We start from the raw sequence: 57113 nt of genomic DNA on the forward strand, positions 1-57113 counted from the left end.
ATCCGGATCTGCCCCATCGCGGCGGCGGCCTCCACCCCGTGCCCCTGCACGTCCCCCACGACCAGGCCGATGCGCCTTCCGGGCAGCCGGATGGCGTCGTAGAAGTCGCCGCACACCCGCCACCCGGCGCGCGCGGGCAGGTAGCGCACCGCCACGTCGAGTTCGGGGAAGTCCGGCGGCTGCGGCGGCAGCATGCGCTTCTGCAGGGCGTCCGCGAGCTCCAGTTCGGCCTGCTGGCGGTTGACACGCTGCAGCGCCTGCCCCGCCAGTCCGGCCAGGGTCAGCATGAGCGCGCGCTCGTCGGGGGTGGCGTGGTGCGGCTGGGTCCAGGCCACCGCCCACACGCCCAGGGCGACCTTGGTGTCGCCGAAGATCGGCACGAACGCCCAGGAGTGGCTCCCCGTGTGGTGCAGGGCCTCCTCGACGGCCGGGAACCGCTCCAGGACCTCGGCGCGGCTCTCGAAGAAGCGGGGCTGGCGGTCCTGCAGGACCGCTCCGGCGGGGAACGACGCGTCCCTGTGATCGGGGCCCTCCAGCCACCTGTCGGACGCGTCCCCGGTTCCCGAGGGGTGGTTCACCAGGTCGTCCTCGTCCAGCAGCATGACGCGCGCGCCGTCTCCGCCGAAGATCGGCATGAACTCCTCGCTGAGCAGGCCGGTGACCTCCTGCACCGTGGTGGCGGAGACGAGCTTGGCGGCCAGCTCGTTGACCTGCCGCCCCTGCGCCGCCTCGATGCGGCGGCGGTCCGCCAGGCGCCGGACCAGCTGGACGTGCTCGGTCATGTCGTCGACGATGCCGACGATCCGGGGGCGCTCCCCGCCCATGTAGGAGCCGCGCGCGTACAGCCAGCGCTCGTCACCCACCTGGTCGAACATCCGGAAGCGCTGTTCGTAGTCGCGCCCCTGGTAGGAGGCCTCCATGGCGTCGCGCAGCCGGGCGATGTCGTCCCGGTGCACCCGCGCCAGGCACTCCTCCAGGGTGCGGGCGTCCCCGACGAGCATCCGCCCCAGCGGGGAGGGGCCGAAGATCTCCTCCAGCTCCCCGCTGGCCAGGTCCAGGATCCACATGGCGGTGTCGGCGTCGCGCAGCCGCAGTTCGGTGACGATGCGCAGCGTCTCCTCGTCCCTTCCGATGCCGGACAGCTGGACGACGACGCCGCCCGCGCCCTCAGCGCCGTCCGACGACAGCGCGCGCGCCCTGACCGTGGCGCGGCACGTCCCGCCGTCGGCCGTGCGGATCACCAGGTCGGGGGAGCGCTCGGAGGCTCCGCGCAGTGACGTCCGGTGCTGCGCCCAGGCCCGCCCGTGGTCGCCGGCCTCGAACAGCTCCGGCCAGGGGCGCCCTTTCACCTTGTCGGGCGCGTACCCCAGAAAGTCGGTGAAGGCCTTGTTGACCAGCACGACCGCTCCGGCTTGGTCGGCCACGAGCATCGCCGCCGGCGCATGGTGGAACGCCGCACCGGACGGATCACCCATTTCCGCAGCAAAAGCGGCACCGGTCAGTCCTCCGGAACCGGCGAAGCCGTCAGTTGTGCCGGTTGAGCCGTTCACGTAATAGATCATCCCTGTGTCGTCGCGAATGTCCCACCCGCGCCCACGGGCCTTCCCCAACGAACATCCGATTCAGCCTACTTTAACGACGTAACCACCCCTTTACACAGGTCATCGTCTGGAAGAGGTGGTCTTTCACACCGTCCGACAGTACCGCCGGACAATCCACCGCAAAGGAAGAAGAAATCGGTCAATCTTGGGAAGCCCCTTACGGACGATCCGCTCCGGTCGGCCGATTCTTGTCGTTCCCTTGACCTCTGCATTGCTCGGCGCCGTCGAGAATCCGGCACACAAGATCCAACTCTAGCGGTTCGGCCCCGCGCCCGCCTCCCTCCGCGCCGGGCGCTCCGGCCCGAGGAGGGCGGCTCCCCCGAACGCGTGAAGACCCCCGCCGGCTCGTACTTGGGTTCTAACGGTGGTCGCAACACCCTGACTCTGGCGAGGTTGCGACCACCGTGTCGTTTTCCAAGCAAGAACTAGCCCGGCTGCGGGAACGGTTCCTAGAACGGATGGCCCAGTCCGGCAACGTCACCGAGACAGCCCGAGAGCTGGGGATCAATCGCAACACCGCGTTCGGGTGGGCACGCAAAGCAGGGCTGCGCTCCCGGCGCCAGCAACGCCCCCACCCAGCCCACAAGGACTACGAACGCCTACGCAGACGCGCTGTGCCTCGCCGCGAGGCCGCCCGGCGGGTCGGGATCAACGAGCGCACCGCCAAAGACTGGGACCGCGGGGTACGCAAGTCCGGCAACTCCAGGATCTACCCCGATGGTCGCCGGGTGAACTACTCCACCGGGCAGACCACCATGGAGTCCATGACCACCCCCGCACCCACCATGACCGCGCTCGAAAGACCGGTCCACCCGCGCTTTTTGACCCTGCGAGAACGGGAACGGATCGCGGACCCGGACCGGGCGGGGTGGAGCCTGCGAGCGATCGGCCGCGATCTGGGGCACCCCGCGTCCACGATCAAGCGTGAGCTCGACCACCATCGCAGCCCGGACGGCTCCTATGGTGCCTATGCGGCCCAGCGCCGGGCGGTTGCCGGGCGGGCACGTCCCAAACCTGCCAAGCTCGCCTGCCCCGGCCCTTTGCGCGACTACGTCGCCCAGGGGTTGGAGGAACAATGGTCTCCGGAGCAGATCAGCCAACGGCTCGTTCAAGAGCACCCCGATGACCAGGACATGCGTGTGAGCCACGAAACCATCTACCAAGCGCTCTACGTCCAGGCCCGGGGCGGGCTCAAGCGCGAGGTCGCCGCCGCGCTGCGCACCGGCCGGATCCGACGCAAGCCGCACCGCTCACCCGAGCGCAGGCAGAGCCGGTTCGTCGATGAGATGGTGGTGATCAGCGAGCGTCCCGCCGAGGCCGAAGACCGTGCCGTTCCTGGGCGTTGGGAGGGCGATCTCATCCTCGGAGCGGGCAACAAGTCCGCGATCATCACCCTGGTCGAGCGCTCCACCCGGTACGTGCTGCTCGGGCATCTGCCCGGTGAGCACACCGCCGAGGCGGTCGGGGGTGTGCTGAGCGCTCTGATCGGTGAGCTGCCCGAACATCTGCGCGGTTCGTTGACCTGGGATCAGGGCAGCGAGATGGCCGGCCACAGGACGTTCTCGGTGGCTACGGGGGTGCCGGTGTTCTTCTGCGACCCCGCCTCTCCTTGGCAGCGCGGGTCGAACGAGAACACCAACGGGCTGTTGCGCCAGTACTTTCCCAAGGGCACCGACCTGTCAGTGCACAGCCCGCTGGATCTGGAGCATGTCGCTCAGAAGCTGAACGGTCGACCACGCAAAACGCTCGGCTGGGAAACCCCAGCCGAGCGTCTGCTTACACTCGTCTAATCAACGAGGTGTTGCGAGAACCCGTTGAATCCGCCGTATCACCGGTGGGGGCCTTCACGTGTCCGGGGCGGGCGGCGGTCGTCCGACCGCCCCGGCGGAACACCGCTTCCTAGCGCGCGGCGCCCTCGAGGCTGCCGGTGGTCTGGCCCGCGGGGTCGACGACCATGCACAGGATCTCGCGGTCGTCCAGCTCGTTCCAGGAGTCCTCGGTCGGGTAGAGGTACTCGAAGTCCAGCTCGGAGTCCAGGTAGGCCATACCGACGAAGGTCTCGAACTCCGTCGTGCACACCTCCTCGGCCTCCGTGTAGATGGCGTCCTCGCCGGGGTAGGCGCCGTCGGCGATCATGTGGCTCGCGTACACCTCGGAGTCGTGCGGCTCCGCGCAGTCCACGGTGGGAACGGAGGAGACCTCGCCCTCACCGGTGGAGCTGCTCAGGCAGTCGCCGACCACGAGGGTGAAGACGTCGTCACCGGCGAGCTGCTCGAGGATGCCGCAGCCGGACAGCGCCAGAACCGTACCGGCGATCGCGGTGGCGGCGGCTCCACGGCCGGCAGCCGACCGGAAGGTCCCAGAAGTCATGAAAGCTCCATATTGCTGAGGATATGAGGGGTTTAAGATATCGGTAAACGGGGACAAGCGATAGCCGGTTTCCCCGTCCGCCCGCATGTGGTCATCCGCGCGGGGCGAACGGACACCCCACGTTCATACACGCCGGGTATGACGCCCTTGCGGTGCTTTTGGTTCGCCCTGACACGAAAAAGGCCGGGCCGGGTGGGCCGGCCCCGGGTCCATCGTCTGGTCAATGGCGCGGAACCCGGTCCGACGCGGCCACCGCCTCCAGGCGTGGCAGGCACCGGGCGCGGTCCCAGGCCGTACGTGGCGGCGTGGCCACCACGACCCCCGCCGGTCCCGCGACCTCCCCGGCGGCCAGGTCCCACTGCTCCACCCGCACACCTGCCCGCCGTGCTCCCGCCTCTGCTCGAGGAGCCGAGAGCCCATGCTCCGCGGGATCACCGACGCGCTCTTGCCCAAGCGGTCATCCACACAGCTTTCGGGGCGGGAACGCGGACCGGGGCCGCGCGCCCTCTCGGCGCGCGGCCCCGGTGTGCTCCCTGCCCGGCACGGGACGGTCAGGACTCCTTGTCTTCCGGTACCGCGTCGACGCCCGCCTCCCTGCGCTGCGCCGCCGTGATCGGCGTCGGCGCGCCCGTCAGCGGGTCGCCGCCCGAGGCGGTCTTGGGGAAGGCGATGACGTCGCGGATCGAGTCCCCCCCGGTCAGCAGGGTGATGATCCGGTCCCACCCGAACGCGATGCCGCCGTGCGGCGGCGGGCCGAACTTGAACGCCTCCAGCAGGAAGCCGAACTTGGACTCGGCCTCGGACTTGCTGATCCCCAGGGTCTCGAAGACGCGCTGCTGGACCTCGCCGCGGTGGATACGAATGGAGCCGCCGCCGATCTCCGAACCGTTGCACACCATGTCGTAGGCGTAGGCCAGCGCGTTGGCCGGGTCCTCGTGGAAGGTGTCGGCGAACTCCGGCTTGGGGCCGGTGAACGGGTGGTGCACCGAGGTCCAGCCGCCCTCGCCGTCCTCCTCGAACATGGGGGCGTCCACCACCCACAGGAAGGACCACTGGGACTCGTCGACGAGCCCCAGCCGGTTGCCGATCTCCAGGCGGGCCGCTCCCAGCAGCTCCTGGGAGGCGCGGCGCGCTCCGGCAGCGAAGAAGACCGCGTCGCCGGGCTCGGCCCCGACCGCCTCCAGCAGCCCCGACCTCTCGGTCTCGGACAGGTTCTTCGCGACGGGTCCGCCCAGCGTTCCGTCCGCCTGGACCAGGACGTACGCCAGGCCCTTGGCGCCGCGGGCCTTGGCCCAGTCCTGCCAGCCGTCGAGCTGCTTGCGGGTCTGGGAGGCGCCGCCCGGCATCACCACGGCGCCGACGTAGGGCGCCTGGAAGACCCGGAAGGTGGTGTCGGCGAACAGGCCGGTGAGTTCGGTCAGCTCCTGGCCGAACCGCAGGTCCGGCTTGTCCGAGCCGAAGCGGTCCATCGCCTCCAGGAACGGCATGCGCGGCAGCGGCAGCGGGACCTCGTGGCCGAGGACCTCGCTCCACAGCCGGGCCACCAGCTGCTCGCCGACCCCGATGACGTCTTCCTGGTCGACGAAGCTCATCTCGATGTCGATCTGGGTGAACTCCGGCTGCCGGTCGGCGCGGAAGTCCTCGTCCCGGAAGCAGCGCGCGATCTGGTAGTAGCGCTCCATGCCGCCCACCATGAGCAGCTGCTTGAACAGCTGCGGGGACTGCGGCAGCGCGTACCAGTGACCGGGCTGCAGGCGCACCGGCACGAGGAAGTCCCGGGCCCCCTCGGGGGTGGAACGGGTGAGGTACGGGGTCTCGACGTTGACGAAGCCGTGCTCGCGCATGACGTCGTGCACCACGTACGTGGCCTTGGAGCGGGCGCGCAGCGCGGCCGCGCGCTCGGGGCGGCGGATGTCCAGGTAGCGGTAGCGCAGCCGGGCCTCCTCGGAGACCTCCTGGGAGCCGTCCAGGGGGAACGGCAGCGGGGCGGCCTCGCTCAGGACCTCGATCTCGGTGGCGACGACCTCGACGGCGCCGGTGGCGATGTCCTGGTTCTCGTTGCCCTCGGGGCGGACCCGGACGGTGCCGGTCACCTTGATGCAGTACTCCGAGCGGAGGTCGTGGGCGAGGTCGTCCTCGCGTACCACGACCTGGACCACGCCGGAGGCTTCGCGCAGGTCCAGGAAGACGACGCCGCCGTGGTCGCGGCGGCGGGCCACCCAACCGGCCAGGACTACGGTCTCGTCGGCATGCTCGGCGCGCAGCGTGCCCGCGTCATGCGTGCGGATCAACGGGGTTCTCCTTCAAAGGTTTCGGACTGTCTCATCTTGCCTGACGTGCACGGTCGACCGGTTCCGCGACGGCGGAACCGGTGCCGGTATCTCGTCTGTGCGGCGGCTGAGCGCCCGAACCCGCGCGCGGGCCGGTACCGGTCGTCCCGTCGTTCACTGTTCCCGTTCCCGGAGGCCGCGCAGGAAGGGGTTGGTGGCGCGCTCCCGGCCGACGGTGGTCCGGGGGCCGTGGCCCGGCAGGACCGCGGTGTCGTCCGGGCGGCTCAGGCAGACCCGGGCCAGGCTGCGCAGGATCTCGGCGTGGTCGCCGCCGGGGAAGTCGCTGCGCCCGATGGACCCGGCGAACAGCAGGTCCCCGGTGAGCAGCGCCTCGGGGCGCCCCTCCGCCGCGGGCAGCGTGTAGACGACCGAGCCGGGCGTGTGGCCCGGCGCGTGCGCCACGCCGATCTCCAGGCCCGCCAGGCGCAGGGTCTCGCCGTCGGAGACCTCGACGACCCGGTCCGGCTCGCGCAGCCGCTCGCCCCCGAACAGTGCCGACAGCTGCGCGGCGAGGCCCGGGTCCACCCCCTTGGCGGGGTCGGCCAGCAGCGCGCGGTCCGCGGCGTGTCCGTGGGCCGCGACACCGTACTCCTCGCACATCTGCGCGGCCGACCAGACATGGTCGAAGTGGCCGTGCGTGAGCAGTACGGCCGCGGGCGTCAGGCCGTGCTCGGCGAGGAGGCCCGCGAGGCCGCTCCCGGCCTGCTGGCCCGGGTCGACGACCACGCACTCCGCCCCCGCCTCCGGGGCGACCACGTAGCAGTTCGCCGCGAGCGGTCCGGCGGGAAAACCTGCGATGAGCACGGTCGGGGCTGACCTCGTTTCCAGGGCGCGGGTGTCGACGGTCGGTTGCCCCCGAGCGTACCGAGGACGGCGGCGGGCGGCGAACCATTACCCTTCCGGCGGTTCCGCCGCAGCTCGGGGAGCGGCCGGGCGGGACTGCGGACGGTCACCGAGCCGCCCCAATCATCACCATTCGGTCACCACGCAGCCCGTGACTCTTTGCCAAACGCCTTGACAGTGCCATATTGGTCCGTGCCCGGACCGTATTCGACGCACTCTGGGCAGCGACAACACAGGTCGATTCAGCGGATGCGGGTAGATTCGTGCCCACCACTCCCAACGCGCCGCCGATCCGGCGAGGATCCGCATCCGGGGCGCGGTGCCGGTGGCACGCTGTCACGACCACACAGACCTGACGACATCAGGCTCATCACAGCAGGAGGACACGGTGACCACGGACCCCTGGGGCCGCGTAGACGACGACGGCACGGTCTATGTGCGCACGAGCGAGGGCGAACGTGTCGTCGGGTCATGGCAGGCGGGCGATCCGGAGGAGGCCCTGGCCTTCTTCACGCGCAAGTACGAGTCGCTGCTGACCGAGGTCGAGCTGCTGGAGAAGCGCCTGGCCACCACCGACCTGTCCGCCGCGCAGGCGATGTCCAGCGTGCAGAAGCTCCGTTCGGCCGTGACCGACGCCCAGGCCGTCGGCGACCTGGAGTCGCTGGGCAGGCGCCTGGACGCGCTCTCGGAGCGGGCCGAGCACCGCAAGGCCGAGCAGAAGCAGGCCCAGGAGCAGGCCCGGGGGCAGGCCCGCGAGACCAAGGAGCGCATCGTCGCCGAGGCCGAGCGCGTGGCCGAGGAGACGACGCACTGGAAGACCGGCGGCGAGCGCATGCGCCAGCTCATCGAGGAGTGGAAGGCCGCCCCGCGTGCCGACCGTCCCACCGAGCAGGCCCTGTGGAAGCGCATGTCCACCGCCCGCAACGCCTTCTCCAAGCGGCGCAAGGCCTACTTCGCCGGGCTGGACGAGCAGCGCGAGCACGTGCGCCACGACAAGGAGCGCATCGTCACCGAGGCCGAGGCGATCGCCGACTCCACCGACTGGGGGGCCACAGCGGGCCGCTACCGGGACCTGATGCAGCAGTGGAAGTCCACCGGACGCGCCGACCGCGCCACCGAGGACGCCCTGTGGGAGCGCTTCAAGGGCGCCCAGGACCGCTTCTTCGCCGCCCGCAACTCCGTCTTCGCCGAACGCGACGCCGAACTGCGCGGCAACGCCGAGGTCAAGGAGAAGCTGCTGGAGGAGGCCCGCCAGGAGCTGCTCCCGGTCACCGACCCGCGCGAGGCCCGCGCGAGGCTGCGCGACTTCCAGGAGCGCTGGGAGGAGGCCGGCGCGGCGCCGCGCGACACCCGGGAGCGCCTCGAAGGCGCCTTCCGCAAGATCGAGGAGGCCGTGCGCAAGGCCGAGGACCAGGAGTGGCAGCGCACCAACCCCGAGGCGCGCGCCCGCGCCGAGGCCACCGTCAGCCAGCTCCGCGGGTCCATCGAGGGCCTGGAGAAGCAGCTGTCCAAGGCGCGCGAGGCCGGGAACGACCGCAAGGCGCGCGAGGCCGAGGAGTCGCTGGAGGCCCGCCGCTCCTGGCTCGCCGAGGCCGAGCGGGCGCTGGAGGAGATGAGCTGAGGCCCGCCCTCCCCGTGACCGAGCGGGCCTGTCCGGACACCCCCGGTCCGGACAGGCCCGTTCCGCGTCCGGTCAGCGGGGCATCACCACGGTGAGGAGCAGCGCCGAGTCGGCCAGCGCGTGCAGGGCGTGCGTCGCCCGGGGGAGGATCAGCAGGTCTCCGGAGCGCGCGTCCCAGGCGTCGTCTCCCGAGGTGAGGCGCACCCTGCCGCGCAGCACGAACAGGGTGCTCTCCCCGGGGCTGGGATGGTCGTCCAGCGACCTTCCCTCGGTCAGCGCGAGCAGGGTCTGGCGCAGCGCGTGCTCGTGGCCGCCGTGGACAGTGGTGGCGCTGCGCCCCGACGACGCCTCGGCCGCCCGCCTCAGCTGCTGTTCGGCGAGCGCGTCCAGTGAGAGTTTCCGCATACGCCCAGTCTGCCCGCAGCCGCCGTCTCTCGGGGGACGACACCCCCGGGGCGTCGGCCGCGGGCCCCGGGGCCGGGACACCGCGGAGTTCCCGGCGCGGGGGCGTCCGGGGCTCTGCGGGGGGCGGGTCTCCACAGAGGTCCTGCCCGATGGTCTTGAGCCCTCTGCCCGTTTCGGTGCCTGAAAGGGCGGAAAGCTCACGACCATTCCGAGTGAGGTCGGAACCGGTCCCCGAACCTCCGCGTCACGGACACCCGGCGGGGACACGCGGGCCTCCAGCCCCGCCCGCCGCCACCTCGCGATCCGCGTGGCACGAGGCGGAAGGACCCGCCCGAAGCACCCGCGCCGATCCCCCGCGCCGGAGGTCTCCTAGTTGCGCATCCGGTAGACGTCGTAGACGCCGTCCACCCCGCGTACCGCCTTGAGCACGTGCCCCAGGTGGGCGGGGTCGGCCATCTCGAAGGTGAAGCGGCTCAGCGCGACCCGGTCCCGGCTGGTGTGCACGGTCGCCGACAGGATGTTGACGTGCTGGTCCGACAGCACCCGGGTGATGTCGGACAGCAGGCGCGTGCGGTCCAGCGCCTCCACCTGCAGGGCCACCAGGAACATGGAGTTCTCGGTCGGCTGCCACTGCACCTCCACCATGCGCTCCGGGTCGAGGTGCTTGGTGTTGACGCAGTCGCTGCGGTGCACCGAGACACCCGCGCCCCGGGTGACGAAGCCCACGATGGGATCGCCCGGCACGGGCGTGCAGCACTTGGACAGCCTCACCCACACGTCCGGGTCCCCCTGGACCACCACGCCGGGGTTGCCCGCGACCCGCTGGCGGGACGTGCGGGTGGGCGTGGCGGTCTCGGCCATGTCCTCTTCGGCGTTCTCCAGGCCGCCCATGGAGCCGACGAGCTTCTCGACGACGTTCTGGGCGCTGATCTGGTTCTCGCCGACGGCCGCGTACAGCGCGTCCAGGTCGGGATATCGCAGGTCGTGCGCGAGCGCGATCATCAGCTCGCCGCTGAACAGCCGCTTGACCGGCAGCTCCTGCTTGCGCATGACCTTGGCTATGGCGTCCTTGCCCTGCTCGATCGCCGCCTCGCGGCGCTCCTTGGTGAACCACTGCCGGATCTTGTTGCGGGCGCGGGCGCTCTTGACGAAGTTCAGCCAGTCGCGGCTGGGGCCCGCGTCGTCGGTCTTGGCGGTGATGATCTCCACGGTCTCGCCGTTGTGCAGCTCGCTGTCCAGCGACACCAGGCGGCCGTTGACCCGCACGCCCACGGTGCGGTGGCCGACCTCGGTGTGCACCGCGTAGGCGAAGTCCACGGCGGTCGCGCTCTGGGGCAGCGCGATGACGTCGCCGCCGGGGGTGAAGACGAAGACCTCCTGCACCGACAGGTCGAAGCGGAGCGCCTCCAGGAACTCGCCCGGGTCCTTGGTCTCCTGCTGCCAGTCGATGAGCTGGCGCAGCCAGGCCATGTCGTTGGACGCGCTCTTGGCCTTGGCTCCTCCGGAGTTGCGGTCCTCCTTGTACTTCCAGTGCGCGGCGATGCCGTACTCGGCGCGCCGGTGCATGGCGCGGGTGCGGATCTGGAGTTCGACCGGGTTTCCGGCGGGACCGATCACCGTGGTGTGCAGCGACTGGTACATGTTGAACTTCGGCATCGCGATGTAATCCTTGAACCGCCCCGGCACCGGATTCCAGCGCGCGTGGATGGTGCCGAGCGCCGCGTAGCAGTCGCGGACGCTGTCGACGAGGACCCTGATGCCGACGAGGTCGTAGATGTCGTCGAACCCGACGTTGCGGGCGATCATCTTCTGGTAGATCGAGTAGTAGTGCTTGGGGCGGCCGCGCACCGTCGCCTTGATCCTGGCCTCGCGCAGGTCCGCCGAGACCGCCTCTATGACGTCCTGGAGGTAGACGTCCCGGCGCGGGGAGCGCTCGGAGACCAGGCGGGCGATCTCGTCGAAGCGCTTGGGGTACATGGTCGCGAACGCGAGGTCCTCGAGCTCCCACTTGATGGTGTTCATGCCCAGGCGGTGGGCGAGCGGGGCGAAGATCTCCAGCGTCTCGCGGGCCTTCTTCTCCCGCTTGGCCTGCGGCAGATAGCGCAGGGTCCGCATGTTGTGCAGCCGGTCGCACAGCTTGATGACCAGGACCTTGATATCCCGCGACATCGCCACGACCATCTTGCGCACGGTCTCGGCCTGGGTGGCCTCGCCGTACTTGACCTTGTCGAGCTTGGTGACGCCGTCGACGAGTTCGGCGATCTCGTCGCCGAAGTCGGCGCGCAGCTGGTCGAGGGTGTAGGAGGTGTCCTCGACCGTGTCGTGCAGCAGCGCCGCGGCGATGGTCGGCTCCTGCATGCCGAGCTCGGCCAGGATCGTGGCCACCGCGAGGGGGTGCGTGATGTAGGGGTCGCCGCTCTTGCGCTTCTGGTCGCGGTGGTGGTGCGCGGCGACATCGTAGGCGCGCTCGATGAGGCGCACGTCCATCTTGGGGTGCGTCGCGCGGACGGTCTTGATGAGTGGTTCGAGGACCGGGTTCATTGTCGCTCCCCGCTGAGCACCGAGTCTCGCGAGTCTGCGTCGTACTCGCACCGTGGACGACGGACCGGGGGACGTCGTGGAGGCGGGACGGGCGTCAGCGTCGTCATGGGTCTCACCCGACGCTGAGGCGCCGATCGTGGAGGGGGCTGGTGGTTCGGGGGCGGGCGGCTCGGAGGCGTGGGGCGCCGCGTCGGAGGCGGCACCCCCCTGACACTCGGCGCGCCGCTCGTCCCCGCCCGGCGGGAAGGCCCCCGGCGTGGGCCGGGACACCGCGTCGGGCGTGTCGTCGGGGCGTGCGGGCTCCGCTTCGGTCGAGACCATTTCACTGCGCATGGACAACCTCCCGCGGCTGGACCGGCTGATCACCACGACCGCCTGCCGGTTCGTACGGACCGAGGTGATGGGACGTCGTCGTCGACACCCGACGCACCGGTTCGATGAGTGATGCGGGTGCCCGGAACACCCGTACGTCTTCCAACGCGGCGCCGCGATGCCGCCATTCCCCAGTCTAGACGCCACTGCGGGGGAGATCTCCGCACGTCAGTGCGGTGGAACGGGAGTGTCCCGGATGTCCCCGCCCTTGCGGGCCGTCAGACCGTGGTCAGAGCACGCAGCTCGACGTCGGACAGTTTCTCGCGTCCTTCGAGGAACCCCAGTTCCATGAGGACCGAGAATTCCACGACGGTACCACCCGCGCGGCGCACCAGGTCCACCGCGGCCCGTCCGGTGCCGCCGGTGGCGAGCACGTCGTCGACGATGAGCACACGGCTGCCGGGGGAGATCGCGTCCGCGTGCACCTCGACCGTCGCGGTGCCGTACTCGAGATCATAGGACTCGGCGAAGGTCGCCGCGGGCAGTTTCCCGGCTTTCCGCAGGGGGACGAAGCCCGCGCCCAGTTCCAGTGCGACGGGGGCGCCGAAGATGAAACCGCGCGCCTCCAGCCCGGCGACCAGGTCGATCCGCTCTCCGGCGAGCGGTCCGGCGATGGCCTTGACCACCGCCGCGAACCCGGCGGGGTCGGCGAGCAGCGGGGTGATGTCCTTGAACACCACTCCCGGTCGGGGGTAGTCGGCGATGTCGCGCACGTGCCGGGCGATGAGCGCGAGCAGGTCAGTGGTCATGGGTGGGAGGGCCTTCTCGGTTCGGTGACGAAAGACGGTACCGGTCCCGCGAGGCGGAACCGGTACCGGGGTGAAGTCTATGGGGGAACCGTCAGGACTTGTCCTGGCCGTCACCGGAGTCGTTCCCGAAGTCGGGGCGGTCCTCGACCGGGGTGTCGTCGTCGGGCTCCTGCGGGGTGATGACCTCCCCGACACCGGCTTTGACCATGCGGATGCGGGTGCCGGGCGAGATCTCCAGCTCGACGTCGTCGTCGTGGACCTCCACGATGGTGCCGTAGATCCCCGCCTTGGTCATCACCTCGGTGCCGGGCGTCAGCGCGCTCTGCATCTGGAGCTCCTGCTGGCGGCGCTTCTGCTGCGGCCTGAAGAACAGCAGGTAGAAGACGGCGATGATGAGGACGAAGATCAGCACCTGGCCGATCAGGCCGGAGCCTTGGCCCTGTGGCTGCGCTGCGAGATTGATTAGGCCCTGCACGGGGCGTCCTTTCCTGGTTTTCCTGAACCGCGCCGGTCTGCGGGGAGGCACATTGGCGGCACGCCCTGCTCCAACGAACGAACCCCGGCCGGTGTTCCCCGCGATGGTGCGGGCGGCGGGCGGCGGGTTCACGCTCCTCCCAGCCTACGGCTCCTCGGCCGCTCCGAACAGGGCGCCCGCGCCGAAGGCCGCGTCGGGCGGCGGGGTCAGTCCCATGTGCGCCCACGCCTCCGCGGTGGCGACCCTGCCGCGGGGGGTGCGGGCGATGAAACCGGACCTGACCAGGAAGGGCTCGGCGACGACCTCCACGGTCTCGGGCTCCTCCCCCACCGACACCGCGAGTGTGGACAGCCCGACGGGCCCTCCCCGGAAGCGGCGCAGCAGCGCGGTCAGGACCGCGCGGTCCAGTCGGTCCAGGCCCTCGTCGTCGACCTCGTAGAGGCTGAGCGCGGCGCGGGCGGTCTCCAGGGTGAGCCGGCCGTCGCCGCGCACCTCCGCGTAGTCGCGGACCCGGCGCAGCAGCCGGTTGGCGATCCGGGGGGTGCCGCGCGAGCGTCCGGCGATCTCGACGGCGGCGTCGGGGGCGAGGTCCGCGCCCAGCAGGCCCGCCGAGCGGCGCAGGATGAGCTCCAGCTCGTCGGGCCGGTAGAAGTCCATGTGCGCGACGAAACCGAACCGGTCACGCAGCGGCGCGGGCAGCATCCCTGCCCTGGTGGTGGCCCCCACCAGGGTGAACGGCGCGATGTCGAGCGGGATGGCGGTCGCTCCGGGCCCCTTTCCGACCACGACGTCCACCCGGAAGTCCTCCATGGCGACGTACAGCATCTCCTCCGCCGGACGCGCCATGCGGTGGATCTCGTCCAGGAACAGGACCTCGCCCTCGTGCAGGGTGGACAGCACGGCCGCCAGGTCCCCCGAACGCTCGATCGCGGGCCCCGAGGTGATGCGCAGCGAGGAGCCCAGCTCGGCGGCGATGATCATGGCCAGGGTGGTCTTGCCCAGGCCGGGACCGCCCGACATCAGGATGTGGTCGGGCGCCTTGCCGCGCCGCTGGGCGCTGCGCAGCACCAGGGAGAGCTGTTCGCGCACGCGCTCCTGGCCGACGAACTCGTCCAGGCTCTTGGGCCGGAGCGCGCCCTCGACGGCGCGCTCGTCCAGATCCGCCTCCGGCGAGACCAGGTCCCGCTCGTGCTCACTCATCGGTTCTCTCCTCCTCCGCGCGGTCATGGCGCCAGTGGGGCGCCGTCACCGACGCCCGTTGACGATCGTGACGTTAGCGCCCCGCGATGTCCGTCTCAGGGGGCGCTGACGTAAAGATCATCGGTGGGGCGGGGTCCAAGGCCGCACATCCTAGGCCCGGCTCAGTTTGCGGAGGGCGCTGCGCAGCAGGGCGGCGACGTCGGCGTCCCCTCCCGCCTCCGCGTCGTCGGCGACGGCGTCGGCGGCGGACTCGGCGTCGCGCGCGGACCAGCCGAGGTTGACCAGGCCGGAGACCACCTGCGGGCGCCACGGCAGGGCGGCGGGTCCGGCCACGTGCCGCGCCCCGACCGGGCCGTCCTCCCCGACGGGCACGCCGAGCTTGCCCTTCAGTTCCAGGACGATCCGCTGGGCGCCCTTCTTCCCGATGCCCGGCACCTGGACGAGCGCCCCGGTGTCCTCGGCCGCCACGGCCCGGCGCAGCGAGTCGGGGGTGTGCACGGCGAGCATGGCCAGGGCCAGGCGCGGGCCGACCCCGCTGGCGCTCTGGAGGCGTTCGAAGACGTCGCGCTCGTCGTCGTCGCCGAAGCCGAACAGGGTGAGGGAGTCCTCGCGGACCACCAGGGCGGTGGCGACGGTGGCCTGCTCCCCCACCGGCAACCGCGCCAGCGTGGCCGGGGTGCACTGCACGGTCATGCCGACCCCGCCCACCTCGATGACGGCCGATCCGGCGCCGCGGGCGGCGACCCTGCCGCTCAGGAACGCGATCAATGGTCCTCTTTCCCTAGAGCCCGCGCGCCTGGCGGGCGAGTTCGATCTTCCTGGCGAACTCCTGCTGCGCCTGGGCGACCCTGGCCTGCGCCCCGCCGCGCCACAGGTGGCAGATGGCCAGGGCCACGGCGTCGGCCGCGTCGGCGGGCCGGGGCGGACCGTCGAGTTTGAGGATCCGCGCCACCATCATGCCCACCTGGGCCTTGTCGGCGCGGCCGCTCCCGGTGATGGCGGCCTTGACCTCGCTGGGGGTGTGCAGGGCGACGGGCAGGCCGCGACGCGCGGCGCACACGATGGCGACGGCGCTGGCCTGCGCGGTGCCCATCACGGTGCTGACGTTGTGCTGGGCGAAGACCCGCTCCACGGCGACGGCGTCGGGCCGGTGCTCGTCCAGCCACTCCTCGATCCCCTGCTCGACGCCGAGCAGGCGCACGGGGAGTTCGGCGTCGGCCGGAGTGCGGATCGCCCCGGCCGCGACCATGGTGAGGGAACGGCCGATGGCTCCGTCCACCACCCCCACGCCGCACCTGGTCAGCCCCGGGTCGATCCCCAGTACGCGCACCCGTCCCCCTGATCGTCGAACGCTCGTTCGCAGAGCCTACCGGCCCGCGCTGTCAGCCACGGGCCCGGACGGCGCGCCCCGCAGACACGCGCGCCCCGGACCTGTGCCGGGGCGCGCGTGAGTGGAGCGTGTGCTCAGCCGATCTTCTCCAGGACCTCGTCGGAGATGTCGGCGTTGGTGTAGACGTTCTGCACGTCGTCGGAGTCCTCCAGGGCGTCCACGAGGCGCATCACCTTCTTGGCCGCGTCCTCGTCGAGCGGGACCTCCATGCTCGGCAGGAAGTTCGCCTCCGCCGACTCGTACTCGATGCCCGCCTCCTGCAGGGCGGTGCGCACCGCGACCAGGTCGGTGGCCTCGCTGATGATCTCGAAGGACTCGCCCAGGTCGTTGACGTCCTCCGCTCCCGCCTCCAGCACCGCGAGGGTGACGTCGTCCTCGGTGGTCCCCTCCTTGGGGACGATGACGACGCCCTTGCGGTTGAACAGGTAGGACACCGAGCCCGCGTCGGCCATGGAGCCGCCGTTGCGGGTGACCGCGACGCGCACCTCGGAGGCCGCGCGGTTGCGGTTGTCGGTGAGGCACTCCACCAGCAGCGCCACACCGCCCGGGGCGTATCCCTCGTACATGATGGTCTGCCAGTCGGCGCCGCCCGCCTCCTCACCGCCGCCGCGCTTGCGCGCGCGCTCGATGTTGTCCAGCGGGACCGAGTTCTTCTTGGCCTTCTGGATGGCGTCGAAGAGCGTGGGGTTCCCGTCGGGATCCCCGCCCCCCGTGCGCGCCGCCACCTCGACGTTCTTGATCAGCTTCGCGAAGAGCTTGCCCCGCTTGGCGTCGATGACGGCTTTCTTGTGCTTGGTGGTGGCCCACTTGGAGTGGCCGCTCATGCGTTTCCTTTCACCATGTCGACGAAGAGCCGGTGGATACGCGCGTCCCCGGTGATCTCGGGGTGGAACGAGGTTGCCAGCAGCCCCCCCTGTCGTACCGCGACGATCCTACCGGCCCGGTCTCCCTGGGAAACGTGCCCGAGCGCCCGGGCGGACGCGCCGACCGACTCGACCCAGGGGGCGCGGATGAAGACCGCCTCGAAGGGGCCGCCGTCCACCCCGTCCACGGTCACGGGCGCCTCGAAGGAGTCGACCTGCCGTCCGAAGGCGTTACGCCGGACCGTCATGTCGATGCCGCCGACGGTCTCCTGGCCCTGGACGCCGTCCTCGATCCGGTCGGCCAGCATGATCATGCCCGCGCAGGAGCCGTAGGCGGGCAGCCCCGCGGCGACGCGCTTGCGCAGGGGTTCGAGCATCTCGAAGGCGACGGCGAGCTTCCACATCGTGGTGGACTCCCCGCCCGGGATGACCAGTCCGTCGACCGCGTCGAGCTCCTCGGGGCGCCGGACCCCGACGGCGCGGGCGCCCGCGCGCTCCAGCGCGCGCGCGTGTTCGCGGACATCGCCCTGAAGGGCGAGCACTCCGATGGTGGGTGTGGCGGACAAGGGGCGACCTCGCTCAACTGCTCGCGTGTACGGCCCGCCGGAACCCTCCCGGCGGCGCGGGCCGCGCTCGCGAATACCGCCCGGTCCCGCGTTCACCAGATTAAGCGCTCGGGTGAAGCGGGCGGTCCGCCATGGGCCGGACCGCCTTACGGCTTCTTCTCGCGCCGCGCGCCCGTCCTCTTCTCCTTCTCCCCGTACCGTCGAAAGCCGGAGCTGTCGAGCTTGACATCCCTGAGCGGCTCCGGAAGGACGACGGAGTCCCCGAAGGTCATCCGATGGACTCCCCGGTACTCCCTCCGGCTCGGATCCGAGTACACGACCACGGCGCCATCGCGGGGATCGACCAGAAGGTAGAGCGGGATCCCCCACTCGGCATACTCGCGGAGTTTATCGACGATGTCCGCGCTGAAGAGCCAGTCATCCTCATCCGTGACCTCAGCGGGGAGGGCCAGGAGATCGGGAGTGCAGTAGTCCTGGTCAGGGCCGGGGCCCTCGATGGAGGTGGTCTGCAGCGGCACCTTTCCCGCGGGCAACTGGGAATCCAACTGGAGTTGGAGCAGACGGATGATCCCGTTGTGCTTGGCGGTCGGGGTGGGGGACACGACGAGTTTCCCTCCGAGGATCTCAATCCGGTATCCAGGGAGTACCTCGGTCATCCGCTCGGCGACATCGCGCAGGGTTTCCGAAGGCCACGGGTCGAGCGGCTGACGGCCGCTCATCGCCGCCGTTTTCGTTCCTGTCGTGGTGACCGACATGCGCACTCCTTTCCTTGGAGTGCTCATCGCAGAGGTCCCACCCACCCTCCGTGTCCGGGAGAACGCGGACAGCCCGCCCTTCCATCCTAAGCGGGCGGGGCGCCCGGTGGCCAGCACCGGACGCCCCGTTCGCGGGCGGTGACCGCTACCAGCCGCGGTCCGCGTAGCGCTGGCCGTCGGCGAGGTCGTCCAGGTTGATGCCGACCATGGCCTCGCCCAGGCCCCGGGAGACCCTGGCGATGGTGGCGGGGTCGTCGTAGAAGGTGGTGGCCTTGACGATGGCCTCGGCACGCTTGGCCGGGTCGCCGGACTTGAAGATGCCCGAGCCGACGAAGACGCTCTCCGCGCCGAGCTGGCGCATGAGCGCGGCGTCGGCCGGGGTGGCCACGCCTCCGGCGGAGAACAGCGGGACGGGCAGCTTGCCGAGCTTCGCCACCTCCTTGACCAGCTCGTACGGGGCGCGCAGCTCCTTTGCGGCGCCGAAGAGCTCGGCCTCGTCCAGGATGGACAGGCGCCTGATCTCGGACTGGATGGAGCGCATGTGGCGGGTGGCCTCGACGACGTTTCCGGTGCCGGCCTCGCCCTTGGAGCGGATCATGGCCGCGCCCTCGGCGATGCGGCGCAGCGCCTCGCCCAGGTTGGTGGCGCCGCACACGAAGGGGACCTCGAAGGCCCACTTGTCGATGTGGTACGCCTCGTCGGCGGGGGTCAGCACCTCGGACTCGTCGACGAAGTCGACCTGCAGGAACTCCAGGACCTGCGCCTCGACGAAGTGGCCGATGCGGACCTTGGCCATGACCGGGATGGTCACCGCGGCCTTGATGCCGTCGATCATGTCGGGGTCGGACATGCGGGCCACGCCGCCGTCCTTGCGGATGTCGGCGGGCACGCGCTCCAGCGCCATGACGGCGACCGCGCCCGCGTCCTCGGCGATCTTGGCCTGCTCGGGCGTGACCACGTCCATGATCACCCCGCCCTTGAGCTGCTCGGCCATACCGCGCTTGACGCGGGTGGTGCCGACCGTGCTTTCGGTGGTGTTCTCGGGGGTGTTGGTCACGGCGGTGGACTCCAGGTTCTCGGTGGACACGGCTATCGCCTCGATGCGAGGAGGATCTTATTGGTTCGGGCGCGGGCCGCCTCGGGCGGCCTCCGCACTCGCGTCTTCCATGGTAGATCCTCGCCTTGACATCCTTTCCAGGACATATCGGCATCGGGGATCGGGAAGCCTCCGCGGAGTGTCGGCCCGTTGGGACAACGGGGAACGCCCCGCCGTGATTCCCGGCGGGTTCACACGCGCCCGGGCTGCTCCGGCGGCTCGTCGTCCATCTCGAAGTAGTCGGGCATCCCCGCCTTCCCGGCCAGCCGAAGGACGCCGACCAGACGGGACGAGCGGGCCGTGTGGATGGCGCTGACCGCGTCGTTGTAGAAGCGGCGGGCGATGTAGACGCGCTTGGCCGCCGCGCGCGTCTCGGCGAGCAGGTCGGCGCTCTCCTCCGGCGGGTCCCCGGCCTCGGCCAGGACCGCGCGCAGGGCGCGCGACAGGGAGCTCTCGGCGAGCTCCCGGTCCGCCCGGGCCTCGGCGCGGCGGGCCCGGGCCGCGGCGTCGGAGAGGATCACGCCGGCGGCGGGCCCCAGCACCCCCGCCGCCGCCAGTTCGGCGACCACCGCGCCGCGTCTGGCCAGGGCCGCGTCCAAGGCGGCGTTCGCGGTCTCCAGCCGGGTGTGCAGGCGGTCCAGGCGGGTCGCGCGCCAGGACAGGTAGAAGGAGAACAGCACCAGCAGCGCGAGTACGGCGCCGACCGCGGTGAGCGCGTCCATCCCCTGCTCACCCGGCCTCGGCGCGCACCGGACCGCCGACCCCCGCGGGCAGCACCGCCTCGTAGACGCGCACCACGTCGGCGGCCACCGCGCTCCAGTCGTAGGCGCGCACGGCCTCGCGCGCCGCCGCCGACAGCTCCGCGCGCCGCCCCGGGGCGTCCAGCAGCGATCCGGCCGCGGCGGCCAGCGCGACCGGGTCCCCGGCACCGAAGAGCGCACCGGCCGTCCCTCCGCGCAGCACGTGCCGGAACGCGGGGATGTCGCTGGCCAGGATCGCCGAGCCCGCGGACATGGCCTCGGTCAGGACGATCCCGAAGCTCTCCCCGCCCAGGTTGGGCGCGCAGAAGACGTCGACGGAGTGGTAGACGCGCGCCTTGTCCGCGTCGCTGACCAGCCCCAGGGCCACGACCCGCTCGCGCAGCGCCGGGTCCACCCTGGCGCGGGCCTCCTCGACGTTCCCGGGCCCCGCGACGAGCAGCCGCAGCCCCGGGCGCCGGCGCCCCAGCTCGTTGAAGGCCGCCAGCAGCACGGGAAGCCCCTTGCGCGGTTCGTCCATGCGGCCCAGGAAGCCGATCGAACCGCCCCGGCCCGGCCAGTCCGGAAGCGGTTCGGCGTTCTCGTACCGGCGCACCGACACCCCGTTGGGGATCAGGACGGCGTCCCCGCCCAGGTGCTCCACCAGGGTCCTGCGCGCGGCCTCGGACACGGCGATGCGGCCGTTGACCTTCTCCAGCGCGGTCTGCAGCATCGCGGCGGAGGCGGCCATCGCGCGGGACCGCGGGTTGGAGGTGTGGAAGGTGGCCACGATGGGCCCGTCGGCGACCCAGCAGGCCAGCAGGGACAGGCTGGGCGCGGCCGGTTCGTGGACGTGCAGCACGTCGAACCCGCCTTCGCGGATCCACCTGCGCACCCGGCCCGCGGAGCGCAGCCCGAAGGACAGGCGGGCGACCGAGCCGTTGTAGGGGACCGCGACGGCCCGGCCGGCCGACACGATGTGCGGGGGCAGCTCGGTCTCGGCGTCGCACGGGGTCAGCACCGACACCTCGTGCCCGAGCCCCATGAGCGCCTCGGCGAGGTCTCCGATGTGCTGCTGGACCCCTCCGGGGACGTCCCACGTGTAGGGGCAGACCAGGCCGATCCGCATCCGGTTCACCCCGCACCGGCGCCGGGTGCGGTACCGGCCTCGTCGGCGGTGAACACGCGCTGCAGCATGTGCCAGTCCTCCGGGTGCTCGGCGATCTCGCCCTCGAAGACGCGCGCCAGTTCCCGGGTCATCGCGTGGACCCTGGCCGAGCGGTCGCCCCGGGGCGGCGGCTCGATCTCCTCGTGCACCCGGATGCCCCAGTACGGTCCGTCGAACCACAGCGACACCGGCATGAGGGCCGCGCCCGTGGCCAGGGCCAGTGCGGCGGGCCCGGCGGGCATCCGCGCCGGTTCGCCGAAGAAGGCGACCTCCACCCCCTGGGAGGTGAGGTCGCGGTCGGCGAGCAGGCACACCAGCCCGCCCGCGCGCAGGCGGCGGGCCAGAACGCCCGCCGTGTGGCCCGCGCCCCCGGTGAGCGGCAGGACCTCCATGCCCAGGCTCTCGCGGAACGCCACGAACCGCTCGAACAGGCTCTCGGGGCGCAGCCGTTCGGCGACGGTGGTCAGCGGTGTGCCGCGCAGCGTGATCCAGGCTCCCGCGTGGTCCCAGTTCCCCATGTGCGGCAGCGCGGCGACGACCCCTCGGCCCGCCGCGACGTGCGCCTCCAGGACCTCGATCCCGGTGCTCCGGGTGCGGTCCAGGATGCGTTCGCGCCCCATCGCGGGCAGCCGGAAGGACTCGTACCAGTAGCGCATGTAGGAGCGCATCCCCGCCCTCGACAGCGCGCGCAGCTCGGCCTGGGAGGCGTCGGGGCCCAGGAGGCGGCGCAGGTTCGCCTCCAGCTGGCGCACACCGCCCAGGCGGTTGCGCCAGGCGTGGTCGGCGATCCTGGTGAACACCCACCGGCCGGGGCGTTCGGGCACGTACCGGATCAGCGCCCAGCCCAGCAAGTAGGCGGCCGTGGTGGCGCGGTCCCCCGCGCCGCGGGGCCCCTTCACTGCGTTTCGGCGGGGCGGCTGGGTTCGGTGAGCCGGATCCGGGTCTCCACGAGCCGCTGCCCGATGGTGAGCGCGCTGAGGACGGCCAGCAGCCAGAGCCCTCCCGCGAGGACGTAGGGGACGTCGAGCCCGTGCAGGCCCGCGGCGACCAGGACGAGGATGAGGCGCTCGGTGCGTTCGGCGACCCCCACGTCGCAGTTGACGCCGAGCGACTCGGCGCGCGCCTTGACGTAGGACACGCCGAACCCGCCGATCATGCAGAACAGGGCGAGCCAGGCGAGGACCTGGTCTCCGCTCTCGCCCATGAGCCACACCAGCAGCCCGGCGAAGATGGCGGCGTCGGCGAGCCGGTCCAGGGTGGAGTCGAGGAAGGCCCCCCACGGGCTGGCCCCTTCGGTGGCCCGCGCCACCGCTCCGTCGAGCATGTCGAAGAGCACGAAGACGGTGACGACGATGGTGCCGATGTAGAGCTGTCCGCGGGGGTAGAAGAACAGCGAGCTCGCGACGACTCCGGCGGTTCCCACGATCGTGACGATGTTCGGGGTGACGCCGATGCGCGCGAGGCCGCGGCCGATGGGGCTCAGGAGTCGGTCGGTGGCTGGGCGCAGGATTCTCAGCATGGTTTCTTTGCGGTCGTAGGGCGTGTTTCTCTGGTGCTTCCGTGCCCTGCCCCGATGGGCGCTGCGGGATTCACTTCCCGGCCGTCCAGCGTGCCGGGGCACCGGGAAGGCGATGGCGGTTGCGGGCGATCCAACGGTAGGCGGCCGCGCCCGCGGCGCGCGCGAACGGACGGCGCAGCAGTGATCCGAGCGGGCGCCAGTACGGGTGCGGACTGTTGACCAGCAGCACCGCGGCCGCGTCCGCGCCGCCCCAGACCCGGCGTCCGTCCGGGTGCAGGAGCAGCACCTCCCTCCGGGCGCGCAGCCGCAGCGGCTCTTCGAGGCCGGCGGCCTGCCAGGAAACGCTCACCAGGCCGGTCCCGTCGACGATCCGGCGCTCGGCGACCCGCACCCAGGAGACGCAGAACCCGCAGTCCCCGTCGTAGACGAGAACGGGGGCGCTCACGACCGCGGCCAGTGCTCGGCGAGCAGCGCCCGGGTCTGCGTGAGGAGCTGGGGCAGCACCCTGGTCTGGCCCACGACCGGCATGAAGTTGGTGTCGCCGCCCCACCGGGGGACGACGTGCTGGTGCAGGTGGGCGGCGATACCGGCGCCCGCGGCGGCGCCCAGGTTCATGCCGACGTTGAAGCCCTGCGGTCCCGAGGCGGCGCGCAGCGCGGCGATCCCGGCCTGGGTGAGCGCGGCGATCTCACCCGTCTCGGCCTCGTCGAGCTCGGTGTAGTCGGCGACGTGCCGGTAGGGGCAGACCATGAGGTGCCCGCTGTTGTACGGGTACAGGTTGAGGAGGGCGTAGGCGGTCTTGCCGCGCGCCAGTACGAGCCCGTCGTCGTCCGACATGGACGGGGCCAGGCAGAACGGGCAGCCGTCCTCGGGGGCCGACCCGGTGGGCTTGTTCTCGCCCTTGATGTAGGCCATGCGATGCGGGGTCCACAGCCGCTGGAAGCCGTCGGGGCCGCGGAGGGGATCCTCGCCCGCTCCGCCGTCTTCGGGGGTCCCCCGCTGCGTGCTGCTCACCGGCCTGCCTCTCAACGTCCTTGCGACGCCAGCATAGGACCGGGCCGCCCCGAGGTTGGTCGGGACGGCCCGGGATGATCCGACTGTAGCGGCTAGGCGGTGCCGGAGCCGGACTCGCCGTGCCCCTTGGCGCCGGAGGCGCTCCCCGTGTCGGCGTAGCGGCTGCTGAGCCTGACCGGCGCGGGCTGCTCCCCCTTCTTGGCGCGGCGGCGCTTGGCGACCAGCAGGTTGAGGATCTCCACGAACAGCGAGAAGCCCATCGCGGTGTAGATGATCGCCTTGTCCATGTGGAAGCCGAGCCCGTCGGCGACCAGGCTCACGCCGATGAGCAGCAGGAAGGACAGCGCCAGCATCTTGACGGTGGGGTGGTCGTGCACGAAGCGGCCGAGCGGACCGGCCGAGACCAGCATGACGATGACCGCGATGACGACGGCGGCGACCATCACCCAGATGCCTCCGGGCTTGTCGCCGATCATGCCGACCGCGGTGATCACCGAGTCGAGCGAGAAGATGATGTCCAGCAGCACGATCTGGGTGACGACGACCCCGAACGCGGCCTTGACCTTGGATCCGGCGTGGTCCTCCTCGCCCTCCAGGTTCTCGTGGATCTCGAAGGTGGCCTTCCCGATGAGGAAGAAACCCCCGATGAGCAGGATCAGCGACTGCCCGCTGAAGTCGAACGAGCCGATCGAGAACAGGACCGTGGTCAGGCTCATGATCCAGGCGATCGACGCCAGCAGCGCCAGACGCGAGACCAGCGCCAGCCCGATACCCAGGTTGCGGGCCTTGGCGCGCTGGTTCTCCGGGAGCTTCGAGGCCAGGATCGAGATGAAGACGAGGTTGTCGATCCCTAGGACGATCTCCAACGCTGTCAGCGTCAAGAATCCGATGATGAGGTCAGCGGCCATGGATTTTCGCAGCTCCGGGAGTCAGGCACCGTTATGGGCGAGAGGAATCTAGAGAAGAGCGGATAAGCGAGACATAAAGGTACGCCATCGGGGGTCGGGCGGCGTTCCCGAACCCGCCGGGCGTCCCCGCCTGTCCCGGTCAGTCCAGACCCAACAGCGTACGCAGGTGCCTGGGCGGCGGCGAACCGTGCGACAGCATCTCGTCGTGCACGGCGCGCTGGTCCGCCTCCGGGCGGGCCGCGGCCAGGTCCCCGGCCACGCCGTCGACCTCCCGGTAGCCCACGTAGTAGGTGGCGAGCTGGGCGCTGGTGAGCTGGACGCGGCGCCACTTGCCCGCGGCCTCGCCCTCCTCCTGGTGGCCGCGCTCGATGAGCAGCCGCGTCGCGGCGGCCTCGTCGATCCCGCCGGTGTGGGTGCGCACGTCCAGGATCGCGTTGAGGATCATCCGCAGCCGCATCTTCAGCTGCGCCATGCGCAGCGCGAGGTCGTCCCGGCCGCCGTCGCCGTTCCAGCCCGCGTACGCCAGCAGCTCCTCGGTGTAGACGGCCCACCCCTCGATGAGGGAGCCGCTCCACAGCGCGGCCCGTACCCGGGTGCCGCCCCGGTGGCGGGCCGCGTGCGCGAGCTGGAGGGCGTGTCCCGGCACGCCCTCGTGCACCATCAGGTTGCGGAGCATGGACGTGTTGTACTCGCGGTAGAAGGACGCCTGGCGCTCGGCCGACCAGTCGGCGGGCGGCGGGGCGACCGCGATCAGGGTGGGCTCTCCCCCCGGCGGGCCGAGCGGGCCCGGAGGGTCGCAGTAGGCCACGGCGGCGCCGCGCCGGATCTCCGGCATGTCGATGACGCGCACCGGGTCGTCCGGGACGCTGACCAGTCCGAGGTCGGCGGTGCGGTCCAGAAGGTGCGCGAAGGCCTCCTCGCAGAGCGGCTTGATGGTGGCGGCGTCGCACGCGCCCTCGGCGGCCAGGCGGTCGAGCACCTCGCGGACCTGGCCCTGGCGGCGGGGCCGCCCCTCGTACTGGGCGGCGGTCTCGGCGATCTCCTCCTCCGTGGCGATCAGGTCGCTCTCGGCGCGGGTGAGCAGGACCTCGGGGCTCAGCACCGAGTCCAGGGCGTACCACAGTTGCGCGGCGTAGTCCCGCTCCCCCAGGCGCGGGTCCCTGATCGCCCCGTCGAGGCGGGACCCCAGCCACGCGACGTGCTCGCTGAGGGCCTGGCGCGCGGCGTCGCGCCCGGCCTCCAGGCCGGGGCGGCGCCCCGTGTCCGCGGCGATCAGGGCGTCGGTGTCGGCGCCCAGCAGCGCGACGGCGCCGCGCGCCCGGCCGATGGCGGTCTCCACGTGCACCCGCGACATGCCGGGGCCGGACTCCAGCAGGCGGCGGGACTCGCGCAGGAAGCCGGGCACGGCCGCGCAGCGTTCGGCGAGCGCGGCGATCCGCTCCTCCTTGGGGAGGGTGTCGCGGCCGACGAGCGCGTACAGCGCGTCGCCGGGCAGGGTCCGGAGGGGGTCCCAGGTGTGCGGGCGCAGCTCGGTGAGGCGCCACCGGTCCGCGCTGATCCTGGTGCGCAGCATCTCCAGGTCGACCCGGTCGGCGGCGGGCAGCAGCGTGTCGTCGATGTCGTCCAGGGCCCGCAGCCCGTCGGCGAGGACGTCCGCGCGGTTGGCCAGCGCCTCCTCCGAGTAGTCGGTGAGCCGCCCGGAGAACCGGTGGTCGCCGAGCTCGTCGGCCCACTCCGGACTGTCCTCGAGCAGCCGGTCGAGGATCTTCTCGGCGGTACCCCGGAACCGGTCGGTCATGGCGTTGACACCGGGGTCGGGACGCTGGGGCTCACGTGGCGAAGTCATCTCCCCCATCCTGCCAGCCGGCAGCCCCCGATCACAGGTCCGGAACCGGACACACCGGGCCCCGCCCAGGGGCTCAGGGCCCCTCCCGGACCTCCGGGCGGGCGCGCAGCGGGGCGCGGTCGGCCTCGGCCAGACCCGACAGCCAGCCCTCGTAGTCGTTGACCGCGCGCGTCCTGGTGCGGACCAGGCCGGGGAACATCTCATCCACCGCGTCCTCGACCGCGCGGTCGCGCTCGGCCAGGACCGGGAGCAGGTCCGGCGTCCCCGACTCGGCGGCGGCACCGCGCTCGGCGTCGCGGGCGGCCCGCTCCAGGCGCTCGCCGACACGCTGGACGTAGGCGGCGAGGAAGGAGCGCCGGAACTCCCTGGTCCGCTCCCGCGCCTTCCTGCCCTTGGCGCCGCCGGGCCTCCCGGAGCCGGCGCGCACCATCTCGGCGGTCGCCTGCGCCAGCAGCGAGGTGTACATCAGCTCCACCGCGTCCGTGTCCGCGCCGAACCCCAGCACGGTGGAGAAGCCCAGGTCCTGGTGCCACACCGTGCGGCAGTGGTTGGCCTCGGCGACGACCTCCAGCAGGACCGCCTTGGAGTCCTCGTAGGGGTTGTCCACCGGGACCCGGATCCCGGTGGGGCGGTTCCCGGCGCCCGGCTCGTCCGCGAGCAGCGCGTGGTCGATGCTGTGGCGCGCCATGAGCTCCTGGGCCCGCGCGGTGAGCACCTCGGCCTCCCGGGGGAACTCCGTCGACTCGGCCTTGGCCAGCAGGGCGCGGACCCTGTCGACCATGCGGCGGCCGGCCGCTCCCCCGGGTGCCGGGGCGGGCGGGCGCGGACCGGTCCGGCGCGTCGCGCGCCCCGGGATCGGGCACAGCAGCGGCAGCTCGGGCAGCACCGCGAGCAGGTGGGACAGCTCCAGCAGGTGGACGGCCGCGACCGGCCAGCCGATGCCCGCCCGCTCGCGCCAGTACCGGGGCCACGGCTCCGCCCCGTCCCACCACACGCGCGCGCCGAGCGCGTCCAGCTGGGCGCGCCAGCGCTCGTCGACGGACGCCTCGGGGTAGTCGCGCGCCTCCGCGGCGACCGCGCAGACCGCCGCGTCCGCGTGCGGGTCTCCCAGTGAGCGGCGCGCGTGGTGGACGACGTCGGCGGGCTGCCAGCCGCGCCGCCACGCCGCGGCGGTGTGGCGGCGCAGCAGGTCGGCGAGCGCGTGTTCGGCGGCGGGCTGCCAGTCGTCGACGCCCGGACCGGCCGTCACGCGGTCGGCGGCCCGCTCGAAGCCCTCGGCGTCGCCGCGCGCCAGCGCGAGCACCGCGTCGGCCGCCAGGCGTTCGGCGGCCGACGCGACCGACTCGGTCACGCCCCCCGGCGCTCGCGGATCGCGGCGACGACCTCGGCGACGGCGTCGTCGACCGGCACGCCGTTGTTCTGCGAACCGTCGCGGTAGCGGAAGGAGACCGCGCCCTTGCCCGCGTCCTCGTCACCGGCCAGCAGCATGAAGGGCACCTTCTGCTTCTGGGCGTTGCGGATCTTCTTCTGCATGCGGTCGTCGCTGGAGTCGATCTCGACCCGGACCCCCTGGGCGCGCAGCTTCTCCGCGACGCCCTCCAGGTAGGGCACGTGCTCGTCGGTGATCGGGATTCCGACCACCTGGACCGGGGCGAGCCAGGCCGGGAAGGCTCCCGCGTAGTGCTCCAGCAGGACCGCGAAGAACCGCTCGATGGATCCGAACAGGGCGCGGTGGATGACCACGGGGCGCCGGCGCGAGCCGTCCGAGGCCTGGTACTCCAGGTCGAAGCGCTCGGGCATGTTGAAGTCCAGCTGGATGGTGGACATCTGCCAGGTACGGCCGATGGCGTCCTTGGCCTGCACCGAGATCTTCGGGCCGTAGAACGCGGCGCCGCCCGGGTCCAGGACCAGTTCCAGGCCCTGCTTCTCGGCCGCCCCGCGCAGGATGGCGGTGGACTCCTCCCACACGTCGTCCCCGCCGACGTACTTCTCCGGGTCCTTGGTGGACAGCTCCAGGTAGAAGTCGTCCAGGCCGTAGTCGCGCAGCAGGTCGAGCACGAAGGTCAGCAGCGAGTCGAGCTCGTCCGCCATCTGCTCCCTGGTGCAGTAGATGTGCGAGTCGTCCTGGGTGAACCCGCGCGCGCGGGTCAGGCCGTGGACCACGCCCGACTTCTCGTAGCGGTACACGGTGCCGAACTCGAACAGGCGCAGCGGAAGCTCGCGGTAGGAGCGCCCGCGCGCGTCGAAGATCAGGTGGTGCATCGGGCAGTTCATCGGCTTCAGGTAGTAGTCCTGGCCGCCGTCGAGCTGCATGGGGGGGTACATGCCGTCCGCGTACCAGTCCAGGTGCCCCGACTTCTCGAACAGGGCGCCCTTGGTGGCGTGCGGGGTGTAGACGAACTCGTAGCCGCCCTCCTCGTGGCGCCTGCGCGAGTAGTCCTCCATGACCCGGCGGACGACGCCGCCCTTGGGGTGGAAGACCGCCAGCCCCGAGCCGATCTCCTCGGGGATCGAGAACAGGTCGAGTTCGGCGCCGAGCTTGCGGTGGTCGCGCTTCTCGGCCTCCTCCAGGAAGGCCAGGTACGCCTTGAGCGCGTCCTTGGACTCCCATGCGGTGCCGTAGACGCGCTGGAGCTGCGGGTTCTTCTCACTGCCTCGCCAGTAGGCCGCCGCCGAGCGCATCAGCTTGAACGCGGGCACCACCCTGGTGGTGGGCAGGTGCGGCCCCCGGCACAGGTCCTTCCAGCACAGCTCGCCGGTGCGGGCGTGCAGGTTGTCGTAGATGGTGAGCTGGCCCGCGCCGACCTCGACGCCCGCGCCCTCGGCCGCCTCGTCCGCGCCGCCCTTGAGGCCGATCAGCTCCAGCTTGTAGGGCTCGTCGGCGAGTTCGGCGCGGGCCGCGTCGTCGGCGACCGCCCGGCGGGAGAAGCGCTGTCCCTGCTTGATGATCTCCTGCATCTTCTTCTCGATGCGCTTGAGGTCCTCGGGGGTGAACGGCTCGGCGACGTCGAAGTCGTAGTAGAAGCCGTTCTCGATGGGCGGGCCGATGCCCAGCTTGGCCTCGGGGAACAGCGCCTGGACGGCCTGGGCGAGCACGTGCGCGCAGGAGTGGCGCAGGATCGCGCGGCCCTCGTCGGAGCCGATCTCCACGGCCTCCACGGCGTCGCCGTCGGCGAGTTCGTGCGCGAGGTCGCGCGGCTCCCCGTTGACCCGGGCTGCGATCACGGTTCGCCCGTCCGCTTCCAGCGCCTGGCCCGCCGTAGTGCCGACCGCCACCACACGCTCGGCTCCAGCGAGGGTGATACGCAGCTCAGGCACGGCGGACACGGTGTCTCCTCAGGATCTCGTCGACGTTGGCCGGGGCGGGCGCGCGGACAGCGCGGCGACGCCCCTGCTCCGAATGCTATCGGCCCGCGGTCGCGCGCGCCCCAGCGCCGGTCGCGGGTGCGTCACGGCCCCGGGCGGGTACGGACAGGAGTGAGACCGTTCCTTCGGGGGCAGGGGGTCCGGGTGCGCATCGTCATCGTGGGGGCGGGAATCGCCGGACTCACACTCGCGACCGCGCTGAGCCGCTACGGGATCGATCCGGTCGTCCTGGAGCAGGCGCAGCGTCCCGCCCTTCTGGGCGCGGGCGCCCAGCTCCCGCCCAACGCCACGCGGCCGCTCATCCGGCTGGGGCTGGGAGACGCGCTGGAGGACCAGGGAATCCGTCCGGCGAGCCGGGACACCCTGCACTGGCGGGACGGCTCGCTCATGGAGTCGATGCCGATGGGCGAGGAGTACGAGGCCCGGTTCGGCGCGCCCTACTACACGGTTCTGCGGTCGGACCTGCACGCGGCGCTGCTGTCGGCCGTCCCCGCGGGTTCGGTGCGGACCGGCTACTACGTCACCGACGTGCTGGACGCCGCCGACTCCATCACCCTGCGTTGCGCCGACGGCAGGGAGGTCCACGGCGACGTGGTGATCGGCGCCGACGGCGCCCACTCCGCGGTGCGCGGCGCGCTGAGCCCCGAGGCCCACCAGCGCTCCCGGCTGAGCGTGTGCAGGGGGCTGGTGCCGGCCTCCGCCGTGCCGAGCCTCGGCGGCGTCCCCCGGATCAGGGTGTGGCTGGGTCCGGGCCGGCACTTCGTCTGCTATCCGGTGAGCAGCGGGCGCGCCCTCAGCTTCAGCGCGGTCCTCCCGAACCGGGAGGTCCGCCTGGGCTCCTGGAACACGCCGAGGCGGATCGACGACCTGAACCGGGCCTTCGCCGGTTGGAGCGGCGAGGTGTCCGCGCTGGTCTCGGCCTCGAAGTGGATCGGGGTGTGGGCGCTGTACGAGCGCGCCCCGGTACGGGAGTGGAGCCAGGGGCGGATCGCGCTGGTGGGCGACGCCGCGCATCCGATGATGCCGTTCTTCTCCCAGGGGATCACCCAGTCGATCGAGGACGCGGTGGTCCTGGCGGGTCTCCTGCACCGGGCCACGTTGCAGACGGTCGAGGAGTCGCTGACGCGGTACGCCCGGACGCGGCGCGAACGGGTCGAGCGCGTCCAGGGGCTGGCCGTCAGCCTGCTGGGCTCGCTGCGCGAGGCCGGGGAGTCGGAGGTCCCGGGCCGCCCGTTGCTGGCGGAGCGGGAGAGGAGCGAGGCGGACTGGGTGTACGGGCACGACGTGGAGGCGGACGCCGATGTCCCCTGAGCCTGTTCCACCGTGTCGGGAAACGCCTGTTACGTCTCTTTTAGCTGGTCGATATTTGCCAGACCGATATTGTGAGGCCATGTCCCCGAGTCCTGCGACCGATACGGGTGGGGCGGCTCCGGCCGCACCACGGACCGCGCGGACGGTCCGCCTCTGGCGACGGTTCCGCGCACGGGTGCGGATCTGGCGCGTCCGCATGCGCTCTCACCCTGTTCTCCACTTGACCTGGCGGATCACCGTCGGCCTGGTCGGCGGTCTGATCCTGCTCGGGGGGATCGCGATGTGCATCACCCCCGGACCCGGCATCGGCGGGATCATCCTGGGGCTGGCGATCCTGTCCACCGAGTTCTCCTGGGCCCGCCGCCTGCTGTGGCGCGCCCGCCGCTACGCCCACGACGTGCGGCTGAAGGCCGACCACGCCCTCAAGGAGCGCCGGGTGCGCCGCGGACGCGGGAGCGCCTCCTGAGCGCTTCCCGCGGGCGCGTCCCGGATCACCGCCGGGAGCACTCCGCCCGGCCGTGAGCGGCGGGTTCGCGGGGTGGGATTCGGCGCGGGAGGATCCTCCGGCCGGCCGCGGGCGGCCCCCGCCGACGATCCGAGGCGTCGGCTCCGCGAGGGAGGTGGAACGGGGAGGGCCCGGCGGTTACCCCCAGGCCCGGAAAAGACAAAGCCCCGGCGAAGCCGACCTGAGTCGGCGGCTGTGCCGGGGCCTGTGGGCGATACTGGACTCGAACCAGTGACCTCGTCGGTGTGAACGACGCGCTCTAACCAACTGAGCTAATCGCCCGGGCCTTCGTCTCGCTCAGCGGGACGAACAAGGAAAACTCTAGCGCATCCGAGGGGATGGATGATCCACTCTGAGGTGAAGCTGGCCGACGTCTTATGTGACCGAGGCCACATCATGATCGGGCAATGAAAGGTTAACGTGCGTAAAACGTGAAACTCCCTCGCATGCGGGCGCTGTGGAAGGCGTCCTCCCCGAGCCCCCTCCACGCCGTCCCCCGCAGAGTGACGCGGCCCACAGATCATCCGGAAATTCTTTGTTTCCGCAGCTCATTACAGTGGCGGAGAGCGTGGGAAGTTCCGGCGCGACGCCGCCTCACCTCCAGTCGAAGAAGTTTCCCGGTTACGCGTCACAGACATCGTCCGACCCCTTGAAGCGGGTGAGGCGCAAACCTCCCGAAGGAATCGGGACCGGACGAGAAAAGGTTTGGCATATGAACAGCAGCGACATCACCGCCACCAGCGAACTCGGCCTGCGGCTCATCGTCCCCGACCGCGCCGCCGTCCCCCTGGCCGCCCGGCTCGACTACACCGCCGACGACCCCTACGCCATCAAGGTGGCCTTCCACGTGGGCGAGGACGAGCCCGTCGAGTGGATCTTCGCGCGGGAACTGCTGACCGTGGGCATCGTCCGGGCGGTCGGCGAGGGCGACGTCAGGGTCTGGCCCTCCAAGGACGACGGCGAGCGCACCATCAACATCTCGCTGTCCTCGCCCTTCGGCCACGCGCAGTTCGACGCCCAGGTCTCCCCCCTGGCGGAGTTCCTGCACCGCACCTACGAGATCGTGCCGGCCGGCCAGGAAGGCGACTACGTCGACCTGGACGCCGAGATCGAGCAGCACCTCTGCAGCTAGCACCGCCCCCTGGCCCGTCCGAGTGGCGCCGTGATTCTGCGCGCCCGAAATTCGGTGATATGTCCAGGGCTCTGTGATCTGGTTTACCCCGACCCCGATCGACTAAACCCTCGAACACGGCGACGCACCGAAAATGCCGCGGCTCCCTCCGAGCCGCGGCATTCGTCGTCCCCGCAGGGCCGTCGGGACCGGTCAGGGGTCCAGGTCCGCGGCTCCGCGCGCGGCGAACACGGCCATGGCCTTGGCCGTCACCGGCCCCGGCGCCTCCGGCAGCGCGCGCCCGTCGATCGCGCGGATCGGCTGCACGTCCCGGCCGGTGGAGGTCAGGAAGGCCTCGGTGACGCCCGCCAGCTCCGTCATCGGCAGGTCCTCCTCCTCGCCCCCGGCCCACTCCAGCACCAGTTCGCGGGTGATGCCCGCCAGCGGCCCGGCCGACAGCGGCGGCGTGACCAGGCGCCCCTCCACGACCACGAAGATGTTGCTCCCGGTGCCCTCGCACAGGTTCCCCGCGGTATTGGCGAAGACCGCCTCCCCCGCGCCGCGCCGGCGCGCGTGGTCCAGCGCCACGACGTTCTCGGCGTACGAGGTCGTCTTCAGCCCGGCCAGCGCCCCGTTCTCGTTGCGCGTCCAGGGCACCACGGCCACGTCCACGACCGGCGCCGGAGGGGTGAACGGGCCGACGGCCACCATGCAGGTCAGCCCCTCGCCGCTGCGCTCGGAGCCCAACGGCCCCGGCCCCCCGGTCACCGTGATGCGCACCCGACCGGGGTCGGTGTCCGTGTTGGCCTCCAGCGCCTGGCGCACCCCGTCCCCGATCAGGTCGAGGTCGATCTCGCCCAGCCCCAGCCCGCGCGCCGAACGGGCGAGCCGGTGCAGGTGGCGGGTCAGCGCGAACGCCTGACCGCGCACGGACTTCACCGTCTCGAAGACACCGTCGCCGACCGTGATCCCGTGGTCCAGGACCGGGATCCGTGCTTCCTGCTCCGACACCACCCGGCCTGAGCCGTACCCGGCACCGGAGATCCAGATGTTCATGCCTGGCCTCTTCCCTCGCAGTCACATCGAGCTTCCGGTTCCCGATCCTGCCACTGCGCAGGACGAACACGGGCGCGCAGCCGCCGCGTCCGCCGTCAACAGGCTGACCGGCTCCGGCCGGTAACCGGTCGGAGCCGGGACACCGGAGTACCGTAACGATTCGGCGCGATATCCCCATCCGATCCCCGCGACTCCCCACTCCGACACCGCCCCCGAACCCCGGGCAAGTTACGAATGGCTATCATCTGGGCAACACTTTGCGGGACGCGGTCAACAAACCCCTCGATCCGCAGCGCCCGGACACACCCATCCGGTTCCCCGTCCCGTTCCCGCCTCCCACGACGAAACAGATCAAGAGAGCCATGACCTCACGGAGCACCGCCCCTGGCGAACTGAGCTGGTTGCTCGACGACCTCCTCACCCGTGCGGAGGGCACGCACCACGCGATCGTGCTGTCCACCGACGGGCTGCTGATGGCCTCGTCCAGTCGGTTGGATCGCCCCGCCGCCGAACACCTGTCCGCCATCGCGTCAGGACTGCAGAGCCTGGCCGGAGGAGCGAGCCGGCACTTCGGCTCCGGGAACGTCAGGCAGAGCATCATCGAGATGGACAAGGCGTTCCTGTTCATCGCAGCCGCCGGCGAAGGCGCCTGCATGGCCGTGCTCGCCGACTCCGAATGCGACGTCGGCATGGTCGCCTACGAGATGAACATGGTGATCCAGCGCGTCGGCCAGTACCTGACCGCCCCTCCGCGCCCGGACATCCCCGGCTCCCCCTCCCACCTCCAGCGCTGACCCGCCACGCCCGGCCGGCGTCCCCGCGAAAGACCCCGCACAGGCCGCCGACCGGGCGTTGTCACACCCTGTCCCGCCGATCCCGAGTTTGTAGGAGCGCTGGAATCCGCTACAGTTCTTAACGCAGCGAGGGAACCCCGGTCTGGTCCGGACGGTCCCGAAGAATCGCCGCGCGGACGTGGCTCAGCTGGTAGAGCATCACCTTGCCAAGGTGAGGGTCGCGGGTTCGAATCCCGTCGTCCGCTCGCAGTGAAGAATGTTTCGTGGCGCTTCACGCACCACGCGGACGTGGCTCAGCTGGTAGAGCATCACCTTGCCAAGGTGAGGGTCGCGGGTTCGAATCCCGTCGTCCGCTCGCGGTAGAGAAACCGAGTGCAAGTTCTCGGGCGATTAGCTCAGTGGGAGAGCGCTACCTTGACACGGTAGAGGTCACTGGTTCAATCCCAGTATCGCCCACCAGCACCATCACGAACCGGAGAGTCCCTCCGGCGTTCGGGCGGAGGCCGGTCACCCCGGATCGGAAGATCCGGAAGGCCGTTCTCGAAGCGGGTTCCCCCAGGAGCCCGCTTTCGTCGTTTCCGCGGTACTCCCGCCTCTGCCGCGCCTCCGATCCGCGGAAGCCTCCGGGTCGGGCCTCGATCGGCCCCCGCCGTCCTGACACGGTGGAGGCCGCTGGTTCGGGCCGGCCCCTCCCCCTCCGGGGGGAGGGGCCCTCGCGCCTCCCCTCCCCGGGGGGAGGCGTCGTCGGGGTCCGGTTCGCGATGCTCGGTACGAGACCTTCCGAGGACGACCTCCCGCCGCGGGCGCGGGGCCCGGAGGGTGAGGGAGCCGGGCATGAGAGAGGCGACGGTAACCGGGGAGGCCGCCCGGAGCGGTCGGCCGGCGGGCGCGGACGGATGGGTTCGGTGGACGCCGTGGGCCGCTGTGGCCTGGTCGCTGCTGTACGCGGTGCTGGGCGGCTACTGGGCGGTGAGCGGGCGCGGGTTCCCCTACGCCCCCGCGTTCGTCCCGGAGGCGGGCGGTCCCGTGGCCGCCCAGTTCGGCACCGGACCCGCCTGGGCGGCCGTGGCCGCGCTCGGACTGCCCGCCGCCGCGCTGGGGGCGGTGCTGCTGTACGGGCCCCGGACGGCGCGCCCGCTCCTGCTGGGCGCGGGCTCCCTGGTCTCGGGAGCCCTTCTGCTGCTGATGACCGACGCCAACCTGCTCGCCATGGTCGGCTACCTGCCGTACGCGACCGTGGGCCTGGTCACGGGTTCGGAGCTGGGCGCGCTGTACCTGTCGAAGCTGGCGTGGCCGCTGCCTCACCAGCTGCTGTGCCTGGTCGGCGGGCTCCTGTGGTGCGCGGCGGCCGCGTCCTACGCCCTGCGGACGGCGGGGCCCGACGCGCGGACCGCCGGGTGGACGAGCCCGGCGGGCGCGGCGCGCTGGGGACGGTACGCCGTCCTCGCCTCGCTGGTGGTCCCGGTCTTCTACGCCACCACCCGCATCGCCTGGGCGCTGGGGTTCCCCCTGGGGATCACCGAGGAGTTCCTGCGTCTCGGCCAGGAGGCCGGACTCTGGACCTCCGGCCTGTTCCTGGCGCTCTTCGCCCTGGCCGGGGCGGTGCTCACGCTCGGGTTGACACAGCGTTGGGGCGAGGTGTTCCCGCGCTGGATGATCGGCCTGGCGGGGCGGCGGGTGCCGGTCTCCCTGGCGGTGGTCCCGGCCTCGGCGGTGTCGGCGCTGCTGGTCATGAGCGGGCTGTCCATATGGTCGGGCTTCGCCTCGGAAGCGGGGGTGGGGCAGCAGACCGTCACGCTCCTCGGGGCCCTGCCCACCCTGCTGCTTCCGCTGTGGGGGACGGCGCTGGCCGCGGCGACGCTCGGCTACGTCCTGCGCAGGCGCGGGGCCTGACCCCGGTCCGGCACCGGGCGCCGTCCGGCCGGGCCGCGGGAGCCGCGGGTCAGGACGGGGAACCGCGCCCTTCGGCCGGAACCGCCACGTCCGCGTGGACGACCGCGCCGTTCTGGCTCGCGGTCCAGGGGACGGGCTCGCCGAAGTAGTTCGCCCAGGACTGCGCCCACGCGGCGATCGGGTCGAACCGGGAGGCGCCGGTCTCGTCCAGCTCGGTGACGCCCTCGAGGGGCCGGTCCGGGAGGGACAGCCGGACGTGGAACTGCCGGTGGAACGCTGGCTCCATGCCAGGAGGGTAGCAAGGGCCAGGCCGCCCCGGAGGCCGCGCCGGGGAGCCCCTGGACGCAACAGCGGGGCCGCCCCTCGAAGGGGCGGCCCCGCCGGGAACCGCCGACGGTCAGTTCACGCCGACCAGGTCGACCACGAAGACGAGCGTCTCGTTCGGCTTGATCGCTCCGCCCGCTCCGCGCGCTCCGTAACCCAGGTGCGGCGGGATGACCAGCTTGCGGCGGCCGCCCACCCGCATGCCGAGCACTCCCTGGTCCCAGCCGGCGATGACCCGGCCCGCCCCCAGCGGGAAGCGCAGGGGCTCGCCGCGGTTCCAGGAGGCGTCGAACTCCTCACCGGTGGAGTGGGCGACGCCCACGTAGTGCACGCTGACCGTGGAGCCGTGCGCGGCCTGCGCGCCGTCGCCGACGGTGATGTCGGTGACCTCCAGCTCGGTGGGCGGCGGGCCGTCGATGTAGTCGATCTCGGGACGCTCAAGCGCCATGGGTCAAACCCCTCGTCGAGGATGTGAACGAACTCTTCAGCGTAGCGGGGGCCGCGCCGTGTTCTCCGCACATCCCTGCGCCCTGGTGTCAGGCATGGCCGTTGGCGGCACGGACCTGGCTCGGGAGGGTGAACAGGTCGTAGAGCAGGCCGAAGCCGAGGAAGCCCAGCGTGAAGATGTAGGCGATGCCCAGGCCGGTCTTCCCCAGGTAGAACTTGTGGATTCCCAGGGCCCCGAGGAAGAACCACAAGACGTAGGCGACGCCGACGCTCTTGCCGTTCGCGGGGGATTGCTGCTGCATGTCTCTCCGTCTTGTCGTCAGACCCGCGACCGAGTCCGGTCGCGGTTGGCTTTCGAGACTGTCCACAAGCCATGGCACGAACGGGCCTCGGAACAGAGCCGATCGGGTATCGATCGACCGGTTTGGGAACCCCCGCCCCTCACGGCCGCGCGGCGGCCGGCCCCGTGCCGGTCGAGGCGACCACGACACGCGCCCCGCCCCCGACGGTCACCGCGCCGTCGGCCGCGGCGACGAAGACGGACTCGCCCCGCTCCAGGACGATTCCCTGGCCGCGGTCGGTCTCCAGCCGCGCGGCGCCGTCCAGCACCAGGACGATCCTGGGCGCGTCACCGGGGATCCTGGTCGGGGCCGCTCCCGGTTCGACCACCGACAGCGCGAAGTCGGCGACGCCCGGCTCGTAGACGCTGCGCCCGAGGTCCGCCCGTGGACGGCTGTAGGGGATCGGCAGCACGGCGAATTCCACGGCGGCGAGCAGCTCGGCCGGGTCCACGTGCTTGGCGGTCAGTCCGGCGCGCAGCACGTTGTCGGAGCCCGCCATGACCTCCACGGCCAGTCCCCGCAGGTAGGCGTGCACGTTTCCGGCGGGCAGGAACAGCGCCTCCCCCGGGCGCAGCGTGATCCGGTTCAGCAGCAGCGCCGCGATTGCCCCGGGATCCCCCGGGTAGCGGTCCGCCAGTTCGACCACCGTCGCCGCGTGCGGGCCGGGTCCGTCTCCCGCCGCCGCGCGCCGGGCGAACTCGTCGACCAGCGCGCCGACTGCACGGGGGCGGTCTTGGTGGGGCAGTGTGAGGAGCCGGGTCATCGCCGTCCGCAGCGCGGTGTTCTCGTCGGGGCCGGCCAGGTCCGCGCGCAGCGCCCGGGCCAGGGGCGAGGTGAACCCGGCCAGTTCGGCGCGGGCCGAGTCCGGCGGGCGGAACCCGCACAGCGCCTCGAAGGGCTCCAGGGCGAGCACGAGCTCGGGTTTGTGGTGGGGGTCCCGGTAGTTTCGCTCGGGGGCGTCGACGGGGATTCCCCCGGCCTCCTCCAGCGCGAAGCCCGCACGGGCGCGCGCCTCTCCCGGGTGAGCCTGGAGGGACAGCGGAGCCTCGACGGCCAGGACCTTGAGCAGGAACGGAAGGCGTTCGCCGAAGCGGGTGACCGCGCTCTCTCCCAGGGCTTCCTTGGGGTCGGCCGCGATCAGGTCGCCGAGGGTGCGGCGCCCGTCCTCGGTGACGACCTCGCTGGGCGCGCCCGGGTGCGCGCCCAGCCACAACTCGGCCTGGGGTCGGCCGTCCGACGGCTCGCCCAGCAGGCGGGGGATGGCGGTACGCGACCCCCACTCGTAGGGGCGCACCCGGTTGACCAGTCTTCGCATCCGCTCCGTGCCTCCGCTCCGCGCCCCTCGGCTCTGGACCACCCCAGTGTCGCCGTTCTCCCTCCGGGTGTCAGCAGCGGTTCCCCCCGCGGGCGGGGTGGTGGGGACACCACCCCGCGGGGTCCTCCACGCCGACGTGCCGACCGGGGCCGTGGCCCACGCCTGGTACGCGGTGTGCTCGAACGGGGGCCGAAGCGCGTCGCGATCACACAGGCGAACAGACATTCCCATCGATTCCCACTAATGGTGTTACTATTTCGGCGGCACCATCAGAGCACCTGGCCGCACCCTGCGGACCCCACGCTCCTCATCCGCGAAACGCCGTGCGAAAGGCCGAAATGGAAGCGATCGAACCCGCATACGGAACCGTGCCACTCCTGCTGATCGCGCTCTGCGCGGTCGGCCTGCTGCTCTTCCTGATCATGAAGCTGAGGCTGCACGCCTTCGTCGCCCTGGTCCTGGTCAGCGTCCTCACCGCGCTGGCCACCCTGCCCCTGGACCAGGTGATGACGACGCTCACCGGCGGGTTCGGCGGCACGCTGGCCAGTGTCGCCCTGCTGGTCGGCCTGGGCGTGATGATCGGACGCCTGCTGGAGGTGACCGGCGGGGCGGCCGTTCTGGCCAACACCCTCGTCCGGCGTTTCGGCAAGAGGCACGCCCCGCTGGCGCTGGGCGTCGCCTGCCTGCTGTTCGGATTCCCGATCTTCTTCGACGCCGGCCTGGTCGTCATGCTGCCGATCATCTTCAGCGTCGCCCGCCGGATCGGCGGATCGGTGCTCCTCTACGCGCTCCCCGCCGCGGGCGCCTTCGCGGTCATGCACGCGTTCGTGCCGCCGCACCCCGGTCCGGTGGCGGCCGCCGACCTGATCGGCGCGAACATGGGCCTGACCCTGCTGGTCGGCCTGGTCCTGGCCATCCCCACCTGGTACATCGCCTCCTACCTGTTCTCCCGCTACGCGGGGCGGCGCTGGGTACTGCCGGTTCCCGACGACCTCACCTCCGGCGACGACTCCGCCGACGGGCGCCCGCCGCACTTCGCGACCGTCCTGCTGATCCTGCTGCTTCCGCTGCTGCTGATCTTCGCCAACACCGGCACCGGCACCCTCGTCACCTCGGGCGTCCTGGACGAGGGCAACATCGTCGTCCAGGCCCTGCTGCTGCTCGGCCAGACCCCGGTGGCGCTGCTGGTCACCACGCTGGTGGCCATGGTGGTGCTGAGCCGCGGCCGGCTCCACCGCCAGCAGGTCGAGGCGGTCGTCGACGGCGCGCTCGGCCCGGTCTGCTCCATCATCCTGATCACCGGGGCGGGCGGCATGTTCGGCGGGGTGCTGCGCGCCAGCGGCATCGGCACCGCGCTGGCCGACAGCCTGGAGTCGATCGGCCTGCCGGTCATCGTCGCGGCGTTCGTCATCGCCACCTGCCTGCGGGTGGCGCAGGGCTCGGCGACGGTGGCGCTGACCACCACCGCGAGCCTGATCGGCCCCGCGGTCGCCAACACCCCGGGGCTGTCCACGATCGACCTGTCGCTGGTCGTCATCGCCATCGCGTGCGGTTCCACCGTGCTCTCGCACGTCAACGACTCGGGTTTCTGGCTGGTCGGACGCTTCCTGAAGATGGACGTCAAGACCACGCTGAAGACCTGGACCGTGATGGAGACCCTGATCGGCGTCGTCGGCTTCGCCCTGGCCTTCGCGTTCAGCCTGGTGCTGTAGCGGGAGGCCCCGACCGGACCGGCGGGCCGCGGAACGGCGCTCAGCGCGCGTTCCGGGGCCCGTCGACTCGGGACAGCGCCTCGACGACCTCGTCGACGATGGCGCGCATGGCGGCCTCCGCCACCTTGGGGAGGCCGTCGTACACGGCCTGGGCCACGTGGGTGTGCAGGCGCAGCGCGTCGGCGCGGGGGTGGTGCGGCATGAGGTGGTAGGCGGTCCGCCCGGCCAGCACCTCGGCCACCACGCCGGACAGCCCCGCGAACATCTCGTTGCCCGAGAGTCGGAGGATCAGCCGGTGGAACTCGATGTCCAGCTCCAGGAACGTCTCCAGGTCCCCCGCCCCGCCCGCGGCGAGCATCTCGTCGTTGATGGCGAGCAGCCTCCCGCGCTTCTCTGCGGAGGCCCAACGGGCCGCCGCGGCCGCGGCGGGGGGCTCCACCGCGGCGCGCAGCTCGGTGAGCGACCGCAACTGGTCGGTGCGCCCCGGCCCGGCCAGCCTCCAGCGGATGAGCTGCGGGTCGAAGACGCTCCACTCCTCCACCGGACGCACGCGCACACCGGTGCGCGGACGGCTGAGCACCAGTCGCATGGACTCCAGCACCCGGACCGCCTCGCGGGCGACCGTCCGCGACACCCCGTAATCGCGCTCCAGCCGCTCCAGCGTGAACACGTGGCCGGGGGCGAACTCCCCCGTCGCGATCGCCGGCCCGAGGGCCGCCAGCACCCGGTTGTGCAGAGTGCGGTGATCGGCGTCGGTCATCGGGCTCCCTCGTACTCGGTCGAGGCGCGAGACTAGCGCATGGTATTGGTAATACTATTCAAGAAGGAGCCTGTTCAATGCACTTCGTCTTCATGGGTGTGTCCGGCAGCGGCAAGAGCACCGCGGCGCTGGGCGCCGTCAAGCGCCTGGGCCTGCCCTTCGCGGAGGCCGACGCCTTCCACCCCGAGGCCAACATCGCCAAGATGGCGGCCGGGACACCGCTGGACGACGCGGACCGGCGCCCGTGGCTGGAGTCGCTCGCGGAGTGGATCGGCGAGCGCGAGCGCGCCGGCGAGTCCTCGGTCATGGCCTGCTCCGCGCTCAAGCGCTCCTATCGCGACATCCTGCGCGGCGGCGCCCCCGGTGTCTTCTTCATCCACCTGCACGGCTCGACCGACCTGATCGCCGAGCGGCTGCGCGCCCGGTCCGACCACTTCATGCCGTCCAGCCTGCTGAACTCCCAGGCCTCGACCCTGGAACCGCTGGGGCCCGACGAGGAGGGCGTCGTCCTCGACATCGCGCACACCCCCGATGAGCTGGTCGAGGAGTCCGCGCGGGCCATCACGTCCGCGCTGGGGCGCTCCGGCCGCTGACCCGCCGCCCGGGTCCTCCCCATGTCACGCGGACGCCCCTGGCGCGGGAAGGCGGGCGGACCGGCGTGGCGGCCGAGGACGTCCACCGCGCCGCGCCTCCCTCGGGAGCCGTGACGCCGGCGCTCCGCAGTCCCCGGTTGTGGAGCGCCGGCGTCACGGCCCTCGAAGGGGGTCCCGTGTCGGGGGCCCGGGGGCGCACCCGTTCCGCCCCCCGGGGAGCGGCCCCCGTCGCACACGGCCCCGCCACCGGCCTCAGGACGACCGCGGCCGCCGCAGCCCCCGAATGAGCAGTTCCACCAGTCGGCGGGGGTCGTAGCGGGGATCGTCGTCACGACCGACGCAGAGGTTGCCGATACCGCGCATCAGTTCGTAGGCCCGGGTACCGGGCCCGATCTCACCGGCGTCGACCGCGGCGTCGAGCAGCTGCGCGCAGACGGGCACCAGGCGGTCGAGGAAGTAGGCGTGCAGCGCGTCGAAACCGCTGCCGTCCGACTGCAGCGCGTTGGCGAGTCCGTGCTTCGTGACCAGGAAATCGACGAAGAGGTCGACCCACTGGCGAAGGGCCGCGAGCGGGGATTCGGCGTCGGCCAGCAGCTTCGGGCCGGCCTCGGCGCAGGCCTCCACCTGGTGGCGGTAGACGGCGACGACGAGGTCCGCCCGAGTCGGGAAGTGGCGGTAGATCGTTCCCACCCCGACGCCCGCCCTGGCCGCGATCTCGCGGATCGGGGCGTCGACCCCGGAGGTGACGAACACCGCGGCGGCGGCGGCGAGCAGCGTCTGCTCGTTGCGCAGCGCGTCGGCCCGCTTGCGTCGGGCCGGCATCTCCCCGGAGCGCTCTGTAGTGGGCACCACACTCCCCTTCCAACGCGGTTGACAAAACGGAACACTGCTCCGTATATTAACCGGAACATCGATCCGTTTTAATTCTAACCGAAGCCGCCCCCTCCCGACCGCCCCGCCCGCCGCCGGCCCGACGAGGCCGCGGCAGAGGCCATCGAATGGACGCACACACCATGAGCGAACCACCCCGCACGGCCGACGCCTTCGGCCCGCCCGCCCCCGTCCTCTCGGTCTCCCCGGTGACGCTGCCGTCCCCCGGCCGGGCCGTGGACCTGGAGGTACGGGTGTCCGCGCCCGTGACCGGGAGCGACCTGCCGATCATCCTCCTCTCCCACGGCCAGGGCTACTCGAACAACCTCTCCTCGCTGAACGGCTACGCCCCCCTCGCCGGCTTCTGGGCCGCGCACGGCTTCGTCGTGATCCAGCCCACCCATCTGAGCTCGAAGACGCTGAGCCTGGACACCGGTGACCCCGAGGCGCCCATGTACTGGCGGTCGCGGGCCGAGGACATGAGTCGGATCCTCGACCGGCTCGACGCGGTCGAGGCCGCCGTCCCGCAGCTCTCCGGACGCCTGGACCGAGGCCGGGTCGCCGTGGCCGGGCACTCGATGGGCGGGCACACCGCGGGCCTGCTGCTGGGCGCCCGGCTCACCGATCCGCACGACGGAACGGAGGTGAACCTGGCCGATCCCCGGATCAGGGCGGGCGTGCTGCTCGCCGCGCCCGGCAGAGGCGGCGACGCCCTCACCGGGTTCGCGGCCGAGAACTACTCCTTCTTCCTGACCAACGACTTCTCCGAGATGACGGCGCCCGCGCTCGTGGTCGCCGGAGACAAGGACGCCTCCACCCATCTGACGGTCCGGGGCCCGGACTGGCACGCCGACCCGTACGTCCTCTCCCCCGGCCCCAAGTCCCTGCTCACCCTGTTCGACGCGGAGCACGGGCTCGGCGGGATCTCCGGATACGACGTCGCCGAGACCACGGACGAGAACCCCGAGCGGGTCGCCTCGGTCCAGCGGCTCACCTGGGCCTACCTGCGCAGCGAGCTCTACCCCGGGGACCCCGCCTGGCAGACGGCGTGTGACGCGCTGACGGCCGGCCCCGACCCGCTCGGGCGCGTCGAGTCCAAGTAGGGAGCCTCCGACCCGGGGGTGATTCGGCATGCCGGTGCTTCGGTGGCCTTTCGGCCTCCTGTCACGCGGATCGCGGGGTCACGGCGGGCGGCGACGGCGGGTGGGGGTCGGGGCCGCGTCCACGGTGTCCGTTTCGCGTGGTTTCCGTTGGTGATCTTGCTGTTTTCCCCCTGAAACCAAGGATTCCGTGGGAAAAACAGCAAGACCACCGGACATTCGAGGGCCGGTTCCGCCCCCACTCGGAATGATCTTGGGCTTTCTGCCCTTCCCGGCCCCGAAACGGGCAGAAAGCCCACAACCGTCAACGGAACCCTCACGCGACGGACATCATGGGCGCGGCCTCGGAGCCCGGTCAGGTGCCGCGCCGGCACGCGTCGGCCTGCTCGATGAGGCGCTCGGTCACCGCCCGGACCACCTCGGGTTCGGGAAGCGGGAGCCCCGCGATGGAGTCGAGGTAGAGGCCGTCGCCGACCAGACGGACGGTCTCGGCCAGCACCGGGTCGCCGATCTCCTCGCGCAGCAGGGCCGACCACCGCGCGAACAGGTCCCCGATGGTCTCGCGCGCCTCCTCCGACACCTCCTCCCTGCCGCGCAGCGCGGCGATCACGGACCAGTACAGCGCCGCCTCCTCCGAGGAGCCGGGCAGAGAGGTGCGCAGGAAGGCCCGGACCACGCCGCCCTCGGTGGCCACCGCCTCCCGGAACTCCTCCTCGGCGCGCTCGGCCAGCCGGCGGACCAGGCCGGTCATCATGGCCTCCTTGGACGGGAAGTGGTAGAGCAGGCCGCCCTTGGAGACGCCTGCCTCGCTCGCGACGGCCTCCAGGGTCACGGCCGCGCTTCCCTGTCCGATCAGGATCTCCTGGAGCGCGTCGAGGATGCGGTCACGGGTCGTTGAGGAACTCACGATTGACACTGTACCGTCCGGACTGTACTGTACCGTCCGGACGGTTAAGAAAATGGCCACCTGACGGCCAGAATCATCCGGTGACCGGATCCGTTCCCTCCACACGTCCTGATCGAGAAGGCCAGGGAAACCATGAGCTCCACCGTCGCCCGCCCGACCCCGCACGGCGGCCACGCCAAGGCCGGGCCGCGCGCCTGGGCGGCACTGGCGGTACTGACGCTGCCCGTACTGCTGATCTCCGTCGACATGACCGTCCTCGGCTTCGCGGTGCCCTTCCTGAGCGAGGAGCTGAGGCCCTCCAGCTCCCAGCTGCTGTGGATCATCGACATCTACTCGTTCGTGCTGGCCGGGCTGCTCGTCACGATGGGCACGCTCGGCGACCGCGTCGGACGGCGCAGGCTGCTCATGGTCGGCTCGGCCGGTTTCGGCGTCGCCTCGCTGGTCGCGGCCTACGCGTCCAGCGCCGAGGTCCTGATCGCCGCGCGCGCCCTGCTCGGCCTGGCCGGGGCGACCCTGATGCCGTCCACGCTGTCGCTGATCCGCAACATCTTTCTCGACCCGCGCCAGCGGCTGATCGCGATCGCCGCGTGGGGCACGATGTTCTCCGGCGGCGCCGCGCTCGGTCCGATCCTGGGCGGCTGGCTGCTGGAGCACTTCCACTGGGGCTCGGTCTTCCTGATCAACCTGCCGGTCATGGCGCTGATCCTGGTGCTGACCCCGTTCCTGGTCCCCGAGTCCCGCGACCCCGCGCCCGGCCGCTACGACCTTCCCAGCGCCGCGCTGTCGCTGGTGGCCGTCCTGCCGGTCGTCTACGGGGTGAAGCAGCTCGCCTCCGGCGAGGGGACCGCGGCGACCGCCGTGTGGATCGCGGCCGGCCTGCTCCTGGGCTGGGCGTTCGTGCGACGCCAACTGCGCCTGGACTCCCCCATGCTCGACATGCGGCTGTTCACGATCCGCACCTTCAGCGTCGGCGTGGCCACCAACCTCATGGTGGTGTTCGCGATGGTGTCCTCGCTGTTCTTCCTCACCCAGTACGTGCAGCTGGTCCTGGGGATCGGCCCGCTCCGGGCCGGCCTCCTCCTACTGCCGGGACTCGGCCTCACCATGGCCGGGCACTTCGTGGCGGTCTCCCTGGCCCGCCGCCTCTCCCTGGGCACCATGATCGCGCTGGGGCTCTCCCTGACCGCGCTCGGCTTCCTGGTCCTGACCAGGCTGCCTCTGGAGGACGGCGCGGTCTGGGTCGCGGCCGGCTTCGCCCTCATCGGCACGGGGGTGGGCGTCGCGGAGACCCTGACCAACGACGCGATCATGACCGCGGCTCCCCCCGAACGGGCGGGCTCCGCCTCGGCGGTGTCGGAGACCGCCTACGAGCTGGGCGGCGCACTGGGGATCGCCGTACTCGGCAGTGTGCTGACCGCCGTGTACCGGCTGGAGCTGGCCGTCGTCCCGGACGTCGACCCGGCCGCCGCGGCCGCCGCCCGCGAGACCCTCGGCGGCGCGGCCACGGTCTCCCGGGAACTGGGCGGGACCGCCGGGGAGGCCCTCATGGCGGCGGCCCGCACGGCCTTCACCGACGGCGTCCACGTCACCAGCCTGCTCGGCGCGGCGATCGTGGTCTACGCCGCGGTCCAGGCGGGCGTCCTGCTGCGCGGCAGCGGGCCGCACGTCGCGGAGGAGGACGCCCCCAAGGCGCCCTGACCCCGCTCCCCCGGCGGCCGCCGGCTCAACCCGGCAGCCAGAGCAGCTCCGCCTCGGGCCCCCGCCACCCCGGCGGCAGCACCGCCAGGGCGTCGGCCAGGGCCGCTCCGCGCAGCGCGGCGGGGCGGTCGTGGCCCACGGGGACCACCCGGTCCCCCTCCACCCGCACCGCGACCAGCCGGGTGTCCCGCTCGTGCGCGCTGACGTGGCCGGTGAGCAGGCCCTCCACCAGACGGCCCGGGTCGCGGTCCGGGCGGCCGGTCATCCCGCGCAGAAGCGGCAGCAGCAGGGTGAGGACCGCCACCAGCGCGGCGTTGGGATTCCCGGGCAGCCCCACGACCACCGGTCCCGGCTCCTGCTCCGTACCCAGGAACGCGAGCAGCTGCGGATGCCCCGGACGACAGCGAACCCCGTCCACCAGGACCGAGGCCCCCAGCTCTGCCAGGGCCCCGCGCAGGTGGTCCGCGGGGCCCGCCGAGGACGCCCCGCACACCACCACGACCGAGGCGTCCGCGGCGTCGGCCAGCGCCGAGACCATCGTTTCGAAGCCGTCGCGCACGTTCCGAGCCCCGGCGAGCACCCCGCCGCCCGAGGCGACCAGGCCCGCCAGCATGGGACCGATGGCGTCGCGCACCGCGCCGGGCGCGGGCACGCCCGCGCTGATCAGCTCGTCGCCGCTGACGACGGCACGCACCCGCGGGCGGTGCACCGGCAGGTCGTCGTGGGCCAGGCTCGCGGCCAGGCCGAGCACGGCGGGGGTGACGACGGTACCCGCGGGCAGCACCCTCGACCCCGCAGCGGTCTCCTCCCCCTTGCGCCGAACGTGGCGGCCGGGCTCCACCGCCCCGCGCAGCACGTCCCCGTCCCGCTCGGCCCACTCGTACGGCAGCACCGAACCGGCGCCCTCCGGCACGCGCGCGCCGGTGGCGATCTCCACGGCCTGGCCCGGCGCCAGTTCGATCTCGTGCGGGCGCCCGGCGAGGACGCGTCCGCGAACGGTCCACGGCCCCCGGCCCGCGACCGCGTAGCCGTCCATGGCCGCGGCGTCGTAGGAGGGCGCGGCGACCCGGGCCCGCAGGTCCTCGGCGAGCACCCCGCCCGCGGCCGCGGCCAGCGGCTCCCGCAGCCGCGCCCCCGGGCCGCACCTCCGCCCGATGTCGCGGGCCGCGGCCCGGGCCTCCGCCCAGGACAGGGGCGGACGCCCGTCCTGGGTCGTCCCGCCCGATCTGTCGATGTCCCCGTGTACTCGCACGTCTCCCTTATATCCCCTTCCCTGCCGACGGCCCCCTCCCCGTCCGGATTCCGGGCGCGCCCGGCCGCCACGCGCGCCCGTGGTGTCGCATTCGATTTGCCGTCTCGGCAGATTCCGCTACAGTTCTTAATGCAGGACGGCACGGACCCCGGTGACAACCGGATCGGCGCCGGACCGCACGCGGACGTGGCTCAGCTGGTAGAGCATCACCTTGCCAAGGTGAGGGTCGCGGGTTCGAATCCCGTCGTCCGCTCGGAGATAAACGATGCGGGGTGACACCCACATCGTTTGCCTTATCCGGTGGAGTGGCCGAGAGGCGAGGCAGCGGCCTGCAAAGCCGTCCACACGGGTTCAAATCCCGTCTCCACCTCCGAGTCCCCTGTACTCGGGCGATTAGCTCAGTGGGAGAGCGCTACCTTGACACGGTAGAGGTCACTGGTTCAATCCCAGTATCGCCCACCGGTAACACCTTCGAAGCGGGTTCCTCCGGGAGCCCGCTTTCGCTTTCCCTGTGACGCTTCTCTCCGGGCCGCGACTCCGCGGCGATGGGCCCTCCCGATCCTGAACCGCAGGGGGCCTCGACACCTCCCCGCTGCCTCCTTTCGGACGTGCCGGGCACACGGCACCCCGGAAGCACTGTTTCCTGGCGCCGAGAACCCGGGTGGACGTCGACCCGGCCTCGGTCCGGGAGCACGGCGAAGCCGGTCCCCGGCAGCCGACCCGCGCCGGGGAACACCGCCGACGGGCCGCCACGGCGAGACCCGGGGCGGTCGGCCGCGCGCCTGCCGGGCCGGTAGCGGATCGATGGCGACCGCATCGACTCCCCGGGCGGTCCCGGCTCCCGGGCCTTCGGGGAGTTCCACGGCGACGAGCGCCACCACGTCGGCCACGTCATGAAGCCCGGCGGAAAACCGTCTTCCCGACCGCCGCCCCCGGCGGGAAGGACGGGGCTCCGCCGGGGGCGGGGCCCCGCCGCCGGCCTCGCGACCGCCCCTGGCCGGTTCCCGCCGGAACCGGCCGGGGCGCGGACCGTTCCTCTCGGACCCGGCGGTCCCGCCACCGCCCGGGAGACAGGCGGCCCTGCGTCCCGTCCGCTCCGACGGCGCGGGCGCCGGGGCCCACCGGTGGAGGCGGACAGCACGTGCCCGCGTGATGCGGCGACCTCGTCGCGCAGGGTCCCAGCGGCTCTCCGGTCCGGCCCCGGAAAGCGAGCACCGCGCCACGAACCCGCCGAAACCACGCCAACACCCGAACCGGCGCCTTTGCGGCACGAAGAAATCAATTCACCGGTCCGGGCGCTTTCAAAGGGTTGAGCGGACATTTTCGACATCCTTCCGAAGCGTCCACCCTCCGGACCTCCTTTCGTTAGGATGGCCGTCGAAATCACTGGTTTTTGTCGTTTGTGTCGTCAGCTGGCTTTTCGGGCTGCAGGAACCTTTTCTTCCCTCTTCACCGCACCGGGAGATCCCACCAGGATGCGCAAAATCCTTATCGTCGGGGCGGGCCAGTCCGGCCTGCACCTGGCCCACGGCCTGCTGACGAACGGCTACGACGTCACGCTGGTCACCAGCCAGACCTCGATCGAGATCCGCACGGGACGGCCCTCGATCTCCCAGCTGACGATGCCGACCGTGCTGGAGTACGAGCGCGAGCTCCACCTCGACTTCTGGAGCGCGATCGCCCCCCACATGGACAGGTTCAAGGTCCACCTCTACCCCCCGCAGGCGCCGGCCATGTCCCTCCAGGGCGAGGTCGACGGGTACATGCTGTCGGTCGACCGCAGGGTCAAGATGGCCGACTGGCTCGAGTACTTCGAGGACCGCGGCGGCAAGGTCATCATCCACGGCGTCACGCTCACGGACCTCGACTACTTCTCCCGGATGTTCGACCTGATCGTCGTCGCGGTGGGCGGCGGGGAGCTGGGGGCGCTGTTCGACCAGGACCGCTCCCGCCCCCACGGCGCCCGCCGGCGCATGGTCGCGCAGTCCCACGTCTTCGACGTCGCGCCCGACCCCGACGCCGGAGACCAGGTCGGCTGGGTGGCCTCCACCGCCGAAGCGGGCAACATCCTCCTGCTCCCGGTCCTCACCGCCGACGGGCCGTGCCACTCCCTGATGATCCTCGACGACGTCGGCGGCCCGATGGACAGCTGGCAGGACAAGCCCACCCCGGAGGAGCAGCTGCGCCGGATGAAGGAGCTGCTGCGCAAGCACACCCCCGAGTACTACGAGCGGTGCGCGAACGCGGAACTGGCCGACGAGCACCGGCTGATCGAGGAGATCCGGCTGCAGGTGCGCAACCCGGTGGGGGTCCTCCCCTCGGGCGGCCTGGTGCTGGGGATCGCCGACGTCGTGGTCACGTCGGACCCCTTCTCCGGGCAGAGCTGGAACAACTCCACCCGGTGCGCCAAGAGCTACCTGGAGAGCATCACCGCGCACGGGGACCGCCCCTTCGACCGCGCCTTCCTGACCGCCACGTTCGAGAGGTTCTGGGAGTACGGCCGGATCGCCGAGCAGTGGTCCCACACGATCTCCACCATGTGGGACCAGGCGCTGCCCCCGCACCTGGAGGCGGTCATCGGGGCCGCGATGAAGTACCCGGAGGTCGCCGACCGCTGGGTACAGGGCTGGGACTACCCGCCGGACTACCAGAAGTGGCTTCTCGACCCGGAGCTGGCGCACGAGTACCTGGCCGAAATCGCGGCGACGCGGAACCAGTGACCGCCGGTCCCGAGGGCCGACTCCCCAGCCCATGGCCCGGCCGCTCCCCACAGAGCGGCCGGGCCATACGCGTGTGACGCGTGGGCCCGGTCCGTGACCGCCGGACCGAAAGGGGGGAAGTCGTGTCCGAAAAAGAAGCGGTCATTGCGACGTACGGGGGCCGGAGTTACGCTTAACCAAACTTTCGCCTCAATAAGCGACAACTGCCGTCAAAAATGATGCGCGCCATTTCCCCGAACCCACGCTCCATAACTCGAATCCCCCGTACGCGACAAACAAGGCCACACTTCTGAATCCCCACCAGATGTGCCACGCAGCAGAAGCAGCCCACCGCCCGGGTCCTTCGACGCATCCGACCGGACCGCGAATGTCGGACGCCCCCGCCTCCGTTCCGCACCGGAGGGGAAGGCCGGCCCGGCCCGCCGCGCGCACGCGGCGGGAAACGGGCCCCTCGTCCGCGTGAGCATCGGCACGGTCCACCCCACCGGCGGACTCGCATCGCACGCTCCCACCGCCCGGCCCCCGCTCCGCCCCCGCGAGAGGGCCGCTCCCCTCTCCCTCGAGGAGCGGTCCCGCCCCTCCCCCGGGGGCACCCGCGCCGGAGTCCGCACGCCACGGTCCCGGCGTCCCGCCCCAGCAGGTCCGCGGCTCCCCACGGCAGTGACAACGAAAGACGTGAGAACGCTATGTCCAGTGGCTCGTCCTCCGCGGCTCCCCCGACCGCCGACCAGGGCGCGGCGCCCGCCCCGGCCCCGGTGTGGCGCGGGTCCCGGGCGACCGCCGTGCCGCTCCCCCTGTCCGCGGGTGACCCCGGCGCGCTGCGCGAACGGGCCGGGCAACTGCGCGCCTTCTTCCTGGCACGGCCGGATGTCGACCCCTCGGACACGGGCGGCCCCCTCGCCTCAGCCGCGACCGCCGAGCACCGCGCGGTCGTGCTCGGCGCGGACCGGGACGAGGCCGTGCGGGGGCTCGCCGCCCTGGCCGAGGGGCGCGACGACCCCGCCCTGGTCCGGGGCCGGGCCGCCCCGGCCCGGGTCGTGTTCGTCTTCCCCGGTCAGGGGCCGCAGTGGGCGGGCATGGCGGTGGAGCTGCTGGACTCCTCTCCCCTGTTCGCCGCCCGCCTGCGCGAGTGCGGGCAGGCACTGGACCGCCACGTGGACTGGTCCCTTGACGAGGTGCTGCGGGGCGCTCCCGGCGCTCCCGCTCTGGAGCGCGCCGACGTCGTCCAGCCGGCGCTGTTCGCGGTGATGGTGGCGCTGGCGGAGCTGTGGCGGGCGCACGGGGTGGAGCCGGACGCGGTGCTCGGGCACAGTCTCGGCGAGATCGCCGCCGCGCACGTGGCCGGCGCGCTGTCCCTGGACGACGCCGCCCGGGTGGTGTCGACGTGGAGCCGGGCGCAGGCGACCCTCGCCGGGCGCGGCGACATGGCGATGGTGCCGCTCTCCGTGGACGAGCTCCGGCCCCGTCTGGCCGGGTTCGGCGACCGTGTCGCGGTCGCGGGGGTGAACGGCCCCCGATCGACCGCGATCTCCGGCGACTCCGACGCGGTCGCCGAGGTGCTGGCCGGGCTGGCCGCCGACGGCGTGGCCGCGCGCCTGATCCCGGTCGGGCTCGCCGCGCACTCCCCGCACATCACCGCCCTGCGCGGCCGCCTGATGGCGGGGCTCGCCCCGATCCGGCCGCGCACGCCGGTGACTCCCATGTACTCCAGCGTGACCGAGGGCTGGCTGGACGACGCGCCGGACCCCGCGTACTGGTACCGCAACCTGCGCGGAACCGTCCGGTTCGAGTCGGCGACGCGCGGGCTGCTGGACTCGGGGCACCGGATCTTCGTCGAGGTCAGCCCGCATCCGGTGCTGGCCGTGGGCGTGCAGGGGACGATCGACGCCGCGCGGACCGGGCCGGACGGCGCCTGCGTCCTGGGCACGCTCCGCAGCGGAGCGGGCGGCATGCCGCAGTTCCTGGCCTCCCTCGCCGAGGCGCACGTGCGCGGGGTCGAGGCGGACTGGGGGGTGGTGTCCGCCGCGCGCGGCACCCGCCCGGTGGTACCGCCGGCCTTCGCCCCGGCCCCCGTGGACCGGGCCGCCGCGCCCCGCGGACCGGCGCCGAGCCTGCGCGACCGGCTCGCCGGGGCGGACGACCGCGAGCGGGAACGGGAGCTGCTCGACCTGGTGCTCGCGCAGACGGGCCTGGTCCTGGGGTCGTCGGGCCACGGCGCGGTCGAGCCCGGCCTCGGCTTCCAGCAGGCGGGACTGGACTCGCTCGGCGCGGTGCGGCTGCGGAACCGGCTCGCCGAGGCCGCGGGCCTCGCGCTGCCCGCGACCCTCGTCTTCGACCACCCCACCCCGGCGACGGTGGCCCGCCACCTCCGCGCCGAGCTCTTCGGACCGCGCTCCGGGACCGGCGAGGGGCCCTCCCCCGTGCCGACGGCGGCCGACGAGCCGATCGCGATCGTGGCCGCCGGGTGCCGCTTCCCCGGCGGCGTGCGCTCCCCCGAGGACCTGTGGGAACTCCTCACACAGGGGCGCGACGCGGTGTCCGGCTTCCCCACCGACCGCGGCTGGGACCTCGGGGAGCACCACGACCCCGACCGCGCGGGCGGCGTCGCCGTCCGGGAAGGCGGATTCCTGCACGACGCGGCCGGGTTCGACGCGGCCTTCTTCGGGATCGGTCCGCGCGAGGCGCTCCTTATGGACCCGCAGCAGCGGCTGCTGCTGGAAACGTCCTGGGAGGCGTTCGAACGCGCCGGGATCGACCCCGGGTCGCTGCGCGGCAGCCCGACCGGCGTGTTCGTCGGCGCGATGACGCAGGACTACGGCCCCCGCATGCACGAGGCCGGCGAGGAGGCCGGGGGCTACGTCCTGACCGGGAACGCGGCCGGCGTCGCCTCCGGGCGGCTGGCGTACGCCTTCGGTCTGGAGGGGCCGACGGTCACCGTGGACACCGCGTGCTCGTCGTCCCTGGTGGCGCTGCACCTGGCCGGGCAGGCGCTGCGCGCGGGCGAGTGCTCCCTGGCGCTGGCCGGGGGCGTGACGGTCATGGCCACGCCCGGAATGATCATGGAGTTCAGCCGTAAGCGCGCCCTGTCCCCCGACGGCCGGTGCCGGGCCTTCGCCGCCGGCTCCGAGGGCTTCGGCCTGGCCGAGGGCGCGGGAGTCCTGGTCCTGGAACGGCTCTCGGACGCGCGGCGCAACGGACACCCGGTGCTGGCGCTCATCCGCGGCAGCGCCGTCAACCAGGACGGCGCCTCCAACGGGCTCACCGCCCCCAACGGCACCGCCCAGCAGCGCGTCATCCGCCGGGCGCTCGCGAACGCCGGCCTCGGCCCCGCCGACGTGGACGCCGTCGAGGCGCACGGGACCGGAACACCCCTGGGCGACCCCGTCGAGGCCAACGCCCTCATCGCGGTGTACGGGGGGCGAGAACGCGCCCACCCCCTGCGGCTCGGATCGCTCAAGTCCAACATCGGACACACCCAGGCCGCCTCGGGCGTGGCCGGCGTCATCAAGACCGTCATGGCGCTGCGTCACGGCGTCCTGCCCGAGAGCCTGCACATCGGCGCGCCGAACCCGCGCGTGGACTGGGGCTCGGGGTCCGTCGAACTCCTCACCGAGGCGGCCCCCTGGCCCGACACCGGACGCCCCCGCCGCGCCGGGGTGTCCTCCTTCGGCGTCAGCGGCACCAACGCGCACGTCCTCGTCGAGCAGGCCGAACCGCCGGCCGCCCGGTCCGGTCCGGACGGCGCGGCGGTCGCCGCGACAGGGTCCTCGTCCCCGCTCCTGCCCTGGGTGCTGTCGGCGAGGAGCGAGGCCGCGCTGCGCGGGCAGGCCGCGCGGCTGCGCGCGCGCCTCGACGAGGCCGACGGGGCGGCCCCGGCCGACGTCGGCTTCTCCCTGGCCACCGGCCGCGCCGCGTTCGACCACCGGGCGGTGGTCCTCGCCGCCGACCGGTCCGGCTTCCTGCGCGGCCTGGACGCGCTCGCCGAGGGCCGTCCCGATCCCGGCGTGGTGCGGGGCTCCTCCGGTCGGGCCCCGGCCAGAACGGTGTTCGTCTTCCCCGGCCAGGGGTCCCAGTGGGCGGGCATGGCGCTGGACCTGCTCGCCTCCGCGCCGGTGTTCGCGGAGCGGATGGCCGAGTGCGAGCGGGCGCTCTCCCCGCACGTGGACTGGTCGCTGTCGGACGTCGTGCGCGGCGCGCCGGGCGCTCCGCCGTTGGAACGGGTGGACGTGGTCCAACCCGCGCTGTTCGCGGTGATGGTGTCGCTCGCGCGGCTGTGGGAGTCTCGCGGTGTGCGGCCCGACGCGGTCGTGGGGCACTCCCAGGGCGAGATCGCCGCAGCGTGCGTGGCGGGGGCGCTCTCACTGGACGACGCGGCGCGGGTCGCGGCGCTGCGGAGCCGGACCCTGCTGGCGCTGGCCGGCCACGGCGGGATGGTGTCGGTGGCGCTGCCCGAGGCGCGGGTCGCCGAGCGGCTGCCGCTCTTCGGCGGCCGGGTGTGCGTCGCGGCCGTCAACGGCCCCCGCTCCACGGTGGTCGCCGGGCCCGGCGACGCCCTGGACGCGCTGGCGCTGGAGTGGGCGGAGCTCGGCGTGACCCACCGCCGGATCCCGGTCGACTACGCCTCGCACTCCCCCGACGTGGAGGTGGTCCGCGCGGACCTCGAGGCCGCGCTGAAGGGGATCTCCCCCCGCGCGGCGGACGTTCCGTTCTACTCCTCCGTGACCGGAGGGGTCATCGACACCAGGGAGCTCGACCCGTCGTACTGGTACCGGAACCTGCGCCTTCCCGTCAGGTTCGGCCGGGCCGCCCGCGCGCTGGTGGAGTCCGGCCACACGGTCTTCGTCGAGGTGAGCGCGCATCCGGTGCTGCTCCAGAGCGTCCAGGACACGCTGGACGACGCGGGGGCCGACGGGGCCGCGGTCCTGGGGTCGCTGCGCCGCGGCGACGGCGGCCCGGAGCGGTTCCTCACCTCTCTGGCCGAGGCGCACGTCCACGGCGCGGAGGTGGACTGGACGACCGTCCTTCCCCCCGCCGAGCGGGTCGACCTGCCCACCTACGCCTTCCAGCACCAGCGGTACTGGATCCGGCCGCGGCCCGGCGGCGCCCCTGCGGCCCACCCGCTGCTGGAGTCGTCGGTGCCGCTGGCGCACAGCGGGGGGCGGGTGTTCACCGGCCGCCTCTCGGGGCGGGGCTGGCTCGCCGACCACGCGGTGGGCGGTGCCGCCGTGGTGCCCGGCGCGGCCTTCGCGGAGATGGCCCTGCACGCCGGCGGCCGGGTCGGCTGCGGCGCGGTGGCGGAGCTGACCCTGCACGCGCCGCTCGTGCTGCCCGAGCGCGGCGGCGTCGCGGTGCAGCTGGCGGTGGAGGGGCCCGGACCGGACGGAGGTCGCTCCTTCACCGTGCACTCCCGGGCCGGAGCGGATCCCGACGGCGCCGACGCGCCCTGGGTCCGGCACGCCGACGGCCTGCTGGCCGTCGCGGGCGCGGCTCCGCCGGACGATGCCGGGGCCTGGCCTCCCCCGGGCTCGGTCCCGGTCGACCTGGACGGGTTCTACGCCGGCCTGGAGCGGCGGGGGTACGGCTACGGCCCGGCCTTCCGGGGGCTGACCGCCGCGTGGCGGCGCGGCGGCGAGGTCTTCGCGGAGGCGGCGCGCCCTGAGGCGGGCGGGACCGCCGGTTACGGCATCCACCCCGCGCTGCTGGACGCCGCCCTGCACACGGTGCTCGTCGACGAGGACGGGGCGGCCGCCCCGGGGGTCCGCCTGCCGTTCGCCTGGCGTGGGGTGCGGCTGCACGCCTCGGGTGCGGACGCCCTGCGCGTGCGGCTGACGCCCACCGGCGCGGGCGTGTTCTCGGTGCGGTTGAACGATGCGCGCGGCGCGCCCGTGGCCACGGTGGACAGCCTGGCCATGCGGACGCTCCCCGGGGGCGCGGTGGCCGCGCCGGGTGACGGCGGCGCGGACCTGTACGCCCTGGAGTGGGTCGGCGCGCCCCCGGGCTCGGCGCGTCCCGCCGTCAGGTGGGCCCTGGTCGGCGCGCGCGCCGACGGTTCCGGCGGCCCGCTGGACGCGGCGCTGCTCGCGGCCGCCCGGGAGGCGGGCGCGGCGCGGTACGCGGACCTGGCGGCGCTGCGCTCGGCCGTGGCCGCGGGGGCTCCCGTGCCCGGAACCGTCCTGACGCCCGTTCCGGGACGCTCCTCGGCTCCGTCAGGACTCGCCGACGCCGTCCGGGAGACGACGCTGCGCGCGCTCGCGCTGGTCCGGGACTGGCTCGCCGACGACGCCCCGGCGCCGGGCAGGCTCGTGGTCGTGACGCGCGGCGCGGTGGCGGCGCGGCCCGGCGAGGACGTCGCAGACCTGGCCGCGGCCCCGGTCTGGGGGTTGCTCAGGTCGGCGCGGACCGAGCACCCGGACCGGTTCGCGCTGGTCGACCTCGACGGCTCGGACGACTCGGCGGACGCGCTCCCCTCGGCGGTCGCGGGCACGGCGGGGGGCGAGGCGCAACTGGCCGTGCGCGGCGGCGCGGTCCTGGCCCCCCGTCTCGCGCGGGCCCCCGGCGGGCCGGCGGTCCCGGCCGCCGGGATCGACCCGGACGGGACCGTGCTGGTCACCGGCGGCACCGGCACGCTGGGCCGTCTCCTGGCCCGGCACCTGGTCGCGGCGCACGGGG

The 57113-nt window shown here is 72.4% G+C and carries 48 protein-coding genes and 7 tRNA genes (2 of these 55 only partly in view); 19 read left to right on the top strand and 36 right to left on the bottom strand.

The genetic code is table 11. The features are described from left to right. Positions 1-1475, bottom strand: partial view of a SpoIIE family protein phosphatase gene (locus EV190_RS14100; RefSeq protein WP_133742011.1) — the 5' portion only. It extends 472 nt beyond the left edge of the window; 1475 of the gene's 1947 nt are visible here — the first part of the coding sequence; its start codon is at positions 1473-1475; its stop codon lies beyond the left edge, outside the window. A gap of 740 nt (positions 1476-2215) precedes the next feature. Here EV190_RS14100 and EV190_RS14105 point away from each other — a divergent pair. Then, positions 2216-3391 carry an IS30 family transposase gene (locus tag EV190_RS14105; protein WP_133742067.1) on the top strand — a complete coding sequence of 392 codons (1176 nt, stop codon included), beginning with the start codon at positions 2216-2218 and terminating at the stop codon, positions 3389-3391. 109 nt (positions 3392-3500) lie between these two features. Here the strand turns inward: EV190_RS14105 and EV190_RS14110 are convergent, their stop codons facing one another. The 4 genes from EV190_RS14110 to EV190_RS14120 all read right to left on the bottom strand — a co-directional run bounded on the left by EV190_RS14110 (position 3501) and on the right by EV190_RS14120 (position 7105). Continuing rightward, positions 3501-3971 carry a septum formation family protein gene (locus tag EV190_RS14110; protein ID WP_133742012.1) on the bottom strand — a complete coding sequence of 157 codons (471 nt, stop codon included), beginning with the start codon at positions 3969-3971 and terminating at the stop codon, positions 3501-3503. Positions 3972-4191: 220 nt separating this feature from the next. Continuing rightward, on the bottom strand, positions 4192-4338 hold the full coding sequence (locus EV190_RS23420) for a hypothetical protein (protein ID WP_166655461.1): 147 nt from the start codon (positions 4336-4338) through the stop codon (positions 4192-4194). Positions 4339-4522: 184 nt separating this feature from the next. Then, on the bottom strand, positions 4523-6262 hold the full coding sequence (aspS, locus tag EV190_RS14115; RefSeq protein ID WP_133742013.1) for an aspartate--tRNA ligase: 1740 nt from the start codon (positions 6260-6262) through the stop codon (positions 4523-4525). A gap of 153 nt (positions 6263-6415) precedes the next feature. Then, positions 6416-7105 (bottom strand): MBL fold metallo-hydrolase, encoded by a 690-nt coding sequence (locus EV190_RS14120; protein ID WP_133742014.1) that lies wholly within the window; start codon positions 7103-7105, stop codon positions 6416-6418. Between the two features lie 427 nt (positions 7106-7532). Here EV190_RS14120 and EV190_RS14125 point away from each other — a divergent pair, with 427 nt between their 5' ends. Beyond that, on the top strand, positions 7533-8765 hold the full coding sequence (locus EV190_RS14125) for a DUF349 domain-containing protein (protein ID WP_133742015.1): 1233 nt from the start codon (positions 7533-7535) through the stop codon (positions 8763-8765). Positions 8766-8837: 72 nt separating this feature from the next. Here EV190_RS14125 and EV190_RS14130 read toward each other — a convergent pair whose 3' ends face one another. From EV190_RS14130 to thrS, 21 genes are all read right to left on the bottom strand, one after another. Next, a complete protein-coding gene (locus tag EV190_RS14130; RefSeq protein ID WP_133742016.1) occupies positions 8838-9170 on the bottom strand; it encodes a cupin domain-containing protein in 333 nt (110 codons plus the stop codon). A gap of 369 nt (positions 9171-9539) precedes the next feature. Beyond that, entirely contained in the window at positions 9540-11711 is a 2172-nt protein-coding gene (locus EV190_RS14135) for a RelA/SpoT family protein (RefSeq protein ID WP_243742573.1), read from the bottom strand. Between the two features lie 590 nt (positions 11712-12301). After that, positions 12302-12832, bottom strand: coding sequence for an adenine phosphoribosyltransferase (locus EV190_RS14140; RefSeq protein ID WP_133742017.1), 531 nt, complete (start codon positions 12830-12832; stop codon positions 12302-12304). A 91-nt stretch (positions 12833-12923) separates the two neighbouring features. Beyond that, the gene (gene yajC / locus EV190_RS14145; RefSeq protein ID WP_133742018.1) at positions 12924-13307 is read right to left on the bottom strand and encodes a preprotein translocase subunit YajC; all 384 of its coding nucleotides are present in this window, start codon (positions 13305-13307) and stop codon (positions 12924-12926) included. Positions 13308-13451: 144 nt separating this feature from the next. Further along, positions 13452-14507, bottom strand: a complete 1056-nt coding sequence (ruvB, locus tag EV190_RS14150; RefSeq protein ID WP_133742019.1) for a Holliday junction branch migration DNA helicase RuvB — start codon at positions 14505-14507, stop codon at positions 13452-13454. 150 nt (positions 14508-14657) lie between these two features. Beyond that, the gene (gene ruvA, locus EV190_RS14155; protein WP_133742020.1) at positions 14658-15275 is read right to left on the bottom strand and encodes a Holliday junction branch migration protein RuvA; all 618 of its coding nucleotides are present in this window, start codon (positions 15273-15275) and stop codon (positions 14658-14660) included. 13 nt (positions 15276-15288) lie between these two features. Next, positions 15289-15837: a crossover junction endodeoxyribonuclease RuvC gene (gene ruvC / locus EV190_RS14160; RefSeq protein WP_133742021.1), complete on the bottom strand. Its 549-nt coding sequence runs from the start codon at positions 15835-15837 to the stop codon at positions 15289-15291. 134 nt (positions 15838-15971) lie between these two features. Further along, positions 15972-16721 carry a YebC/PmpR family DNA-binding transcriptional regulator gene (locus EV190_RS14165; RefSeq protein ID WP_133742022.1) on the bottom strand — a complete coding sequence of 250 codons (750 nt, stop codon included), beginning with the start codon at positions 16719-16721 and terminating at the stop codon, positions 15972-15974. Continuing rightward, positions 16718-17326: a pyridoxal 5'-phosphate synthase glutaminase subunit PdxT gene (gene pdxT / locus EV190_RS14170; protein ID WP_133742023.1), complete on the bottom strand. Its 609-nt coding sequence runs from the start codon at positions 17324-17326 to the stop codon at positions 16718-16720. The genes EV190_RS14165 and pdxT overlap by 4 nt, the downstream gene beginning before the upstream one ends. A gap of 146 nt (positions 17327-17472) precedes the next feature. Then, the gene (locus tag EV190_RS14175; RefSeq protein ID WP_133742024.1) at positions 17473-18081 is read right to left on the bottom strand and encodes a Uma2 family endonuclease; all 609 of its coding nucleotides are present in this window, start codon (positions 18079-18081) and stop codon (positions 17473-17475) included. Between the two features lie 145 nt (positions 18082-18226). Beyond that, on the bottom strand, positions 18227-19153 hold the full coding sequence (pdxS, locus tag EV190_RS14180; protein WP_133742069.1) for a pyridoxal 5'-phosphate synthase lyase subunit PdxS: 927 nt from the start codon (positions 19151-19153) through the stop codon (positions 18227-18229). A 215-nt stretch (positions 19154-19368) separates the two neighbouring features. After that, the gene (locus EV190_RS14185) at positions 19369-19899 is read right to left on the bottom strand and encodes a hypothetical protein (protein ID WP_133742025.1); all 531 of its coding nucleotides are present in this window, start codon (positions 19897-19899) and stop codon (positions 19369-19371) included. Positions 19900-19906: 7 nt separating this feature from the next. After that, complete coding sequence (locus tag EV190_RS14190) at positions 19907-21043, bottom strand: glycosyltransferase family 4 protein (protein WP_133742026.1); 1137 nt, start codon at positions 21041-21043, stop codon at positions 19907-19909. Positions 21044-21048: 5 nt separating this feature from the next. Further along, positions 21049-21981 (bottom strand): phosphatidylinositol mannoside acyltransferase, encoded by a 933-nt coding sequence (locus tag EV190_RS14195; protein ID WP_133742027.1) that lies wholly within the window; start codon positions 21979-21981, stop codon positions 21049-21051. Next, a complete protein-coding gene (pgsA, locus tag EV190_RS14200; RefSeq protein ID WP_133742028.1) occupies positions 21978-22601 on the bottom strand; it encodes a phosphatidylinositol phosphate synthase in 624 nt (207 codons plus the stop codon). Before pgsA ends, EV190_RS14195 begins: the two co-directional genes overlap by 4 nt. Positions 22602-22671: 70 nt before the next feature. Further along, positions 22672-23046 (bottom strand): thiol-disulfide oxidoreductase DCC family protein, encoded by a 375-nt coding sequence (locus EV190_RS14205; RefSeq protein ID WP_133742029.1) that lies wholly within the window; start codon positions 23044-23046, stop codon positions 22672-22674. Continuing rightward, a complete protein-coding gene (locus EV190_RS14210; RefSeq protein WP_133742030.1) occupies positions 23043-23615 on the bottom strand; it encodes an HIT family protein in 573 nt (190 codons plus the stop codon). Before EV190_RS14210 ends, EV190_RS14205 begins: the two co-directional genes overlap by 4 nt. A 92-nt stretch (positions 23616-23707) precedes the next feature. Beyond that, the gene (locus EV190_RS14215; RefSeq protein WP_133742031.1) at positions 23708-24523 is read right to left on the bottom strand and encodes a TerC family protein; all 816 of its coding nucleotides are present in this window, start codon (positions 24521-24523) and stop codon (positions 23708-23710) included. Between the two features lie 139 nt (positions 24524-24662). Then, positions 24663-26369, bottom strand: a complete 1707-nt coding sequence (locus EV190_RS14220; protein ID WP_394345529.1) for a DUF885 domain-containing protein — start codon at positions 26367-26369, stop codon at positions 24663-24665. A gap of 73 nt (positions 26370-26442) precedes the next feature. Then, entirely contained in the window at positions 26443-27720 is a 1278-nt protein-coding gene (locus tag EV190_RS14225; protein WP_133742032.1) for a DUF2786 domain-containing protein, read from the bottom strand. Next, positions 27717-29696 (bottom strand): threonine--tRNA ligase, encoded by a 1980-nt coding sequence (thrS, locus tag EV190_RS14230; RefSeq protein ID WP_133742033.1) that lies wholly within the window; start codon positions 29694-29696, stop codon positions 27717-27719. Before thrS ends, EV190_RS14225 begins: the two co-directional genes overlap by 4 nt. A 150-nt stretch (positions 29697-29846) precedes the next feature. Between thrS and EV190_RS14235 the strand changes: the two genes are divergently transcribed. Both EV190_RS14235 and EV190_RS14240 read left to right on the top strand, forming a co-directional pair. Next, a complete protein-coding gene (locus EV190_RS14235) occupies positions 29847-31046 on the top strand; it encodes an FAD-dependent monooxygenase (protein ID WP_243742574.1) in 1200 nt (399 codons plus the stop codon). A 220-nt stretch (positions 31047-31266) separates the two neighbouring features. Then, the gene (locus tag EV190_RS14240) at positions 31267-31512 is read left to right on the top strand and encodes a PGPGW domain-containing protein (RefSeq protein WP_341770553.1); all 246 of its coding nucleotides are present in this window, start codon (positions 31267-31269) and stop codon (positions 31510-31512) included. Between the two features lie 247 nt (positions 31513-31759). Here the strand turns inward: EV190_RS14240 and EV190_RS14245 are convergent. Continuing rightward, positions 31760-31833 (bottom strand) — tRNA-Val (locus tag EV190_RS14245). Positions 31834-32263: 430 nt separating this feature from the next. On the opposite strand from EV190_RS14245, the gene EV190_RS14250 reads away from it, so the two are divergent. Next, positions 32264-32683: an SsgA family sporulation/cell division regulator gene (locus EV190_RS14250; protein WP_133742035.1), complete on the top strand. Its 420-nt coding sequence runs from the start codon at positions 32264-32266 to the stop codon at positions 32681-32683. 192 nt (positions 32684-32875) lie between these two features. Here the strand turns inward: EV190_RS14250 and EV190_RS14255 are convergent, their stop codons facing one another. Then, positions 32876-33718: an aminotransferase class IV gene (locus tag EV190_RS14255; RefSeq protein ID WP_133742036.1), complete on the bottom strand. Its 843-nt coding sequence runs from the start codon at positions 33716-33718 to the stop codon at positions 32876-32878. A gap of 362 nt (positions 33719-34080) precedes the next feature. Here EV190_RS14255 and EV190_RS14260 point away from each other — a divergent pair, with 362 nt between their 5' ends. The 5 genes from EV190_RS14260 to EV190_RS14280 all read left to right on the top strand — a co-directional run bounded on the left by EV190_RS14260 (position 34081) and on the right by EV190_RS14280 (position 36405). Then, positions 34081-34512, top strand: a complete 432-nt coding sequence (locus EV190_RS14260) for a roadblock/LC7 domain-containing protein (protein WP_133742037.1) — start codon at positions 34081-34083, stop codon at positions 34510-34512. A gap of 172 nt (positions 34513-34684) precedes the next feature. Next, a tRNA-Gly gene (locus EV190_RS14265) sits at positions 34685-34757 on the top strand. A 37-nt stretch (positions 34758-34794) separates the two neighbouring features. Continuing rightward, positions 34795-34867: transfer RNA gene (locus EV190_RS14270), tRNA-Gly, on the top strand. Positions 34868-34896: 29 nt separating this feature from the next. Next, a tRNA-Val gene (locus EV190_RS14275) sits at positions 34897-34971 on the top strand. A 375-nt stretch (positions 34972-35346) separates the two neighbouring features. After that, the gene (locus EV190_RS14280) at positions 35347-36405 is read left to right on the top strand and encodes a hypothetical protein (RefSeq protein ID WP_133742038.1); all 1059 of its coding nucleotides are present in this window, start codon (positions 35347-35349) and stop codon (positions 36403-36405) included. A gap of 49 nt (positions 36406-36454) precedes the next feature. On the opposite strand, the gene EV190_RS14285 is transcribed toward EV190_RS14280, so the two are convergent. The 4 genes from EV190_RS14285 to manA form a co-directional block, all read right to left on the bottom strand. Then, positions 36455-36691 carry a hypothetical protein gene (locus EV190_RS14285; RefSeq protein ID WP_133742039.1) on the bottom strand — a complete coding sequence of 79 codons (237 nt, stop codon included), beginning with the start codon at positions 36689-36691 and terminating at the stop codon, positions 36455-36457. A gap of 111 nt (positions 36692-36802) precedes the next feature. Next, positions 36803-37177: an FKBP-type peptidyl-prolyl cis-trans isomerase gene (locus EV190_RS14290; protein WP_133742040.1), complete on the bottom strand. Its 375-nt coding sequence runs from the start codon at positions 37175-37177 to the stop codon at positions 36803-36805. Positions 37178-37265: 88 nt separating this feature from the next. Continuing rightward, positions 37266-37478, bottom strand: a complete 213-nt coding sequence (locus EV190_RS14295) for a TM2 domain-containing protein (RefSeq protein WP_133742041.1) — start codon at positions 37476-37478, stop codon at positions 37266-37268. A 139-nt stretch (positions 37479-37617) separates the two neighbouring features. Next, positions 37618-38832, bottom strand: a complete 1215-nt coding sequence (manA, locus tag EV190_RS14300; protein WP_133742042.1) for a mannose-6-phosphate isomerase, class I — start codon at positions 38830-38832, stop codon at positions 37618-37620. A gap of 338 nt (positions 38833-39170) precedes the next feature. Here manA and EV190_RS14305 point away from each other — a divergent pair, with 338 nt between their 5' ends. Beyond that, the gene (locus tag EV190_RS14305) at positions 39171-40544 is read left to right on the top strand and encodes a GntP family permease (protein WP_133742043.1); all 1374 of its coding nucleotides are present in this window, start codon (positions 39171-39173) and stop codon (positions 40542-40544) included. Positions 40545-40584: 40 nt separating this feature from the next. On the opposite strand, the gene EV190_RS14310 is transcribed toward EV190_RS14305, so the two are convergent. Further along, the gene (locus EV190_RS14310) at positions 40585-41304 is read right to left on the bottom strand and encodes a FadR/GntR family transcriptional regulator (RefSeq protein WP_133742044.1); all 720 of its coding nucleotides are present in this window, start codon (positions 41302-41304) and stop codon (positions 40585-40587) included. A 77-nt stretch (positions 41305-41381) separates the two neighbouring features. On the opposite strand from EV190_RS14310, the gene EV190_RS14315 reads away from it, so the two are divergent. Then, positions 41382-41897, top strand: a complete 516-nt coding sequence (locus tag EV190_RS14315; protein ID WP_133742045.1) for a gluconokinase — start codon at positions 41382-41384, stop codon at positions 41895-41897. 252 nt (positions 41898-42149) lie between these two features. Here EV190_RS14315 and EV190_RS14320 read toward each other — a convergent pair whose 3' ends face one another. Continuing rightward, the gene (locus EV190_RS14320; RefSeq protein ID WP_133742046.1) at positions 42150-42746 is read right to left on the bottom strand and encodes a TetR/AcrR family transcriptional regulator; all 597 of its coding nucleotides are present in this window, start codon (positions 42744-42746) and stop codon (positions 42150-42152) included. Positions 42747-42910: 164 nt separating this feature from the next. On the opposite strand from EV190_RS14320, the gene EV190_RS14325 reads away from it, so the two are divergent. Beyond that, positions 42911-43870 carry an alpha/beta hydrolase family protein gene (locus EV190_RS14325; RefSeq protein ID WP_133742047.1) on the top strand — a complete coding sequence of 320 codons (960 nt, stop codon included), beginning with the start codon at positions 42911-42913 and terminating at the stop codon, positions 43868-43870. 352 nt (positions 43871-44222) lie between these two features. Here the strand turns inward: EV190_RS14325 and EV190_RS14330 are convergent, their stop codons facing one another. Beyond that, complete coding sequence (locus EV190_RS14330; protein ID WP_133742048.1) at positions 44223-44774, bottom strand: TetR/AcrR family transcriptional regulator; 552 nt, start codon at positions 44772-44774, stop codon at positions 44223-44225. Between the two features lie 132 nt (positions 44775-44906). Between EV190_RS14330 and EV190_RS14335 the strand changes: the two genes are divergently transcribed. Further along, positions 44907-46472 (top strand): MFS transporter, encoded by a 1566-nt coding sequence (locus tag EV190_RS14335; RefSeq protein ID WP_133742049.1) that lies wholly within the window; start codon positions 44907-44909, stop codon positions 46470-46472. Between the two features lie 25 nt (positions 46473-46497). On the opposite strand, the gene EV190_RS14340 is transcribed toward EV190_RS14335, so the two are convergent. After that, positions 46498-47724 carry a molybdopterin molybdotransferase MoeA gene (locus tag EV190_RS14340; protein WP_133742050.1) on the bottom strand — a complete coding sequence of 409 codons (1227 nt, stop codon included), beginning with the start codon at positions 47722-47724 and terminating at the stop codon, positions 46498-46500. 180 nt (positions 47725-47904) lie between these two features. On the opposite strand from EV190_RS14340, the gene EV190_RS14345 reads away from it, so the two are divergent. The 5 genes from EV190_RS14345 to EV190_RS14365 form a co-directional block, all read left to right on the top strand. Beyond that, positions 47905-47977, top strand: a tRNA-Gly gene (locus EV190_RS14345). A 46-nt stretch (positions 47978-48023) separates the two neighbouring features. Continuing rightward, positions 48024-48094: transfer RNA gene (locus EV190_RS14350), tRNA-Cys, on the top strand. Positions 48095-48111: 17 nt separating this feature from the next. Next, positions 48112-48183: transfer RNA gene (locus EV190_RS14355), tRNA-Val, on the top strand. Between the two features lie 1016 nt (positions 48184-49199). Then, complete coding sequence (locus EV190_RS14360; RefSeq protein WP_133742051.1) at positions 49200-50444, top strand: styrene monooxygenase/indole monooxygenase family protein; 1245 nt, start codon at positions 49200-49202, stop codon at positions 50442-50444. 686 nt (positions 50445-51130) lie between these two features. Next, positions 51131-57113 carry the 5' portion of a type I polyketide synthase gene (locus EV190_RS14365; protein WP_133742052.1) on the top strand. It continues 1136 nt past the right edge of the window, so the window shows 5983 of its 7119 coding nt (coding positions 1-5983); its start codon is at positions 51131-51133; the stop codon falls past the right edge of the window.

Source organism: Actinorugispora endophytica (assembly GCF_004363075.1).
GTDB classification, from domain to species: Bacteria; Actinomycetota; Actinomycetes; order Streptosporangiales; family Streptosporangiaceae; genus Actinorugispora; species Actinorugispora endophytica.

What these genes read in the sequence shown, in the direction of transcription:
- EV190_RS14110 (WP_133742012.1), bottom strand. Translation starts at nt 3,971, where the DNA reads ATGACTTCTGGGACCTTCCGGTCGGCTGCCGGCCGTGGAGCCGCCGCC.
- EV190_RS14130 (WP_133742016.1), bottom strand. Translation starts at nt 9,170, where the DNA reads ATGCGGAAACTCTCACTGGACGCGCTCGCCGAACAGCAGCTGAGGCGG.
- EV190_RS14135 (WP_243742573.1), bottom strand. Translation starts at nt 11,711, where the DNA reads ATGAACCCGGTCCTCGAACCACTCATCAAGACCGTCCGCGCGACGCAC.
- EV190_RS14140 (WP_133742017.1), bottom strand. Translation starts at nt 12,832, where the DNA reads ATGACCACTGACCTGCTCGCGCTCATCGCCCGGCACGTGCGCGACATC.
- ruvB (WP_133742019.1), bottom strand. Translation starts at nt 14,507, where the DNA reads ATGAGTGAGCACGAGCGGGACCTGGTCTCGCCGGAGGCGGATCTGGAC.
- EV190_RS14165 (WP_133742022.1), bottom strand. Translation starts at nt 16,721, where the DNA reads ATGAGCGGCCACTCCAAGTGGGCCACCACCAAGCACAAGAAAGCCGTC.
- EV190_RS14175 (WP_133742024.1), bottom strand. Translation starts at nt 18,081, where the DNA reads ATGTCGGTCACCACGACAGGAACGAAAACGGCGGCGATGAGCGGCCGT.
- EV190_RS14185 (WP_133742025.1), bottom strand. Translation starts at nt 19,899, where the DNA reads ATGGACGCGCTCACCGCGGTCGGCGCCGTACTCGCGCTGCTGGTGCTG.
- EV190_RS14190 (WP_133742026.1), bottom strand. Translation starts at nt 21,043, where the DNA reads ATGCGGATCGGCCTGGTCTGCCCCTACACGTGGGACGTCCCCGGAGGG.
- pgsA (WP_133742028.1), bottom strand. Translation starts at nt 22,601, where the DNA reads ATGCTGAGAATCCTGCGCCCAGCCACCGACCGACTCCTGAGCCCCATC.
- EV190_RS14215 (WP_133742031.1), bottom strand. Translation starts at nt 24,523, where the DNA reads ATGGCCGCTGACCTCATCATCGGATTCTTGACGCTGACAGCGTTGGAG.
- EV190_RS14220 (WP_394345529.1), bottom strand. Translation starts at nt 26,369, where the DNA reads ATGACTTCGCCACGTGAGCCCCAGCGTCCCGACCCCGGTGTCAACGCC.
- EV190_RS14250 (WP_133742035.1), top strand. Translation starts at nt 32,264, where the DNA reads ATGAACAGCAGCGACATCACCGCCACCAGCGAACTCGGCCTGCGGCTC.
- EV190_RS14255 (WP_133742036.1), bottom strand. Translation starts at nt 33,718, where the DNA reads ATGAACATCTGGATCTCCGGTGCCGGGTACGGCTCAGGCCGGGTGGTG.
- EV190_RS14260 (WP_133742037.1), top strand. Translation starts at nt 34,081, where the DNA reads ATGACCTCACGGAGCACCGCCCCTGGCGAACTGAGCTGGTTGCTCGAC.
- EV190_RS14280 (WP_133742038.1), top strand. Translation starts at nt 35,347, where the DNA reads ATGAGAGAGGCGACGGTAACCGGGGAGGCCGCCCGGAGCGGTCGGCCG.
- EV190_RS14285 (WP_133742039.1), bottom strand. Translation starts at nt 36,691, where the DNA reads ATGGAGCCAGCGTTCCACCGGCAGTTCCACGTCCGGCTGTCCCTCCCG.
- EV190_RS14290 (WP_133742040.1), bottom strand. Translation starts at nt 37,177, where the DNA reads ATGGCGCTTGAGCGTCCCGAGATCGACTACATCGACGGCCCGCCGCCC.
- EV190_RS14295 (WP_133742041.1), bottom strand. Translation starts at nt 37,478, where the DNA reads ATGCAGCAGCAATCCCCCGCGAACGGCAAGAGCGTCGGCGTCGCCTAC.
- manA (WP_133742042.1), bottom strand. Translation starts at nt 38,832, where the DNA reads ATGCGAAGACTGGTCAACCGGGTGCGCCCCTACGAGTGGGGGTCGCGT.
- EV190_RS14305 (WP_133742043.1), top strand. Translation starts at nt 39,171, where the DNA reads ATGGAAGCGATCGAACCCGCATACGGAACCGTGCCACTCCTGCTGATC.
- EV190_RS14310 (WP_133742044.1), bottom strand. Translation starts at nt 41,304, where the DNA reads ATGACCGACGCCGATCACCGCACTCTGCACAACCGGGTGCTGGCGGCC.
- EV190_RS14315 (WP_133742045.1), top strand. Translation starts at nt 41,382, where the DNA reads ATGCACTTCGTCTTCATGGGTGTGTCCGGCAGCGGCAAGAGCACCGCG.
- EV190_RS14325 (WP_133742047.1), top strand. Translation starts at nt 42,911, where the DNA reads ATGAGCGAACCACCCCGCACGGCCGACGCCTTCGGCCCGCCCGCCCCC.
- EV190_RS14335 (WP_133742049.1), top strand. Translation starts at nt 44,907, where the DNA reads ATGAGCTCCACCGTCGCCCGCCCGACCCCGCACGGCGGCCACGCCAAG.
- EV190_RS14360 (WP_133742051.1), top strand. Translation starts at nt 49,200, where the DNA reads ATGCGCAAAATCCTTATCGTCGGGGCGGGCCAGTCCGGCCTGCACCTG.